At 61.6% G+C, this 56,203-nt stretch carries 54 protein-coding genes, 1 tRNA gene and 2 pseudogenes (2 of these 57 running past the window's edge); 23 read left to right on the top strand and 34 right to left on the bottom strand.

Going from position 1 to position 56,203, the window contains the following annotated elements; genetic code table 11:
• The 5 genes in view from KW849_RS06980 to KW849_RS06960 are tightly spaced (at most 39 nt apart) and all read right to left on the bottom strand, a layout consistent with a single transcriptional unit that may run on beyond the window.
• Positions 1-762, bottom strand: partial view of an aldehyde dehydrogenase family protein gene (locus tag KW849_RS06980; RefSeq protein WP_218428714.1) — the 5' portion only. It extends 711 nt beyond the left edge of the window; the window shows 762 of its 1,473 coding nt (coding positions 1-762); it begins with the start codon at positions 760-762; its stop codon lies beyond the left edge, outside the window.
• Positions 755-1,582, bottom strand: coding sequence for an ABC transporter permease (locus KW849_RS06975; protein WP_218428713.1), 828 nt, complete (start codon positions 1,580-1,582; stop codon positions 755-757). Before KW849_RS06975 ends, KW849_RS06980 begins: the two co-directional genes overlap by 8 nt.
• Position 1,583: 1 nt before the next feature.
• Entirely contained in the window at positions 1,584-2,501 is a 918-nt protein-coding gene (locus KW849_RS06970; RefSeq protein WP_218428712.1) for an ABC transporter permease, read from the bottom strand.
• 31 nt (positions 2,502-2,532) lie between these two features.
• Positions 2,533-3,675 (bottom strand): PotD/PotF family extracellular solute-binding protein, encoded by a 1,143-nt coding sequence (locus KW849_RS06965; protein ID WP_218428711.1) that lies wholly within the window; start codon positions 3,673-3,675, stop codon positions 2,533-2,535.
• Positions 3,676-3,714: 39 nt separating this feature from the next.
• The gene (locus tag KW849_RS06960; RefSeq protein ID WP_218428710.1) at positions 3,715-4,830 is read right to left on the bottom strand and encodes an ABC transporter ATP-binding protein; all 1,116 of its coding nucleotides are present in this window, start codon (positions 4,828-4,830) and stop codon (positions 3,715-3,717) included.
• Between the two features lie 553 nt (positions 4,831-5,383).
• Between KW849_RS06960 and KW849_RS06955 the strand changes: the two genes are divergently transcribed.
• Positions 5,384-5,707 (top strand): DUF6124 family protein, encoded by a 324-nt coding sequence (locus tag KW849_RS06955; RefSeq protein ID WP_218428709.1) that lies wholly within the window; start codon positions 5,384-5,386, stop codon positions 5,705-5,707.
• 131 nt (positions 5,708-5,838) lie between these two features.
• Here KW849_RS06955 and KW849_RS06950 read toward each other — a convergent pair whose 3' ends face one another.
• From KW849_RS06950 to KW849_RS06940, 3 genes are all read right to left on the bottom strand, one after another.
• Complete coding sequence (locus tag KW849_RS06950) at positions 5,839-6,663, bottom strand: response regulator transcription factor (protein WP_218428708.1); 825 nt, start codon at positions 6,661-6,663, stop codon at positions 5,839-5,841.
• Between the two features lie 158 nt (positions 6,664-6,821).
• The gene (locus KW849_RS06945) at positions 6,822-7,217 is read right to left on the bottom strand and encodes a VOC family protein (protein WP_218428707.1); all 396 of its coding nucleotides are present in this window, start codon (positions 7,215-7,217) and stop codon (positions 6,822-6,824) included.
• A 75-nt stretch (positions 7,218-7,292) separates the two neighbouring features.
• Entirely contained in the window at positions 7,293-8,522 is a 1,230-nt protein-coding gene (locus KW849_RS06940; protein WP_218428706.1) for an MFS transporter, read from the bottom strand.
• A gap of 133 nt (positions 8,523-8,655) precedes the next feature.
• Between KW849_RS06940 and KW849_RS06935 the strand changes: the two genes are divergently transcribed.
• The 5 genes and pseudogenes from KW849_RS06935 to KW849_RS06915 all read left to right on the top strand — a co-directional run bounded on the left by KW849_RS06935 (position 8,656) and on the right by KW849_RS06915 (position 12,256).
• Positions 8,656-9,429: a helix-turn-helix domain-containing protein gene (locus KW849_RS06935; protein ID WP_218428705.1), complete on the top strand. Its 774-nt coding sequence runs from the start codon at positions 8,656-8,658 to the stop codon at positions 9,427-9,429.
• A gap of 21 nt (positions 9,430-9,450) precedes the next feature.
• Positions 9,451-9,594: pseudogene (locus KW849_RS06930) on the top strand (helix-turn-helix domain-containing protein); the annotation flags it as partial.
• 77 nt (positions 9,595-9,671) lie between these two features.
• On the top strand, positions 9,672-10,052 hold the full coding sequence (locus KW849_RS06925; protein WP_008021538.1) for a RidA family protein: 381 nt from the start codon (positions 9,672-9,674) through the stop codon (positions 10,050-10,052).
• A 13-nt stretch (positions 10,053-10,065) separates the two neighbouring features.
• Entirely contained in the window at positions 10,066-10,260 is a 195-nt protein-coding gene (locus tag KW849_RS06920; protein ID WP_218428704.1) for a hypothetical protein, read from the top strand.
• A 7-nt stretch (positions 10,261-10,267) separates the two neighbouring features.
• Positions 10,268-12,256 (top strand): U32 family peptidase, encoded by a 1,989-nt coding sequence (locus KW849_RS06915; protein ID WP_218428703.1) that lies wholly within the window; start codon positions 10,268-10,270, stop codon positions 12,254-12,256.
• A gap of 41 nt (positions 12,257-12,297) precedes the next feature.
• On the opposite strand, the gene KW849_RS06910 is transcribed toward KW849_RS06915, so the two are convergent.
• Complete coding sequence (locus KW849_RS06910) at positions 12,298-12,879, bottom strand: hypothetical protein (RefSeq protein ID WP_256357094.1); 582 nt, start codon at positions 12,877-12,879, stop codon at positions 12,298-12,300.
• 113 nt (positions 12,880-12,992) lie between these two features.
• A complete protein-coding gene (locus KW849_RS06905; protein ID WP_218428702.1) occupies positions 12,993-13,421 on the bottom strand; it encodes a hypothetical protein in 429 nt (142 codons plus the stop codon).
• Between the two features lie 321 nt (positions 13,422-13,742).
• On the opposite strand from KW849_RS06905, the gene KW849_RS06900 reads away from it, so the two are divergent.
• A tRNA-Gln gene (locus tag KW849_RS06900) sits at positions 13,743-13,817 on the top strand.
• An 83-nt stretch (positions 13,818-13,900) separates the two neighbouring features.
• Here KW849_RS06900 and KW849_RS06895 read toward each other — a convergent pair.
• Together KW849_RS06895 and KW849_RS06890 are read right to left on the bottom strand one after the other, a co-directional pair.
• A complete protein-coding gene (locus KW849_RS06895; RefSeq protein WP_218428701.1) occupies positions 13,901-14,563 on the bottom strand; it encodes a glutathione S-transferase family protein in 663 nt (220 codons plus the stop codon).
• 90 nt (positions 14,564-14,653) lie between these two features.
• Positions 14,654-15,154 carry a DoxX family protein gene (locus tag KW849_RS06890; RefSeq protein ID WP_218428700.1) on the bottom strand — a complete coding sequence of 167 codons (501 nt, stop codon included), beginning with the start codon at positions 15,152-15,154 and terminating at the stop codon, positions 14,654-14,656.
• A gap of 368 nt (positions 15,155-15,522) precedes the next feature.
• On the opposite strand from KW849_RS06890, the gene KW849_RS06885 reads away from it, so the two are divergent.
• The gene (locus KW849_RS06885; RefSeq protein ID WP_218428699.1) at positions 15,523-17,025 is read left to right on the top strand and encodes an aldehyde dehydrogenase family protein; all 1,503 of its coding nucleotides are present in this window, start codon (positions 15,523-15,525) and stop codon (positions 17,023-17,025) included.
• 61 nt (positions 17,026-17,086) lie between these two features.
• On the opposite strand, the gene KW849_RS06880 is transcribed toward KW849_RS06885, so the two are convergent.
• On the bottom strand, positions 17,087-17,746 hold the full coding sequence (locus tag KW849_RS06880; RefSeq protein ID WP_218428698.1) for a carbonic anhydrase: 660 nt from the start codon (positions 17,744-17,746) through the stop codon (positions 17,087-17,089).
• 61 nt (positions 17,747-17,807) lie between these two features.
• Positions 17,808-18,275: a cyanase gene (cynS, locus tag KW849_RS06875; protein WP_007971791.1), complete on the bottom strand. Its 468-nt coding sequence runs from the start codon at positions 18,273-18,275 to the stop codon at positions 17,808-17,810.
• A 123-nt stretch (positions 18,276-18,398) separates the two neighbouring features.
• On the opposite strand from cynS, the gene cynR reads away from it, so the two are divergent.
• Positions 18,399-19,280 (top strand): transcriptional regulator CynR, encoded by an 882-nt coding sequence (gene cynR / locus KW849_RS06870; RefSeq protein WP_218428697.1) that lies wholly within the window; start codon positions 18,399-18,401, stop codon positions 19,278-19,280.
• A gap of 234 nt (positions 19,281-19,514) precedes the next feature.
• On the opposite strand, the gene KW849_RS06865 is transcribed toward cynR, so the two are convergent.
• The 3 genes from KW849_RS06865 to KW849_RS06855 form a co-directional block, all read right to left on the bottom strand.
• On the bottom strand, positions 19,515-19,844 hold the full coding sequence (locus tag KW849_RS06865) for a hypothetical protein (RefSeq protein WP_108215974.1): 330 nt from the start codon (positions 19,842-19,844) through the stop codon (positions 19,515-19,517).
• Between the two features lie 522 nt (positions 19,845-20,366).
• On the bottom strand, positions 20,367-20,870 hold the full coding sequence (locus tag KW849_RS06860) for a GNAT family N-acetyltransferase (protein WP_218428696.1): 504 nt from the start codon (positions 20,868-20,870) through the stop codon (positions 20,367-20,369).
• Between the two features lie 181 nt (positions 20,871-21,051).
• Complete coding sequence (locus tag KW849_RS06855; protein WP_256357093.1) at positions 21,052-22,998, bottom strand: DNA topoisomerase III; 1,947 nt, start codon at positions 22,996-22,998, stop codon at positions 21,052-21,054.
• 255 nt (positions 22,999-23,253) lie between these two features.
• Between KW849_RS06855 and KW849_RS06850 the strand changes: the two genes are divergently transcribed.
• The gene (locus KW849_RS06850; RefSeq protein WP_218428694.1) at positions 23,254-23,622 is read left to right on the top strand and encodes a DUF427 domain-containing protein; all 369 of its coding nucleotides are present in this window, start codon (positions 23,254-23,256) and stop codon (positions 23,620-23,622) included.
• Between the two features lie 53 nt (positions 23,623-23,675).
• Here KW849_RS06850 and KW849_RS06845 read toward each other — a convergent pair whose 3' ends face one another.
• Entirely contained in the window at positions 23,676-25,298 is a 1,623-nt protein-coding gene (locus tag KW849_RS06845) for an MFS transporter (protein ID WP_218428693.1), read from the bottom strand.
• Positions 25,299-25,556: 258 nt separating this feature from the next.
• Entirely contained in the window at positions 25,557-27,203 is a 1,647-nt protein-coding gene (locus KW849_RS06840) for a GMC family oxidoreductase (RefSeq protein WP_218428692.1), read from the bottom strand.
• Between the two features lie 132 nt (positions 27,204-27,335).
• On the opposite strand from KW849_RS06840, the gene KW849_RS06835 reads away from it, so the two are divergent.
• A complete protein-coding gene (locus KW849_RS06835; protein ID WP_218428691.1) occupies positions 27,336-28,232 on the top strand; it encodes a LysR family transcriptional regulator in 897 nt (298 codons plus the stop codon).
• Positions 28,233-28,319: 87 nt separating this feature from the next.
• On the opposite strand, the gene KW849_RS06830 is transcribed toward KW849_RS06835, so the two are convergent.
• Positions 28,320-29,417 carry a DNA alkylation repair protein gene (locus KW849_RS06830; protein WP_218428690.1) on the bottom strand — a complete coding sequence of 366 codons (1,098 nt, stop codon included), beginning with the start codon at positions 29,415-29,417 and terminating at the stop codon, positions 28,320-28,322.
• A 157-nt stretch (positions 29,418-29,574) separates the two neighbouring features.
• Positions 29,575-31,383 carry a monovalent cation:proton antiporter-2 (CPA2) family protein gene (locus tag KW849_RS06825; protein WP_218428689.1) on the bottom strand — a complete coding sequence of 603 codons (1,809 nt, stop codon included), beginning with the start codon at positions 31,381-31,383 and terminating at the stop codon, positions 29,575-29,577.
• A gap of 202 nt (positions 31,384-31,585) precedes the next feature.
• Here KW849_RS06825 and KW849_RS06820 point away from each other — a divergent pair, with 202 nt between their 5' ends.
• The 3 genes from KW849_RS06820 to dmeF all read left to right on the top strand — a co-directional run bounded on the left by KW849_RS06820 (position 31,586) and on the right by dmeF (position 33,216).
• Positions 31,586-31,924 carry an FKBP-type peptidyl-prolyl cis-trans isomerase gene (locus tag KW849_RS06820; protein ID WP_218428688.1) on the top strand — a complete coding sequence of 113 codons (339 nt, stop codon included), beginning with the start codon at positions 31,586-31,588 and terminating at the stop codon, positions 31,922-31,924.
• 67 nt (positions 31,925-31,991) lie between these two features.
• Positions 31,992-32,267 carry a metal/formaldehyde-sensitive transcriptional repressor gene (locus tag KW849_RS06815; RefSeq protein ID WP_218428687.1) on the top strand — a complete coding sequence of 92 codons (276 nt, stop codon included), beginning with the start codon at positions 31,992-31,994 and terminating at the stop codon, positions 32,265-32,267.
• A 13-nt stretch (positions 32,268-32,280) separates the two neighbouring features.
• Positions 32,281-33,216 (top strand): CDF family Co(II)/Ni(II) efflux transporter DmeF, encoded by a 936-nt coding sequence (gene dmeF, locus KW849_RS06810; RefSeq protein WP_218428686.1) that lies wholly within the window; start codon positions 32,281-32,283, stop codon positions 33,214-33,216.
• A gap of 11 nt (positions 33,217-33,227) precedes the next feature.
• Here dmeF and KW849_RS06805 read toward each other — a convergent pair whose 3' ends face one another.
• Complete coding sequence (locus KW849_RS06805) at positions 33,228-34,337, bottom strand: cytochrome P450 (RefSeq protein WP_218428685.1); 1,110 nt, start codon at positions 34,335-34,337, stop codon at positions 33,228-33,230.
• 79 nt (positions 34,338-34,416) lie between these two features.
• Here KW849_RS06805 and KW849_RS06800 point away from each other — a divergent pair, with 79 nt between their 5' ends.
• Positions 34,417-35,184 (top strand): helix-turn-helix transcriptional regulator, encoded by a 768-nt coding sequence (locus tag KW849_RS06800; protein ID WP_218428684.1) that lies wholly within the window; start codon positions 34,417-34,419, stop codon positions 35,182-35,184.
• A gap of 91 nt (positions 35,185-35,275) precedes the next feature.
• Here the strand turns inward: KW849_RS06800 and KW849_RS06795 are convergent, their stop codons facing one another.
• From KW849_RS06795 to KW849_RS06775, 5 genes are all read right to left on the bottom strand, one after another.
• Positions 35,276-36,295, bottom strand: coding sequence for a branched-chain amino acid aminotransferase (locus tag KW849_RS06795; RefSeq protein WP_218428683.1), 1,020 nt, complete (start codon positions 36,293-36,295; stop codon positions 35,276-35,278).
• A gap of 327 nt (positions 36,296-36,622) precedes the next feature.
• Complete coding sequence (gene lpdA / locus KW849_RS06790; RefSeq protein WP_218428682.1) at positions 36,623-38,005, bottom strand: dihydrolipoyl dehydrogenase; 1,383 nt, start codon at positions 38,003-38,005, stop codon at positions 36,623-36,625.
• Positions 38,006-38,008: 3 nt separating this feature from the next.
• On the bottom strand, positions 38,009-39,283 hold the full coding sequence (locus KW849_RS06785; protein WP_218428681.1) for a dihydrolipoamide acetyltransferase family protein: 1,275 nt from the start codon (positions 39,281-39,283) through the stop codon (positions 38,009-38,011).
• Complete coding sequence (locus KW849_RS06780) at positions 39,284-40,342, bottom strand: alpha-ketoacid dehydrogenase subunit beta (RefSeq protein WP_218428680.1); 1,059 nt, start codon at positions 40,340-40,342, stop codon at positions 39,284-39,286.
• A gap of 1 nt (position 40,343) precedes the next feature.
• A complete protein-coding gene (locus KW849_RS06775; RefSeq protein WP_108215956.1) occupies positions 40,344-41,579 on the bottom strand; it encodes a 3-methyl-2-oxobutanoate dehydrogenase (2-methylpropanoyl-transferring) subunit alpha in 1,236 nt (411 codons plus the stop codon).
• A gap of 185 nt (positions 41,580-41,764) precedes the next feature.
• On the opposite strand from KW849_RS06775, the gene bkdR reads away from it, so the two are divergent.
• Positions 41,765-42,253: a Bkd operon transcriptional regulator BkdR gene (gene bkdR / locus KW849_RS06770; RefSeq protein ID WP_007976593.1), complete on the top strand. Its 489-nt coding sequence runs from the start codon at positions 41,765-41,767 to the stop codon at positions 42,251-42,253.
• A 112-nt stretch (positions 42,254-42,365) separates the two neighbouring features.
• Here bkdR and KW849_RS06765 read toward each other — a convergent pair whose 3' ends face one another.
• Positions 42,366-43,229, bottom strand: a complete 864-nt coding sequence (locus tag KW849_RS06765) for an MBL fold metallo-hydrolase (RefSeq protein ID WP_218428679.1) — start codon at positions 43,227-43,229, stop codon at positions 42,366-42,368.
• Positions 43,230-43,332: 103 nt separating this feature from the next.
• Between KW849_RS06765 and KW849_RS06760 the strand changes: the two genes are divergently transcribed.
• From KW849_RS06760 to nahK, 6 genes and pseudogenes are all read left to right on the top strand, one after another.
• A complete protein-coding gene (locus tag KW849_RS06760; protein WP_218428678.1) occupies positions 43,333-43,674 on the top strand; it encodes a helix-turn-helix transcriptional regulator in 342 nt (113 codons plus the stop codon).
• A 166-nt stretch (positions 43,675-43,840) separates the two neighbouring features.
• Positions 43,841-43,987, top strand: a pseudogene (locus tag KW849_RS06755) (pyridine nucleotide-disulfide oxidoreductase); the annotation flags it as partial.
• Between the two features lie 12 nt (positions 43,988-43,999).
• The gene (locus KW849_RS06750; protein ID WP_218428677.1) at positions 44,000-44,806 is read left to right on the top strand and encodes a sulfite exporter TauE/SafE family protein; all 807 of its coding nucleotides are present in this window, start codon (positions 44,000-44,002) and stop codon (positions 44,804-44,806) included.
• A gap of 248 nt (positions 44,807-45,054) precedes the next feature.
• A complete protein-coding gene (locus tag KW849_RS06745; protein WP_218428676.1) occupies positions 45,055-46,239 on the top strand; it encodes a porin in 1,185 nt (394 codons plus the stop codon).
• A 300-nt stretch (positions 46,240-46,539) separates the two neighbouring features.
• Positions 46,540-47,697 (top strand): nitric oxide-sensing protein NosP, encoded by a 1,158-nt coding sequence (gene nosP, locus KW849_RS06740; RefSeq protein WP_218428675.1) that lies wholly within the window; start codon positions 46,540-46,542, stop codon positions 47,695-47,697.
• On the top strand, positions 47,627-50,263 hold the full coding sequence (gene nahK / locus KW849_RS06735) for a hybrid sensor histidine kinase/response regulator NahK/ErcS' (protein WP_256357092.1): 2,637 nt from the start codon (positions 47,627-47,629) through the stop codon (positions 50,261-50,263). Before nosP ends, nahK begins: the two co-directional genes overlap by 71 nt.
• A 161-nt stretch (positions 50,264-50,424) precedes the next feature.
• Here the strand turns inward: nahK and KW849_RS06730 are convergent, their stop codons facing one another.
• From KW849_RS06730 to KW849_RS06705, 6 genes are all read right to left on the bottom strand, one after another.
• A complete protein-coding gene (locus KW849_RS06730; protein ID WP_218428674.1) occupies positions 50,425-51,090 on the bottom strand; it encodes a response regulator transcription factor in 666 nt (221 codons plus the stop codon).
• A gap of 56 nt (positions 51,091-51,146) precedes the next feature.
• On the bottom strand, positions 51,147-51,704 hold the full coding sequence (locus KW849_RS06725) for a PQQ-dependent catabolism-associated CXXCW motif protein (RefSeq protein ID WP_218428673.1): 558 nt from the start codon (positions 51,702-51,704) through the stop codon (positions 51,147-51,149).
• Between the two features lie 221 nt (positions 51,705-51,925).
• Positions 51,926-52,717: an ABC transporter permease gene (locus tag KW849_RS06720; protein WP_218428672.1), complete on the bottom strand. Its 792-nt coding sequence runs from the start codon at positions 52,715-52,717 to the stop codon at positions 51,926-51,928.
• On the bottom strand, positions 52,714-53,445 hold the full coding sequence (locus KW849_RS06715) for an ABC transporter ATP-binding protein (RefSeq protein WP_218428671.1): 732 nt from the start codon (positions 53,443-53,445) through the stop codon (positions 52,714-52,716). Before KW849_RS06715 ends, KW849_RS06720 begins: the two co-directional genes overlap by 4 nt.
• Positions 53,442-54,401 carry a YVTN family beta-propeller repeat protein gene (locus KW849_RS06710; protein WP_218428670.1) on the bottom strand — a complete coding sequence of 320 codons (960 nt, stop codon included), beginning with the start codon at positions 54,399-54,401 and terminating at the stop codon, positions 53,442-53,444. Before KW849_RS06710 ends, KW849_RS06715 begins: the two co-directional genes overlap by 4 nt.
• Positions 54,402-54,431: 30 nt before the next feature.
• The gene (locus tag KW849_RS06705; RefSeq protein WP_218428669.1) at positions 54,432-55,616 is read right to left on the bottom strand and encodes an ABC transporter substrate-binding protein; all 1,185 of its coding nucleotides are present in this window, start codon (positions 55,614-55,616) and stop codon (positions 54,432-54,434) included.
• Positions 55,617-55,826: 210 nt separating this feature from the next.
• Between KW849_RS06705 and pedF the strand changes: the two genes are divergently transcribed.
• Positions 55,827-56,203, top strand: the 5' portion of a protein-coding gene (gene pedF / locus KW849_RS06700; protein WP_218428668.1) for a cytochrome c-550 PedF. 85 nt of this gene lie beyond the right edge of the window; 377 of the gene's 462 nt are visible here — the first part of the coding sequence; the start codon lies at positions 55,827-55,829; the stop codon falls past the right edge of the window.

The raw sequence follows: 56,203 nt of genomic DNA, 5'->3' as shown, positions 1-56,203 counted from the left end.
GCCGCCCAGTTCCAGACTGATGTTCTTGATGTCCCGCGCCGCCGCCGACATGATTTTCGCCCCGGTGGGCACGCTGCCGGTGAAGGCCAGTTTGTCCACGCCCGGGTGTTCGGTGAGCGGGCTGCCAGCGTCGGCGCCGAGACCGGTGACCACGTTCAGCACCCCGGCAGGCAAGCCGATACGATCGGCGGCGGCTGCCAGTTCCAGCGCGGTCAATGGCGTCAGTTCGGACGGTTTCAACACCACCGTGGCCCCGGCGGCCAAGGCTGGAGCGACCTTCCACGCGGCCATCAACAGCGGGTAATTCCACGGGATGATCTGCCCGGCGACGCCAATCGGCTCGTGGCGGATGCGGCAGCGAAAACGCGCGTCCGGCAAGGCCAGCGGCTGGTCCTGCTGCTGGTCCAGTTCGCGGGCCAAACCAGCGTAGTAACGAAAGCAACCAATCGCATCGCCGATGTCCCACTGTGCTTCGGGCAATGGCTTGCCGTTGTCGCGCACCTCCAGCTCCGCCAGCGCCTGCTGACCACTTTCCAGTTCATCGGCCAATGCCTCCAGCCATTGCGCACGCTCGGCGCCGCCGGTCTGGCCCCAGCCATTGTCGAAGGCGCGCCGGGCCGCGCGCACGGCATGGTCGACGTCCTCTTCAGTACCTGCCGCTACCCGGTGGAAGGCCTGTTCGGTGGCTGGGTCGATCACGTCCAGATAGCCACCCAGGTCCGGGCTGACCCATTCGCCGTTGATGTAAAGCTGATCACGCATGGTGAGACTCCTGGACGCCGGTGCGGCGGTTTTGCAGATGGCGGGAAGTGAACAGCAGGGCCAGCGACACGCAGATGATCACCGTGGAAATCGCATTGATCTCTGGCGTAACGCCGCGGCGGATGGAGGAAAAGATGTAGATCGGCAGCGTCGTTTCGGAACCGGCGACGAAGAACGCGATGATGAAATCGTCGAAGCTGAAGGTGAAGGCCAGCAGGAACCCGGCCATGATCGCCGGACTGATCTGCGGCAGGGTCACCCGCCAGAAGGTGTCCATCGGTGGCGCGTACAGGTCCGCCGAGGCTTCCAGCAAGGCCTTGTCCAGCGAGTCGACGCGGCTGCGCACAATCACCATGACCAGGGCCATGGTGAACAGCGAATGCGCGGCGATCACGGTAAAGAATCCCATGTTCAACTTCGGCACCGTCGGCAACCAGCTCGCCAACAGCGGGTTGATCAGGTCGAACAGGCTGATGAAGGCAATCAGTGTCGAGATACCGATAACGATGCCCGGCACGATGATCGCGCAGTAGGTCAGGGCATCGAACAGCAGGCGCACTTTGTCGCCGCAGCGCTGCAGGCCGAACACCGCGAGGGTGCCGAACAGCGTGGCAATCACCGCCGAACTGAAAGCGATCAGCGCACTGTTGCCCAGGGCTTCCATGATGAACGGGTTGTCGAACGCGGTGCCGAACCATTGCACCGAGCAGCACTGGAACGCCAGGCCACTGCGCCCGGCGTTGAAGCTGAACAGCACGATCAGGGTAATCGGCGCGTAGAGAAACAGGTACAGTGAAGTGGAATAGCTGCGCAGCCACATGTCACAGGCCTCCGTCGGCAGGGCGGCCGCCGTAGCGCGCCACCAGTTTCAAGTACACGCCGATGATCAGCAGCATCATCGCCACCAGCGTCATGGCCAGCGCACTGCCGAACGGCCAGTTGCGCGATTGCAGGAACAGGTCGACCAGCGCGTTGCCGACAAAGAACACCTTGCCGCCGCCGAGAATGGCCGGGATCAGGAACTCGCCCATCAACAGGATGAACACTAGCATCACCCCGGTGATGATCCCCGGCGCGGACAGCGGCAGGGTGATCCGACGCAAGCTTTCGAAAGCGCTGGCACCCAGGTCCGCCGAGGCTTCGAGCAGGCGCTTGTCGAGTTTTTCCAGGCTGACGTAGATCGGGAACACCATCAGCGGCAGGTAGCCGTAGACGATGCCGATCAGCACCGCCCACGGCGTGTTGATCAGCCGCACATCCTCAAGCCCCAGGCTGGCCAGCAGCGCCGGAATGCCCTTGCCGCTGAGGATGAAAATCCACGCATAGGTGCGGATCAGGAAACTGGTCCAGAACGGCACGATCACCAGGGTCAGCAATAGCGAGCGGTTCCGTGTGACCTTGACCGCGAGGAAGTACGCCAGTGGATAAGCCGCCACCAGGCACACCAGCGTGCCCAGCGGCGCCAGCATCAGCGTATTGCTGAACGCCGCGCCGCGAGAACCGAGATTCAGGTAGTTGGCCAGGGTGAAACCACCGGCGTAACCGCCCACGGCGCTGCGCTCGCCGAAACTGAAGACCAGGATGATCACCAACGGCATCAACAACAGCAGCAGGAACCACAGGGTCGAAGGCAAGAGCATCAGCAGAGTGATGCGCCGGCCCAGGCTGCGCCGTTGGCGAACCTCGACCGGCAGGGCCCGGCCCGGCTGCACCGATTGCGGGTGGGCGGCGGCATTCATGGGTGACTCCTCATTGGCCATGGTCAAGCGATCAGGCGGACTTGAAACGCGCCATCAGTTCGGCGCGCGCCGGGCTGGTCAGCGTCGCGGCGGCACCGAACTCCAGCGGGCTCAGGGCCTCGGCGGCCGGGTACATGATCGGATCGTCGAGCATGGCCACAGGCAGCAGCGCGTCGACACGCTTGTCGCCGCTCGGGTAGCCATGGCTCAGCACTTCCAGCTTGTTGTGCTGCGGGTCAAGCAGGTAGTTGATGAATGCGTAGGCGGCGTCCTTGTGCTCCGAGCTTTTTGGAATCGCGAAGAAGTCGCTCCACAACTCGCCACCTTCCTTGCCCAGTTCGAACTGCATTTGCGCGTTGTCGCGGTGCAATTGCGAGGCGTCGCCGGTCCAGGACATCGCCAGCCAGGCATCGCCGCTGCGCATCGATGGCTGGATGTCGGAGTTGATCGCGAACAGGTGGGGCTTGACCTCGATCAGCAGTTTTTCCGCGTCGGCCAGTTCTTTCGGGTCCAGGGAGTTGAAGCTGTAGCCGAAGCTTTTCAGCGCGTTGCCGATGGCGGTCAACTGGTAGTCGTGGACCATCGTGCGGCCACTGGCCGGGCCCTGGGCGGCGGCCCAGAATTCCTTCCAGCTGGTCGGGCCGTTTTTCAGTTTGCCGGTGTCGTAGAGCATGCCGGTGGTGCCCCAGTTTTTCGGCACCGCGTAGACCTTGCCGTCCACCGTGCCCTGGGCCATGAATTTCTGCTGGAACGCCGAGGCGTCGAAGTTGGGAATGCGCGACAAGTCCAGCGGCTCGATCAGGCCCAGGCCGACATAGGTGCTGATGGTGTAGTTGGTCGGCACCAGCACGTCCCAACCGCTGCCGCCGGCCTGCAATTTGGCGAGCATTTCTTCGTTGGAACCGAACACACTCATCGACACCCGGGCGCCGCTGGTCTTGGCGAAAGCGTCGAGGTTTTCCTGGCTGTGGTAGTTCGGCCAGGTCGCCAGCGACAGGCGATCACCGAGCCTGGTTTGCTCGGCGGCCTCGGCGGTGGATGTCAGCAGGCCGGGCATGTTGGTGGCGACCACGGCGGCGGCGATCCCAAGGCCGGTGCGTCCAAGGAACTCGCGGCGGCTGATCGAGCCGTTCTGCCAGCTGCGCAGGGTTTTTATAAAAGTCTTCTGGTCCATAGCACGCTCCACATCCGGTTGATGAAACGAATCGATGATTTACAACGCCATGGCCAGGCCATTGGCGTGATCCCAGCCGACGCGCACTGCCGCGCCGTGTTCGAATGCATTGGCGCCATGATCCTGCTGGCGTGGCACCCTTACGCAGACCACGCCGAAGGCTTGGGTGCGCACGCGGTATTCGGTGGAATCGCCCAGGTAGATGCGGTCCTCGACGCAGCCTTGCAGCTTCACTTCCCGGGCCATCTCGGCGCTGGCCCCGGCGATGCTGATCAGCTCCGGGCGCACGGCAATGCAACCGGCGGCGTTGGCGCTCAGGCCCTTGCCGGTAGGTGTCAACGGGCTGGTCAGTTCCAGCCCTTGCTCGGTGCGCAGCACCACCGAGTTGCCGTGGAGCTGGCGCACGGTGCCGTCGAACAGGTTGGACTCGCCGATGAAGTCGGCCACGTAACGGCTGGCCGGGGCTTCGTAGAGTTGTTCCGGGGTGGCGGTCTGGATGATCGAACCGTTGTGCATCACGCTGATGCTGTCGCTCATCGACAGGGCTTCTTCCTGGTCGTGGGTGACCAGCACGAAGGTGATGCCGACTTCCCGTTGCAGGCGCAGCAATTCCGATTGCATCTCCTTGCGCAGCTTGCGGTCCAGCGCAGCCAGCGGCTCGTCGAGCAGCAACACCGTCGGCTTGTTGACCAAGGCGCGGGCGAGGGCGACACGCTGTTGCTGGCCGCCGGAAAGTTCACTCGGCTTGCGCTGGCCGAAGCCGCTCAGACGCACCATCTCCAGCGCTTCATCGGCCATGCGCAGTTGCTGTTTCTTGTCCGGGCGCGGGGTGCGGTAGCGCAGGCCGTAGGCGATGTTCTGCGCCACGGTCAGGTGCGGGAACAGCGCGTAATGCTGGAACACCATGTTCACCGGCCGCTCGAAAGCCGGCACGCCGGCCACACTTTTGCCGGCCAACCGCACCTCACCGCTGGTGGGCTGTTCGAAGCCGGCGATCATGCGCAGGGTGGTGGTCTTGCCACAACCCGAGCCACCGAGAAAGGAATGAAACGAGCCACGCCGCACCGCGAAATCCAGGCCGCTGACGGCCTGCACCTCGCCATAGCGTTTGACCACATTGCAGAATTCGATATCGCTTGGCGGGGTGTCGTTCACGAGGCGGGCTCCCTTGCAGTGATGAATCAGTGCGTCGGGGGCCAAACTAGCAATCGGGGTTTTGCGGTGTATATATCCCTTGGGGGATAGGAGCGCTTGTTGTAGGAGCGAGCCTGCTCGCGATGGGCTCAAGAGCGCTGCGTTCAGCCAGTCATCACGCGTATTCGTTAACGACCATCGCGAGCAGGCTCGCTCCTACAAAATGCAGATGCGTGTTTAAAGACACCCGGAGTTACTTCGCGAAGGCTACACCACCTTGCGTCGTTGCCTACAGGTACGCCAGAATCCGCCGGCTTGTGCGCCTTGGGGTTGGGTTTTATCGTTGGCCGGTCGCTGAATAACAACAGTGATCGGGTTTGGTAGCCCGGTGTTACAAGGTGCAATGCGTCACTATCAGCAGCATTTTTTGCTCTGCTACATGGTGGCCATGCACAGGGCGCCTTCGGGCGCGCCGGTTTCCTTGTACCCGGTCTACCAACCTGCGTATGGCCACCACCCAACGTTTGGTAGCGTGAGAGTGATGGCTCCTTTTTACGGTACAAGGAGTTTCACTATGTTCAAAGTCACACCCAATCCCCCGGACACCGATCCGGCATCTCCGTACGAAAGTCTCGATCACGACCTCAACCCCGGCCCCCACATCATGGCGACGCCGCGCAAGCCCAGCACAATGTTCATCGTCAATCCCGAGCTCAATACCGAAACGTTGCTGGTGCATGCCTGTGAATCCCTGGCGTCGGCCAATGTCATGGCCAACGATCTGGTGGATCATCTGGAAGGGTCGAGTCGCAATGCGCTGTTGGGCATTGCGCAAGTGATCATGCTGGGGGAGTTGGCGGTGAACCGGGCGCTGGATCGGCTCGACCCAACGGATTAATCGCTATCCACCGTAGGAGCTGCCGCAGGCTGCGATCTTTTGATCCTGATCTGCTCTTGAATGCCGAAAATCAAGATCAAAAGATCGCAGCCTGCGGCAGCACCTACCGGGGGGAGGTGGTGGTCTGTTTTTCAGGCTTGCAGCCTGAGGCCGGGGGCCTGCAAGGGATCTTCCGTTAACTCCCGAATAAACAACCCCAGCAATTCCGACTGGCTGCCAATCCCCAACTTCGCGTAGATGTTCTTGCGGTGAATCTTCACCGTGCCGGGGCTGATGTTCAGTTGTTCGGCCACCGAAGCACTGGAGTGGCCGCGCAGCAACAGTTGAACGATTTCCTGCTCGCGGCCGGTGAGGATGTGCGCGCCGAAGTGGTCGAAGGCTTCGCGGATCTTGAAGTCCAGGTCCTGTGCCGGTCGCGGTTGCTGGGCTTGACGCAAGCGCCAGGCTTCATTGATGACCTGCTCGACCACCGCTTGCGCACACTCGACCAGTTGCATTTCGTCCCGGCTGAATGCACAGCTGGCGCTGGAGCGCATCAATGACAACACCGCCGTGGCACCACCACCGAGGTCGACGAAAAACGCCACTTCTTCGGCCAGACCCGTCTGCTGGTAATAGGTCAGGAAGTATTCGCCGAGGTAGAAGTGGTCGGGGGCGAACTGGCGCAAACGCCACAGTCCCGGCGCCTGCCCGCGGGTGCAGGCCAGGTAGAACGGATCGAGCAGGTAGGGCCCGCACTGATAGTCGTCGACATACACCGCGCGCTTGTCCGCCGAGAAGGTATCGAACAACGCCAGCGGCCGGTGATTGCCTTCGTAGACAAACAACACGAAGTGATCGACCGGGCAGATTTGCCGGATCCAGTGGCTCAAACCCGACAGCCGCGCATGCCCGGCAGGCAGGTCGAGCAGGTGGGCGACTCCGGTGGTCCAGAGTTTCAGTTCCTTGGGGCGCATGGCGGCTACAGGCAGTGGAAGATGGCCTTTGGATGCACAAAGTACGCCATGGCGGGTGGCCCCGTGTGGCGCGGGTTGGCGGACGGCAAGGCGTTTAAAAGACGCACCGCTCTGGGGCTGGGTGTTACCGAGTGCTACAGGGCGGGTAGCAGAAATGATCAGGCGGTTGATTGGTGCTGGACGATCTGGATGAGATTGCCGCAGGTGTCGTCCAGTACCGCGAGGGTGACCGGTCCCATCACCGTCGGCGGGCGGGTGAATTGCACGCCGGCGGCGCTGAGCCGGGCATATTCGGCGTGCACGTCTTCGACGCCGAAAAACGTGCAGGGAATGCCGTCCTGCTTGATCGCCGCCTGGAACGTTTTTGCTGCGGTGTGGGCATTGGGTTCCAGCAGCAGCTCGACGCCATCGGGATCGCCGGGGGATGTCAGCGTCAGCCAGCGATGTTCGCCCATGGGGATATCGTGCTTGAGTTCAAAACCGAGCACATCCCGGTAGAAGGCAAGCGCCTTGGCCTGATCATCGACGAGCACGCTGGTGACTACGATTTTCATGGGTTGATCCTCCTGATGGCTGGGCCGCAAACCTGGAGGGTGCTCTCCTTTTCAGCAGAACACCCCCTTGGCCATTCACGCACCCGACGGGCGTTGTCTGGTAGACGGCAACAGTATGGTCAGAATTCCCAAAAGCGGCAGGAACGAGCACAGCGTGTAGACGTACTCGATGCCATGGATATCCGCCAGATGCCCGAGCAGCGCGGCGCCAATGCCGCCGAATCCGAACATCAGGCCGAAGAACACCCCGGCGATCATGCCGACGTTGCCGGGTACCAGTTCCTGGGCGAAGACCACGATGGCCGAGAACGCCGAGGCGAGGATGAAGCCGATGATCATGCTCAACACGCCCGTCCAGAACAGGTCGACGTAGGGCAGGGCGAGGGTGAAGGGCGCGGCGCCGAGGATCGAGAACCAGATCACCTGCTTGCGGCCGATCCGGTCGCCGATCGGGCCACCAAAGAACGTGCCCGCCGCGACGGCACCGAGGAACAGGAACAGGTACAGCTGCGAACTGGCCACCGACAGGTCGAACTTCTCGATCAGGTAGAAAGTGAAGTAACTGGTGAAGCTGGCCATGTAGAAGTATTTGGAGAACACCAGCAACGCCAGCACCACCAGGGCGAAGGTCACTCGCCGCTTGGACAGGCCGTGGGTGGCCTTGCCGCCTTGCTTGAGCTTGAACAGGTTCAGGTGATTGCGGTACCAGCGGCTCAGGCCGTATTGCACGAGGATGGCGAACACCGCGAACAGGCCGAACCAGGCGACGTTGCCCTGGCCATAGGGAATGATGATCGCGGCGGCCAGCAATGGGCCGAAGGCGCTGCCGGCGTTGCCACCGACCTGGAAGGTCGATTGCGCCAGGCCGTAGCGCCCGCCCGAGGCCAGGCGCGCTACCCGCGAGGTCTCCGGGTGAAAGGTCGACGAGCCGACCCCCACCAATGCCGAGGCCACCAGAATGGCCGGGAAGCTGCCGACCATCGACAGCATCAGAATACCGATCAGGGTGCAGACCATGCCGGTCGGCAACAGCCACGGCTTAGGGTGACGGTCGGTGTAGAAACCGATCCACGGTTGCAGCAGTGAAGCGGTGAGCTGGAAGGTCAGGGTGATCAGGCCGACCTGGGTGAAACTCAGGCCATAGGTGGTCTTGAGCATCGGGTAGATCGATGGCAGCACGGCCTGGATCAAGTCGTTGATCAGGTGCGCCAGGGCGCAAGCGCCGATGACACGCATGACCAGCGGGCTGGCCTGGCTTGCAACCGAGACGGTGGGCGAGGGTGAGCTGAAGGTAGTGGTCGACATAGGCGAGTTTCCGGATAAAAACGCGAACTGCGAACGCAAGGCGCAGCCCATTTCAGGGTTCGGCGTTATCCTAGGGGCCTCAAAGGCGCCCGTCTCGCGCAACTCGGGCATGGACCATCTAAAAAAGGGCGTCATGATCAAACCATTGCAGACATTTCTGGCGGAAATCGACCAGGGCGGCTGGAGCGTTCGCAGCAGTGCGACCGACTACCCGGAAAACTGGAACATCGCGCCGCATTCCCATGAAAAGCATCAACTGATCTATGCCATCGAAGGCGTGATGGTGGTGCACACGGCAACGAGCCAATGGACGGTGCCACCGAGCCGCGGCATCTGGATGCCCAGTGGAGAAGTGCACTCGATTCGCTGTGTGGGGCCGATCAAGATGCGCAGCGTGTTTGTGCACCCCGACGCGAGCCAGGATCTGCCCACCGAAACCCGGGCCGTGAGTGTGTCCGCATTGTTGAGTGAGCTGATCAAGGTCTCGGTCGATTTCGATTTCAACTGCGATCCGGACTCTCGGGAAGCCCGGGTGCTGCGGCTGATCCTGGATGAACTGACGATCCTGCCGACCTTGCCGTTGAACCTGCCGCAGCCCACCGATCCACGGATCAACCTGATCTGCACCGCGTTGCAGCGTGATCCCGGGGATGGCTCGACGTTGTCGGACTGGAGCGCCCGTTTGAGCCTCGACGCCAAAACCATCCAGCGCAGGTTTCGCAAGGAAACCGGCATGACCTTCGGCCAATGGCGCCAGCAAGCGCGGTTGCTGCTGGCGCTGGAGCGCATAGCCGTCGGGGAGAAGATCATCGACATCGCCGGGGAGCTGGGATACGACAGCCCGAGCGCGTTCACGACCATGTTCAAGAAACAGTTCGGCAAGACGCCGAGTGATTTTTTCAAGTGATGGATATTTAACCGATCAGCCGATCAGCCGATCACCGAGGTTGCCCTGCAGTGCGGCTATACCGACCACAGTGCGTTCACCCGGCAGTTCAAGGCCTTGACCGGCTTCACCCCGCGCCAGTACCGCCAGGCCACGGGACACGAGCAGCCGTCCGGTCTGGATTAGCGACGCGCCAGGGATCGCCCTGTAAACTGGCCGCGCAAAAGGCGCTCGCCTTACCCTTTCAAGCAAGAGAACCTGCAATGGCAAACCACGACCTGACCTTTACCCCCGATCCTGATGCCGATTCGATTTCCTCCGACGTCGTCGGGTTTGGCGGTGTGCTGGTCTCCACCCAGATCCCGACCCGCGCCGATGGCAGCCTGGAGCTGGGCGACATCACCCTGCAAAGCGAATGCACCCTGCAAGCGCTGAAGGTTGCGCTGGAGCGTGCCGGCAGTTCCATGGACCGCGTGATGCACCTGACCATCTACCTCACCGACATGGCCGACCGCGCCGCGTTCAACGAGGTCTACAAGCGCTACTTCGCCAAACCATGGCCGGTGCGCGCTGCTGTCGGCGTGGCGTCCCTGGCGGTTGAAGGCATGCGCGTGGAAGTCACGGCTATGGCTGCCAAGGCCTGATGTAGGAGCGAGCTTGCTCGCGATGAACGTTAACGATGACGTGGGCATCCTGTATGCACGCGTCGCCCTTGTGTTCATCGCGAGCGAGCTCGCTCCTACAGGGATTGAGGCAGGCCGGGCCTACGCATACACCATCGGGCAGCATTCGGGTGCCGGTCAGGCGTTTCGCCGCTACAATGCACGCCTCGACCGTGACAAGCCTGACTAAAAAAACTATGTCTTTGCCCAAACATCACCTGGAATTGCTCAGCCCTGCCCGCGATGTGAGCATCGCCCGCGAGGCCATCCTGCATGGTGCCGATGCCGTGTACATTGGTGGCCCGAGCTTCGGCGCCCGCCACAATGCCTGCAACGAAGTGAGCGATATCGCCCAGTTGGTGGAATTCGCCCGTCGCTATCACGCCCGGGTGTTCACCACCATCAACACGATCCTGCACGACAACGAACTGGAGCCGGCCCGCCAGCTGATCCACCAGTTGTACGACGCCGGCGTCGATGCGCTGATCGTCCAGGACCTGGGGGTGATGGAACTGGACATTCCGCCGATCGAACTGCACGCCAGTACCCAGACCGACATTCGTACCCTGGAGCGGGCGAAGTTCCTCGATCAGGCTGGCTTCTCGCAGCTGGTACTGGCCCGCGAGCTGAATCTCCAGGAGATCCGCGCCATCGCCGACGAAACCGACGCGGCCATCGAGTTCTTTATCCATGGCGCGTTGTGCGTGGCGTTTTCCGGTCAGTGCAACATTTCCCACGCGCAAACCGGGCGCAGCGCCAACCGTGGCGACTGCTCGCAAGCCTGCCGTCTGCCGTACACCCTCAAGGACGAAAAGGGTGGGGTGATCGCCTACGAAAAGCACCTGCTGTCGATGAAGGACAACAACCAGAGCGCCAACATCCGCGCCCTGGTCGAGGCCGGCGTGCGTTCGTTCAAGATCGAAGGTCGCTACAAGGACATGGGCTATGTGAAAAACATCACTGCCTACTACCGCCAGCGCCTCGACGCCGTGCTCGAAGACCGTCCGGACCTGGCCCGCGCCTCCAGCGGCCGCACCGCGCACTTCTTCCTGCCCGACCCGGAAAAAACCTTCCACCGTGGCAGCACCGACTACTTCGTCACTGACCGCAAGATCGATATCGGCGCCTTTGACTCACCGACCTTCACCGGTCTGCCGGTGGGTGTGGTCGAGAAAGTCGCCAAGCGTGACATGCAGGTCGTGACGCACGAGCCGCTGTCCAACGGCGACGGTCTCAACGTGCTGGTCAAGCGTGAAGTGGTGGGTTTTCGCGCCAACATCGCAGAACCCAAAGGCGAATTCGAGGAGGATGGCGAGAAGCGTTATCGCTATCGCGTCGAGCCCAATGAGATGCCGGAGGGGATGTACAAGCTGCGCCCCAACCATCCGCTGAATCGCAATCTCGATCACAACTGGCAACAGGCGCTGCAAAAGACCTCCGCCGAGCGTCGTATCGCCCTGAGCTGGGTCGCTCGCCTGCGTGAAGAACAACTGGAACTGACCGCTACCAGCGAAGAAGGCATCAGCGCCAGCGTCACCCTGGCGGGCCCGTTCGGCGCCGCCAACAAACCGGAACAGGCGCTGGAGCAATTGCAGGACCTGCTCGGCCAACTGGGCACCACGCAGTACCACGCCATCGACATCAAGCTGGACGCCCCGCAGGCGTACTTCATTCCGAACTCGCAGCTCAAGGCCTTGCGCCGTGAAGTGATTGAAGCCCTGACCGAAGCGCGGGTTGCCGCCCACCCGCGTGGCAGCCGTAAAGCCGAAACCAGCCCGCCGCCGGTGTACCCCGAGTCGCACCTGTCGTTCCTGGCCAACGTGTACAACCAGAAAGCTCGCGACTTTTATCACCGGCATGGCGTCAAGCTGATCGATGCGGCCTACGAGGCCCACGAGGAGACCGGCGATGTACCGGTGATGATCACCAAGCATTGCCTGCGCTTCTCCTTCAACCTGTGCCCGAAACAGGCCAAGGGTGTGACTGGCGTGCGCACCAAGGTTGCACCGATGCAACTGATCCACGGCGATGAAGTACTGACGCTGAAGTTCGACTGCAAGCCTTGTGAAATGCACATCATCGGCAAGATGAAAGGCCACATCCTCAACCTGCCGCAACCGGGCAGCGTGGTCGGTCACATCAGCCCCGAAGACCTGCTCAAGACCATCCCGCGCGCGCCGCACTGAGTGACAGGTGGGCACGCCGCAAAGGCGCGCCCACCTGTTGTTCAATACCCTGCGTAGTTGAAGTAAACGAATGCCACGGCAACAGCCAGACCAAACGCTGCCAGGGCTTTTGTTTGTGCGGTTGCCTGAAATTCGCCCGACGCTTGCTCATGGGGTTGCGAGTGCGCGGTGGCGTCATGGCGGCGCTGCAGAATGGCCCGATAGGTGTAACCAAAGCCGATCAGCAAGGAAATAGCCATCAAGCCGAGGATCAGCCAACGTATCGTTGCCGGTTTTTTAGCGGCGGACAGGCTGTACTCGTGTTCACAGGCCGCGCTCTCGAACTCCAGCACAGAAATGGGCTGGTAAACCGTTGTGGGCCGTTGTGCATCACTGTGTATCGCCGCCATTTGCTCCAGGTCCAGTGCCTGATACTTCCAGAGCGTCATCGATCCTTCCCGGCAGTAGGTGAACGTAGCGGGGCTCGAGGCGCCGATGATGCACGCGTCGTCGATACCGATGTTTTTCAGGGTTTGCATCGCAGACCGTGTGAAGTCCATTTCGAGGACAGGAATGACGCCGTTGGCAGACACCACGACCGACACCAGCAGGCTCGCGATGGCGCAGAGGGTTGATATTTTCAAGGTCGAGACCCCCTCGCTTTTTACAGGATCTTGTTTTAAACGCGGGGTCTGGTTGCAACCTGCTTTTGCTGAAGTCTAGACGCTGGCGACAAACCTGGAGCTGGCGATTGAAACTATTCGCAGCTTTCGGCGACGGCTTTTTCAGCTCGTTTGTATTCCTGTTTGACGTCGGTGGGGATGCGCTGCTTTTTCATTTCCTGACCGAGGAAGCGTTGCTCGCCCCGGGACTGGACCTCTGCGTCCTCGGCTGTTATCTGCGCCTCGATGGCTGCAGCATGCTTGTCGATGACGGCATCGATCTCGGCTGCATTCCTGGCGGTATCGAGCGCTAAAACCAACAGGCCGGCCTCGGCTTTTTCGGCTTCGGCATAGGCTTCGACCGTCAACCCGGAGGCCAAGGCCCGTGTCTGGGTTTCCAGGCGATTGAGATGCTCCCGGGCAGCCTTGCAGACCGCTTCCTGTCGCTGGTTCTGGATGTGTTCCCAGGTGTTCAACCCATAGATCGCGGCCCCGACCACCAGTAGGGTTGCAGCGGTAGCCATTAATTTGCCTTTCACATTGGCGCCCTCAGATGGCAAGGGGAAGGGTGTTGCGCAAACGATTCCTGATTCCATTCGGGTAAGGAAAAGCGTAGCAGACCTGGTCGGGCTGAACGTGTGTCGACCACTCTCCAAGATGCGGCTCAACACTAAGCGTCTGTTTTAGAAAACAAATTGTTTTGTTGGGGCTTCCCAAACGAGACAAAGGTTGGTAAATTTGCGCCCACTCTTGCACAGGCCCTCAGGGAGCCTCTCGCGCAAGCAGGCAACAGCTCTTGTTGCCACTCAAGAAAGCGAGTGCCAGGCACTCATCGCAACAGATACAGGGGCGTCGCCAAGCGGTAAGGCAGCAGGTTTTGATCCTGCCATGCGTTGGTTCGAATCCAGCCGCCCCTGCCATTTTTTCTTCCTGCGTAATCAGATAACACTCGACCGGCGGTTATTATTCTCGGCGTTTCCGTTTTCGCGCCCGTTGTCCACCTCTACCGAAAGCGTTCCGGGATGGCCTCGGCAAACGGATACCAGGAAAACCAGGGTCTTGCCTCGTCGATCACGCGCGCGACCGAGGGCCTTTGGACCAGCCTGTCGAAATAAGCACTCAAGTGGTGATGATCGTCGGGAAAGGGTACGAGGGTGCTGGCATAGAACAGCGCCGGGGCAGCAGCACAGTCGGCCATGCTGAACGCCGGGCTGGCGACCCAGATTCTCGCTGTCAGCTGACGTTCAAGCATGCCGTACGCCGTTGTCAGCGCGGCGCGTTCGCGGGTCAGGTCGCCGTTTGCGGCATTGATTCGGTCAGCGACGATCTTCTGCATCGGCACCTGAACGTGCAGGTCGAAAAAACGATCCCACAGACGTACTTCCAGGGCTGCTTCCCAATCGTGCGGAATCAGCTGCGCCTGGCCGGGATGAAGCCGGTCCAGGTACTCAATGATCACACTCGACTCCGGCACAGCCTTTTGCCGGGCGTGATCGTGAAGCACCGGGAACTTGCCGATCGGCCACAGGGCCTGAAGTTCGGCCCGGTCGGCATCGTTGCTCAGGTCGATAACCCTTTTTTCAAACGCGATGTCCAGTTCATAGAGCGCGATCAGCGCTTTGTGGCAGAACGACGAGAGCGGGTGGAAATAAAGAGTCAGTGACATCCTTCAATTCCTCGGTCAGATGGAAACCGCTTTATTATCCGTCGCCATCCGCCAATCCGCGAGGCGCTCCATTCTGGTGTTTTTTGCGTTTCAGCGACGCCAACGATTCAGCAACGCATCGATGCTGAGCTTGCCGGCACCCGACAGTAACAGCGGCGTGAGCGCCACAAGGTAGATCAATGGCAGCTTGAAGTTGCCGTAACCCTTGTTGCTGATGGCATACCCTTGGGCAAGTTCGCTCAGGGTGTGCCAGTCGGCGGGCCAATGGATGGCGGCGGTTGCGACGAGGGTAAGCACCATCAGGCTCAACGCCGAAAAACGCGTGCCCAGGCCCAGTAGCAAGGTCATGGAAAAGATCAGTTCGGCCCACATCGACAGTTCCCAGTTCAGCGTCGCTGGAAGGTGGTCGAACGGAAACGGGAAGCGCTCCTGGATATCGGTGAACCAGTTCTGGCCATTGAATTTCTCAAGGCCCGACTCGAAGAACTCCCAGGCGAGGAACACCCGCAGCGCCAAAGGCGCAACCCAGTCGCCGGCACGGTCGAGGTTCAGGTGCAGGCCTTTGACGGCCGAAGAAATGGAGGTGCTCATGGACGTTGATCTCTTTCAGGTCAGGGATGCGGGGCAGCGGCGTGCCCGGTGAGTTGAGCGTTTGACCGGCGTGGCCAATCGACAGGCGTATTTCATCAATGGGGTGTATCTGCGGTGTGTCGTTGTGGCGGGGTTTTGAGTGCGGGGTGTGTCGGGGACGGGGCTGTACACATTGAGATACGCAAACGGCCACCGCTGTCCCCTGTAGGAGCGAGCTTGCTCCGGGCGGCGATCCGACGATGGTCGTTAACGAAAACGCGTGCCTGCTGGATAAACGCGGCGTTCCGGAGTCCATCGCGAGCAAGCTCGCTCCTACAGGGAAATTGCTATACATTTTCCAACCGCCCACAGCATGGTGATACCGCTTCATGTCTCTTGCGCTCGAACGTCTAGTCGCTGGCACGCCCATCCCTTTCGCCGGTAATCGTGTCACTGTCGTCAGCCCCGAACTGGCGCAGCGCTTCCAGCCAGGTGACCACCTGCTGGTGGAGCAGGTCAGTGGCGAGTTGCTGCTGATCCCCGTGGCGGACCAGCAAGCGGCCAGCGTCGCGATCGAGCGCGCCGAAGCGGCGTTTACCGCGCTGTCGGCGGTGTCCGATCAAGCGATCAGCGCCTTCTTCGATCTGTTTGCCCAACGCCTGGAAACCCCGGAGTGCTGGGCCTTGATCGAGGCCGCCAACCTGGCCGACATCGAACGGGCCAAGGCGCGCGGTCGCTCGACCACCCGGTTGCTGGCCGATGAGCGCATGCGTCGCGACATGATCGCCGGCCTGCGCGCGTGGCGTGATGCAGCGGCCAGCCGTGGCAAGGTGATCAGTTGCGTCGAGCATGATGGCTGGAAAGTCGAACAAGTGGTCTCGCCGCTGGGCATCGTCGCATTTGTCTTCGAAGGCCGGCCGAATGTGTTTGCCGATGCGGCCGGTGTATTGCGCACCGGCAACACCGCCGTGCTGCGCATCGGCAGTGATGCGTTGGGCACGGCCCAGGCGATCGTCACCCATGCACTGAACCCTGCGCTGAGCGACGCCGGTTTGCCGGCCGGTGCGGTGTCGCTGGTGGAAAGTGTCAACCACGCCGCCGGTTGGGCGATGTTCGCTGACCGGCGCCTGTCATTGGCGGTGGCCCGTGGTTCGGGGCGCGCCGTCAGCCAGTTGGGCAGCATCGCGCAGCAGGCCGGCACGGCGGTCAGCCTGCACGGCACCGGTGGTGCGTGGCTGATCGCCAACGCCGATGCCGACGCCCAGCGCTTTGCCGCCGTGGTGCGCAACTCCCTGGACCGCAAGGTCTGCAACACCCTGAACGTCTGCCTGATTCACCGCGACCGTGCCGCTGAACTGGTGCCGCTGTTCCTCGACGCACTCAAGCAGGCCGGCACCGCACGGGGGCAGGGCTGCAAGCTGCACATCGTCGAAGGCAGCGAGTCGCATTTGCCGCAAGACTGGCTGGCTGCAACGGTCCAGGTGTACCGCGCCGAAGGCTATCAGACCGAGGCGCAGGCCGAGCCGTTGGCGGAAGATCAATTGGGCCGTGAGTGGGAATGGGAAGAAACCCCGGAAGTCAGCCTGAAAATCGTCGACGACCTGGGCAACGCCATTGCCTTGTTCAATCGCTACAGTCCGCAATTCACCGTGTCCTTGATCAGTGAAAGTGACGAGGCCCAGGAGCGTTTCTATAACGCGGTCAACGCGCCTTTTGTCGGCAATGGCATCACCCGATGGGTCGACGGCCAGTACGCGCTGAACAAGCCGGAACTGGGGCTTTCGAACTGGGAGAGCGGGCGCCTGTTTGCGCGCAGTGCGATTCTCTCGGGCGATGGCGTGTTCACCATTCGCAGCCGCATGACCCAGGTCGATCTGGGCGTCAAACGCTGAGCTGACGGAACCAGTGACCGCTGCAAGGGCGGTCACTTTCTTGATCAGACCGCGGTTCTGATCACGCGGCTTTGATCGCCTTGGCCGATACGGCACAAGTGCCCGGATGCTCGACCAGCGATACGAAACTCCGGCTGCCGGCATCCAGTGCGTCGATCGAACCGGTCTCGATGTCGTACACCCAGCCATGCAGGTTCAACAGGCCCTTTTCCTGGGCCAGTCGCACACTCGGGTGTGTCTGGATGTTGGCCAGTTGGGCGATGACATTCTCCCGAACCATCGAATTGACCTTGGCCGCCTCACTGGTGTGTGGCCGGGCTTCGTTGATCACTTTCGCCGACTCGGCATGTTGCAGCCAGCCGCTGACGGCGGGCAGGTGATCCATGCAGGTGCACTTGGCCACGGCCGTCATGGCGCCGCAGTCCGAATGGCCGCAGATCACGATGTCAGTCACGCCGAGCACAGCGACGGCGTATTCGACCGTGGCCGACACACCACCCGGATGCGGACTGTAGGACGGCACGATGTTGCCGGCGTTACGGATCACGAACAGTTCACCGGGTTCTTGTTGGGTCAGCAGTTCCGGCACGACACGGCTGTCGGAACAGCTGATGAACAGCGTGCCTGGATGTTGGGTGGTGGCCAGGTGTTTGAACAGGTCGGTGCGTTGCGCAAAGGCTTCTTTCTGAAACTTCAAAAAACCGTCGATGAGCGCTTTCATGATCGCTTCCTCATGGATGAACAGGGTTCGGCCCGCACAGGGTGTGCGGGCCGGTATCAACTTAGAAAGGACGCAGGGGCAGGAACTTGCCGTCGAGGGTGATGACGGCGCGGGAGCCGCCTTCCGGATCTTCGACTTTCTTCATGTCGAGCTTGAAGTTGATCGCGCTGATGATGCCGTCGCCGAACTGCTCATGAACCAGGGCTTTGAGGGTAGTGCCGTAGATCTGGATCATTTCGTAGAAGCGGTAGATGGTCGGGTCGGTCGGCACGCCCGAGAGGCTACCGCGCAGCGGGATGATCTGCAGCCGGGCCACGGCGTCGGCGTCCAGTTCCAGCTTGTCGCCGACCACTTTGGCAGCGCTTTCAGGCAGCGGGTGTTGACCGAGCAGGGCGGCGGTGACGTAGGCCAGGCTCAAACCTGTGCCGTCGGCCAGGTCCTGCCACGACAGGTTTTTGCGCGCCTTGGCGTCCAGGACAGAAGTGGTCAGGGCCAGGCTTGGGTCGTTGTAGGCATGGGACTGTTGCATGGTGATTCTCCTATCGGAAGGGGTGTCGCTTGGGTGTGGGGCCATCTTCTGCCGATCCATCCATAGCGTCCAAGACCGATATAGAATGCAATCCATAAGCACTGCCTATAGATGGAGAATCCCATGTTGCTTCGACATTTGCGTTATCTGCTGGCGGTGGCCGACCAGGGTGGTTTCACCCGCGCCGCCGAGGTGCTGCATGTGTCCCAGCCGACCTTGTCGCAGCAGATCCGCCAGCTGGAAGAATCCCTCGGTGTGAGCCTGTTCGACCGCACCTCGCGCACGGTCAAACCCACCGATGCCGGCGAGGCTTACATTGAATGCGCGCGGCGGGTACTGGTGGAGCTGGAGGCGGGCAAGCGTGCGTTGCACGACGTGAAGGATTTGTCCCGCGGGAACCTGCGCCTGGCCATGACGCCGACCTTCATGGCCTATCTGGTAGGGCCGCTGGTGCGCGACTACATGACGCGTTACCCGAACATCCACCTGGAGATATTCGAGTTGTCGATGAACGAAATCGAGGCAGGGCTGGCAGATGATTCGCTGGATATCGCGATTGCGTTCGATCAGGTGAGAAACGCCGATATCGAATCGATTCCGGCGTTTACCGAAATCCTGGGGTTGATGGTTGGGCGCGATCATCCGCTGTACGAGCATCAGGCGGCGTTGTCTGCGCAGGAGGTGGCTCAGCTTGAGTTTGCACTGCTGACCCCGGACTACATCACCCGCACGTGCATCGATGAATATTTCGCGCAGGCGCACATCACACCCAAGGTTGTGATTGAAGTTAATTCGGTCAATACGCTGCTGGAAGTCATCCGACATTCCGCCATCGCCACCATCCTGCCGGAATCCATCGCTACTCAGGATCGGGCATTGCGCAAACTTTCCATGCTGGGCGCAGCGCCTGAACGCGGTGCCGCGTTGCTGCGGCGCAAGAACAACTATCACAGTGCGGCGGCGGTGGCGTTTGTGGATCTGGTGTTGGGGACTGATTTTTCATAACCACTACAAAACCCTGTAGGAGCCGGCTTGCCGGCGATGGACTCAAGTGCGCCGCGTTTATCCGGTTTACACGCGTTATCGTTAACGACCATCGCCGCACCGCAGCGCCTACAGGAGACCGCGTCCTGGTCGAAAATGAAGTGACCTCCAAACCAGTGAAAGCCCCAAAAAAAGGCCTGCTCCTTATCGGGAGCAGGCCTTGTTTATCAATAAGTCAGTAATGACTCATTTCAATCAGTAGAACCGGTCAATCACCCGAACTTCGTTCTGATCCTGCATCGAGGCCCAGGCCTGTTTCAGGGTTTGCAGAACATTACCGATGAAGTCCTTGTCGGCCGCGGCCTTCTTGCCGACATAGCCCTGGCCGCGACGGTACATCTTCAGTCGGGCCAGCAGGTTCTGGTTGTTCTGGTCGAACTCTGCTTCATGGGCGTGCGGCGACAGGCAGTCGATATGAACCTGGCCACACTTGCTGATCCAGAGAATATGGTTGTCGTGGCTGTCTTTCTTTGCAGCGAAGATACGAGCCAGTTCATCGATAGTTGGTTGATTGTTCAGATTCATCATAAAGCCCCTTGACCAATTGGTGATCTTTCAAAGTTGATTCGCTAATACAGGTAGCCCATCGGTTAGTTGATCCCTGGCACCGAAACCAGGACGTCAGCGTTCGACCGCCTTATCGGGCGGGGTCCTGCGTCTGCTGCATGTAGTCGTGTTGAATAACTGCTACGCAATAGCGTCACAACGAAGAGAAGCGGCGAAAACCTTAAGGCCACTGCCGACGTTTTCAGGGTCGGCCACAAGCTTCATGAGGATTGCTCGCCAAGACTTCTCGCCCTTGTACTGGACGTTCAGGCCAGGTCAGCTTCTTCAATCTGCCTTGTGGGCAGCGTGTATCCGGGAAAAACAGCTCGGCGGTCAGACGAGCTTGCTCAAACGTGTTGCCTGTACTCCCGATCGGGGAGACGTCTGCATCATGCAAGGGCAAATCGGAGGCGTCAACGGTTTTGTAGTGAATATTTTTTGTCACTACATATTGTCTGACAAAGCTGTTCGGAATTAGCGGGGAAGTCGAGGGCATGTCGGTCAGGACGACAAAGGCGGACACTCAAAGCGGTAAAAAGTGCAGGGATGGCGGTCAACCACCTGCTGATGCAAGGTGAATCGGCCAATGTCGAGCCCCGGCATGACGGCGGCCCAGAACAGGCGTGCCGGCTGGTTCGCCTCGATGTGGAAAATCTGCCATTGACCGGGGAATTGGCTCAAGAGAGTGGAAACGACAAATCGTGCGACACCCCGGCCACGGAAGCGTCGACTGACAAACAGATAGCCGATGTTGTACTCGGCACCGGGTAGATGGGTCTGGTTATCCACGGTTACGAAGCCGGCCAGTTCTGCGTCGACCTTGATCAGGAAGGGGTGGGTGGCCGGGTTTCGCCAGTAGTCCGGCATAGGCAGGATGTTGAAGAAACCGTATTCGCCCAGTTTCAGCGGCAACCATTCGCTGAAGTCGTAGGCGTAGAACTGCATCAGGTTCTCGATGATTTCCAGCTCATCGCGTTGGGCGGCGTGCAGTTCTATCGAAGACATTCGAAGTGGCTCCTGACAGGCCAAGGGACACAATTGATTATGGCCGGCGTCGCACGGTCCGTGGCGAGGGAGCTTGCTCCCGTTGAGTCGCGAAGCGGCTCTCGCTTTCAAACAAAATCATTGGGCCTGCTGCGCAGTCCAGCGGGAGCAAGCTCCCTCGCCACAGGGTTCGGTGGCGGGTTTAAGTATTGCTTGACGGTTTTGACCTGCGCTTGGTGCCGCTCGCTGGTTTGCGCGGAGTGCCTTTGCGTTTTTTCTTCCATGGAGCTGCGGCGGAACCGGTGGGTGGCGGGCCGCTGATGGTCATGCTCAGCCCGGCGCAACGGCTGACTTGCTTGCTCATCCACGCCGCCTGTTTGGTGACGAATTCTTCCAGGCTCATTTCCCCGCTTTGCACCATGTCCAGGGCCTGTTCCCAGATCGCCGTGGTGCCCGGATCGGCGATGGCCCGCGGTACGGCGTCGATCAGGCTGAATGCGGCTGGCGTCGCGGCGAGGGCCTTGCCGTTCTTGACCAGATAACCACGGTCGAGCAGGCCCTGGATGATCGACGCGCGAGTCGCTTCGGTGCCGATGCCGGTGGTGTCCTTGAGTTTTTGCTTGAGTAGCGGGTCTTCCACCAGTTTGGCGACATTCTTCATCGCCTTGATCAGATCGCCTTCAGTGAACGGCTTCGGTGGCTGGGTCCAGAGGTCCTTGAGTCGCACGCCGGACACTGCGCAATCGATGCCTTCGGCCAGGTTGGGCAGGGTCTGCGGCGCGGGAGCTTCGCGCCCCTTGGCCTGCGCCAGCGCTTCGGGCAGGGCGCGTTTCCAGCCCGGCTCGATGATCTGCTTGCCGACAGCGCGTAAGGCCTCGCCGGCGCAGTCGAAGTCGGCCTGGGTGCGGTCGTACTCGTGATTGGGCAGAAACTGCGCCAGATATCGCGCGCGGATCAGGGTGTAGACCGCGCGCTGTTTGCCCGCCAGCTTGTCGAGATTCTTCGCCGCAGCGGTGGGGATGATGCCGTGGTGAGCGCTGACCTTGGCATCGTTCCAGGCTCGTGAGCGCCGTTGCGGATCCAGGTGATCGTGCAAGGCGTTCAACGCCGGATCGGCCTGGCGCAACGCCGCCAGAATGGCCGGTGCTTCGCTGTGCTGGCTGAGGGGCAAGTAGCCGCAATCACTGCGCGGATAGGTAATGACTTTGTAGGTTTCGTACAGCGCCTGGGCGATGTCGAGGGTTTCCTGGGCGCCGAGGCCGAGCTTCTTCGAGCAGACCTCCTGCAGGGTGCCCAGATCGAACGGCAGCGGGGCCACTTCGCGCATCCGCTCGGTGCGCAGTTTGATCACCCGCGCACTGGCCGCGCCGCTCATGGCGGCCGCCGCTTGTTGCGCCAGCGCCTGATTCAGGCAGCGGTCCTGATCGTCGCAAACCTCGGATGCCGCGCGCCATTGCGCGGTGAACGCGGTGCCGTTGTGCAGCAGTTGCACGTCGATGGCCCAATAGGGGACGGGCACGAAGTCGGCGATGCTGCGATCGCGATCCACCACCAGGCGCAAGGTCGGCGTTTGCACCCGGCCGACCGGCAACACGCCTTGATAGCCAGACTGGCGCCCCAGCAAGGTGAACAGCCGACTCATGTTCATGCCGATCAGCCAGTCGGCTCGGGAGCGCCCCAGGGCCGAGTGATAGAGGCTGAAGGTTTCGTTCCCCGGTTTGAGCGCCGCCAGGGCCTTGCGGATGGACGCATCATCCAGCGCCGACAACCAGAGGCGGCGGATCGGCCCGCGATAGCGGCAGTGTTCCACCAGTTCCCGGGCGATCATCTCGCCCTCGCGGTCGGCGTCCGTGGCAATGATCAGCTCGGATGCTTCACCGAGCAGACGCTTGACCGCCTTGTACTGGCTGGCGGTGCGCGGCTTGACGGTCATTTTCCACTTTTCGGGAATGATCGGCAGGTCCGCCAGCACCCAGCGCTTGTAGCGTGCGTCGTAGGCGTCCGGCGGTGCGGTTTCCAGCAGATGGCCGATGCACCAGGTCACCGTGACGTCCGTTCCCAGCCAACAGCCATCGCCCCGGCGCCGGGCGCCGAGGACTGCCGCAATGTCTTTGGCCTGGGAAGGTTTTTCACAGAGGTACAGCCGCATAACCACCATCGTCGATCAATGTGCGAGAGATGCACAGAATGGCGGTTGATGGACGATGGAGCAATCTTTATCTGTATGGATGTACAGCCTGGTGTGTCGCTCCCGTTCGGCTGCGAAGCAATCGCGAGTGTGAAACTTGGGTTATACCTGATACACCGAGGTCTCAGGTTTTGGCGCTGCTGCGCAGCCCATTGCGGGCCAGCCACGCTCCCACATCGATTTGCAGGTCCATCACCGTCATGAGGAACGCATTCCATGAAAAGCTCCGGTCCTAGCCCTGTCATCACCATCGCCGAGCAGCCTGGCTGCCTGCTGGTAAGGTTTCACGGTATTCAAGTAGCCGCCTCGGCGCGGGCCCTGGTGTTGCTGGAGGCCAATTACCCGCCGGTGTACTACGTGCCGCGTGAGGATATCGACGAGAAATACTTCGCCCGCACCGACCACACCAGTTATTGCCCGTACAAGGGCGATGCCAGCTATTTCAGCCTGCAGGTGCCAGGGCATGAAGCTGCCAACGCGGCGTGGAGTTACGAGAATCCAAAGGTGTCTGTCGAACAGATTCGTGAGTATGTGGCGTTCTACCCGGATCAAGTGAAGTTCGAGTTGCTTGATGCCGAAGTTTGATTGGGGCTGATCGGCGCGACGAGGGACCCGCTCCCTCGTCGCGAGCAATGACCTCAGTTCTTGTCGAGGTCGACGTTGCGCGTCTCACGCAAGCACAGCATTCCCACCACCAGGCTCACCCCGGTGATCACCACCGGATACCACAGCCCGTAGAAAATGTCCCCGGTGTACACCACCAGCGCGAACGACACGGTCGGCAAAAAACCGCCGAACCAGCCGTTGCCGATGTGATAGGGCAAAGACATCGAGGTGTAGCGGATGCGGGTCGGGAACAGCTCGACCATCAACGCCGCCAGCGGGCCGTAGCACATCGCGGAAATAATGATCAGCGCGACGATCAGCGCCACGATCATCGGCTTGTTGATCTGCTGCATGTCCGCCTGTTGCGGGTAGCCGGCGAGGGTCACGGCACCGCGCAAGGCGGCTTCGTCGAAACCATCGATCTTCACGTCACCGACGCTGACCTGCACGCCACTGCCGGCCGGGGCCGCTGCGCTCTGGTACGGCAGGCCCTGCTTGACCAGGAAGGTCTTGACCTTGTCGCACGGGCTGTCGAATTTCGCCTTGCCCACCGGGTCGAACTGGAAGGTGCAGGTGGCCGGGTCGGCCATCACGGTGATCGGTGCCTGGCGGCTGGCCTGGTCGATGGCCGGGTTGGCATAGTGGGCCAGGGTCTTGAAGATCGGGAAATACAGCGCGGTGGCCAGCAGCAGGCCGATCATCAGCACCGGTTTGCGCCCGACCTTGTCCGACAGCCAGCCAAAGAAAATGAAGAAGGGGGCGCCAATGATCACGCTGACAATCAACAAACCGTTGGCCACGGCCGGGTCCATTTTCAGGAACTGGGTGAGGAAGAACAGCACATAGAACTGCGCGGCGTAGAAGGTCACCGCTTGCCCGGCATTGATGCTGAACAGCGCGATCAACACCACTTTGAGGTTTTCCCATTTACCGAAGGAGTCGCGAATCGGCTGTTTGCACAGCTTGCCTTCCGATTTCATTTTCACGAAGGCTGGCGACTCGTGCAGGCTCAGGCGAATCCAGGTCGAGATGCCCAGCAGCACGATGGAAAACAGAAACGGAATGCGCCAGCCCCAGACTTCGAACTGATCGCCGGTGAAGTAGCGGCAGCCCAGCACCACCAGTAGCGAGAGCAGCAGGCCCAGGGTCGCGGTGGATTGAATCCAGCTGGTGTGGAAGCCGCGCTTGCCGATGGGCGCGTGCTCGGCGACATAGGTCGCGGCGCCGCCGTATTCACCGCCCAGGGCCAGGCCCTGGAGCATGCGCAACACCACCAGGATGATCGGCGCGGCGATGCCGATACTGGCGTAGGTCGGCAGCAATCCGACGCAGAACGTCGCCAGGCCCATGAGAATGATGGTGGCGAGGAAGGTGTACTTGCGCCCGATCATGTCCCCCAACCGACCGAACACCAGCGCACCGAACGGCCGGACGATGAAGCCGGCGGCGAAGGCCATCAGCGCGAAGATAAACGCCGTGGTGTCGTTGACCCCGGCGAAGAACTGCTTGCTGATCACCGCCGCAAGGGCGCCATAGAGGAAAAAGTCGTACCACTCGAAGACCGTCCCGAGGGACGAGGCAAAGATGACTTTCTGGGTTTCCTGACTGGTGCCCGCGCTGCGCACGGCTTCCAGGGACTGAACGTGTTCTGACATACCGGTATCCCTCACAGTGATTGTTTTTGTTGTTCCACTGTCGGCGCCGGCCTTGTGGGCTGGTGCCGCTACTGTCAATTCGACGCTAACTGCTACGATCTTCCTGTCTTACTCGCTACCTACATCGATCTTTTTGCCTTACTCGCAACCTGTAGGAGCTGCCGAAGGCTGCGATCTTTGGCCTTCCTGAGGTTGTCGGAGAAGCAAGATCAAAAGATCGCAGGCTTCGCCAGCTCCTACATTGAGCGCGTCCCACGCTCAGGTGTTTGCTACCAGTTCCATCGGTGGCTTAACGCTCCGTGTGTCGGGGTTGAGGATCATCTGCGCCGCCTTCTCGGCAATCATCAGCGTCGGCGAACAGGTGTTGCCCGAGGTGATGCGCGGCATGATCGAGGCGTCGGCGATGCGCAGGCCGGGGATGCCATGGACCTTGAGCTGCGCATCGACCACGGCGTCGGCGTCGTTGCCCATGCGGCAGGTGCCTACCGGATGGAAAATCGTGGTGCCGATCCGCGCGGCGGCTTCGTGCAGCTGTTCTTCGCTTTGCAGGCTGTCACCGGGCAGATATTCCACGGGATTGAAGGGGCGCAGGGCCGGTGCGGCGACGATGCGCCGGGTCAGGCGAATGGCATCGGCGGCGACCCGCAGGTCTTCCGGGTGGCTCAGGTAATTGGGTTGAATCAGCGGTGCTTCTTGCGGGTTGGCCGAGCGGATGTCCACCCGGCCACGGCTTTGCGGGCGCAAATCGCAGACCGAGGCGGTGAACGCCGGGAACGCGTGCAACGGTTCGCCAAAGCGCTCCAGCGACAGCGGTTGTACGTGATATTCGAGGTTGGCTGAAGTCTGCTCCGGCCCCGAGCGGGCAAAGGCGCCCAACTGGCTCGGCGCCATGGACAGCGGGCCGCTGCGGTCATACAGGTAGCGCAGGCCCATGCCCAGCTTGCCCCACAGGCTGCCGGCAATCTGATTCAGGGTGCGGGCATTTTCCAGCGTGTAGATCAGCCGCAGTTGCAGGTGATCCTGCAGGTTGCCACCCACACCGGGTAGCTCGTGGGCGACGCCAATGCCCAGCCGCTCCAGCAGCGGACGCGGGCCGATACCGGAGCGTTGCAGGATGCCGGGCGAACCGACCGAGCCGGCACACAGGATGATCTCCTTGCGCGCCTTGAAGGTTTTCGCCTGGCCTTGCCAGCGGGCGCTGACCGCCGAGGCGCGACCATTGTCCAGCAGCACGCGGTCGACTTCGACACCGGTCAGCACGGTGAGATTGGGACGCTGACGAATGGGTTTGAGAAAGGCCTTGGATGCGTTCCAGCGGATGCCGGCCTTCTGATTGACCTGGAAATAGCCGCAGCCTTCGTTGTCGCCCTGGTTGAAGTCATCGATGCTGGCGATGCCGCTTTGTTCGGCGGCACTGCGGAAGGCGTCGAGAATCGGCCACGACAGGCGCTGGCGTTCGACTCGCCATTCGCCCGCGGCGCCGTGAAATTCGGCGGCGCCGGCAAAGTGGTTTTCACTCTGCTTGAACAGCGGCAACACGTCCTGCCAGCTCCAGCCAGGGTTGCCGTCGGCGGCCCAGCGGTCGTAGTCAGCGGCCTGGCCACGCATGTAGATCATGCCGTTGATCGATGAGCAGCCGCCCAGCACCTTGCCGCGCGGGTAGCTCAGGGCGCGCCCTTGCAGGCCCGGTTGCGCTTCGGTCTTCAAGCACCAGTCGGTGCGCGGGTTGCCGATGCAGAACAGGTAACCTACGGGGATGTGAATCCACGCATAGTTGTCGCGGCCACCGGCTTCGAGCAGCAACACACGATGTTGCGGGTTGGCCGACAGTCGATTGGCCAACAGACACCCGGCCGGCCCGGCCCCGACCACGATGTAATCGTATTCATCCAGAGAAGTCTGCATCCCTGATCTCGTTTTGTTGTTCTTGTTGTCTGTCATCCTAGTTGTTAGCTTTCGTCAAAAGAATGTTAGTTTTTGCGCAGCCGCTGTGCGTTTTTAAACAGCATCCCGAACGGCAAAGAACAAGGACGATTCATGTTCGACTGGAATGACCTGCGGTTTTTTCTCGAATTGCAGCGCAGCGGGCGTTTGCTCACAGCCGCCCGCCGCCTGAACACCACCCATGCCACCGTGGCGCGGCACATCGAGGCCATCGAAAAGAGCCTCGGCACGGCGTTGTTCGTTCAACATGCCCAGGGCTATGAGATGACCCCGGCGGGCGAGGCGTTGCTTAAACACGCCGAGGCGATGGAGAACGTGGCGTTGCTGGCCCAGGAGGAAATCACCCAGTCCACCGCGCCGCTGGGCAAGATCCGCGTCGGGGTGACCGAAGGGCTGGGCATCATGTTCCTCGCCAGTCGCATGAACGGCTTGTTCGAACGCTATCCGGGGCTTGAGGTAGAACTGGTGGCGGTGCCGCGTTTTGTCAGCATCCTCAATCGCGAGGCGGAAATCAGCATCCACCTGGAGCGCCCGGCCGCCGACATGCTGGTCACCCGCAAGCTCACCGACTATCGCCTGGCGCTCTATGCCAGCCAGGACTATCTCGACCGCTCGCCGCCGTTGCGCAGTCGCGAGGACCTGGGGCGTCATGCGTGGATCGGCTATGTCGATGATTTGCTGTTCAGCCAGGAACTGATGTTCCTCAACAGCTTCTGCCGCAACCCGCGGGTGGTGTTTCACAGCACCAGCGTGATCGCCCAGCAACAGGCCGCGCGCTCAGGCCTGGGGATTGCCGTGCTGCCGTGCTACATGGCCAGTGCCGACCCGGACCTGGTACCGTTGTTGCCGGATGAAAGCATCCAGCGCAGCTATTGGATCAGCACCCGCCGCGAATTGCACAAGTCGGTGCGGCTGCGGGTGTTGTGGGATTATGTGGTGCAGTTGTGTGAGCGGGAGCAACCCCTGTTGTTCGGCGAAAGTCCCCCGTAGGAGCTGCCGCAGGCTGCGATCTTTTGACCTTGAAACATCAGAATCAAAAGATCGCAGCCTGCGGCAGCTCCTACGGTCGACGGTGTTTCAAGGCGTGATTTCGAACGCCGTGCTGGCCAGCCTTTCACCATTGACCATGACATGCACCGCATGGCGCCCCGCATAATGCCGGCGGGTAGTGAGCTCCTTGATCTGCTGGCCACGGCTGACGGCTTCGACGGCGTTGCCGGGCAGGGTCAGCGCCTTGAGCTTGAACACCTTCGCCGAGGTGCTTCCATTGGCCTTGACGTAGTCGATGGCATAGTCGATCACCAGACGCTGACTGCTTTCAACGGTGGATTTGACGGCAAACGACAGGGTGATTTTTTCTCCCAGGCCAATGACTGGCGGTTCGACTTTCACACCGACGATCTCGACTTCGGGCTTGCCGCCCGCGCCGATGATCGCCAGTGCCCGCCGGTTGCCCTGTTTGATCAGGCTGCGCAGGGCGTGTCTGGCGATCCATGCGCTGTGCCTGTTGTCCAGCGCCCAGCCTTCGATCAGGTCCAGCACCCAGTCGGGGTGATCCTTGGTGATGTCGTTGAGGTGGTTGGCCACGGATTTGCGCACGTACAGGCTGGTGTCGGCCTTGAGGTTGTCGAGGATGTTCGCGGCGAGTGTCGGATCGGCCTGGATGGGCTCCAGCCGGAATGACCAGGGCAGGCGCGGCCGGCAGCCTTCGCTGGCCAGGCGGCGTACGTGTTCGTTGTCATCCAGCGACCAGTCGTGCATCAGCTTGAGTGAGCGTTCGAGGTCGCTGCGCAGAAAATGACGGATCGCGAATTCCGAGGAGCCGAAGGCGGTGAAATACTTCAGCGCGTCCATCGACTGATCGAACGCATGGGCGCCGTAGCTGGCGACAAAGTGCGGCAGGCACATGCTGACGAAGCCGCTGTTGAGGCGCGGGGCGAGGGCGCGCAGCACTTGCAGCGACGCCTCGTAGTCCAGGGGGAGCACGGCGTGCAGGCACTCGCTGACCCGGGCCATGCGCTGCATGACGCTGAGCTCTGCCAGGCCGGATTGGGCCAGTTTCAGGAAGCGCCTGGCCTCGAATGGCGGATAGACCGCGGTCATTTCGCTGGCGATGTGCTGGAGGCGCTCGATGTTGAAAATTTCCTTGAGGGCCGGAGAGGGTTTGTCAGTCATGGTGGTTCCTTGGCGATTGTTGTTGATCCATCACGCCGCGTTATCGTTCATCGCGAGCAGGCTCGCTCCTACAGAAGAGCGTGTGAGTAACAAAGATCCAATGTAGGAGCGAGCCTGCTCCGGGCGGCGTTCCGACGAAGAGGCCCTCACAATCACCTCAATTCTTGCCCGCCTGCTCCTGCAGTTGATCCGACTCGAATAACCTGGCCAGTTCCGCCCGCGCTTCCTGCGCCGTCTGCAGCACTTTCACCGCGTCGTCATACACCGCATGCTGGGCTTCAAGCACCACTTCGTCGTGCTGCTTGAAGCGCTTGATCCGTGCATCCGCCTGGGCCTGGGTCAATCCCAGGCCGATCAGGGTTTGCCGGCTCATTTCCAGGCTCGAATAATAGGTTTCGCGCACGGCGTGAGCGCCGACGTCCATCAGCCGGTGCACATGCTGACGGTTACGGGCACGGGCGATGATCTTCATATGCGGATAGAGCTTGCGCACCAGTTCGGCGGTCTTGATGTTGGTGTCCGGGTCGTCGGTGGCGATCACGAAATACTCGGCTTCCCCGACCTTGGCCGCGCAGAGTATTTCCGGGCGCATCGGGTCGCCATAGAACACCGGCACGCCACCAAAGCTGCGGGACAGTTCGATGGTTTCCACCGAGGTGTCGAGGGCCACGAACTTGATGTTCTGTGCGCGCAAAATCCGCGCAATGATCTGGCCCATGCGACCCATGCCGGCGATCACCACCCGTGGCGCGTCGGTGTCGATTTCGCGGAACTTCTCCGGTACTTCCACCGGTTGCACTTTCGGGCTGACCAACCGCGCGCAAACCAGCAGCAACAGCGGCGTCACGGCCATGGACAGGGTGATGGTCAACACCAGCAAGTCATACAGTTGCGCCGCGAACAGCCCATGATCGCGACCGATCTTGAACACCACAAAGGCAAATTCACCACCGGCCGCCAACACGATACCCAGGCGGATCGCACTGACCTTGTTCAAGCCGCCGGCCAGGCGACCAACAATAAACAGCAGCGGCAGTTTGATCGCGATCAACAGCAAAGTCAGGCCCAGCACGGCGACCGGTATGCTCAGCAACAGGCTCAGGTTCGCCCCCATGCCGACACTGATGAAAAACAGCCCGAGCAACAGGCCCTTGAACGGTTCGATCTGGGCTTCCAGTTCATGGCGATACTCGGAGTCCGCCAGTAGCAGGCCGGCGAGGAAGGCGCCCAGGGCCATGGAAATGCCGACCAGTTCCATCAGCCAGGCCGTGCCGATCACCACCAGCAACGCCGTGGCGGTGGAGACTTCTGGCAACGCGGTTTTGGTCACTACGCGAAACACCGGTCGCAGCAGATAACGCCCGCCGATCACCACCACGGCGATGCTGGCCAGCACTTGCAGGCCGTGGTTCAGGTTTTCGCTGGCGGTGGTGCTGTGATCGCCACCGGCCAGCAGCGGCACCATGGCGATCAAGGGAATTGCGGCGATGTCCTGAAACAACAGGATGGCGAAAGCCAGCCGCCCGTGGGGGCTGGTCAGTTCCTTGCGTTCAGCCAGGCTTTGCAGGCCGAATGCCGTGGACGACAGTGCCAGGCCCAGGCCGAGGACGATCGCGGTGTTCAACGGCTGGCCAAACAGCCACAGCGCCACCACGCCAATCACCGTGCCAGTGAGCAGCACTTGCGCCAGACCGACGCCGAACACTGATTTGCGCATCACCCACAAGCGTCGCGGCGACAGCTCCAGGCCGATGATGAACAGCAGCAACACCACGCCGAGTTCGGAAATGTTCGCGACGCTTTGCGGGTTGTCGATCAGGCCCAGCACCGACGGGCCGATGATCACCCCGGCAAACAGGTAGCCCAGAACTGCCCCCAGTTGCAGGCGCTTGGCCAAGGGAACGATGAGCACGGCCGCCATCAGAAATACGACAGCGGCTTGTAGCAGGTTGCCTTCATGGGGCATGGACGAAACTCCAGAACTCGACACAGCGGGGGCGTCAAGGATAAAGGCTGGGCTCGCTTAAGATCTACCGTGGGCTGTCAGTTACCTCAATGCAGTTGTGCCGTCGCCTTCGCGAGCAGGCAATGGTTGCCAATCGAGGGCAAATCTGGGAAAACGGCGCCCATCAGGCCCTTGAGGGCGAGTGAGCATACGAGTGAATTCAATGAATGACGAGTTTCAGGTAATCGATCTGCAAGTGGGTGACGGAAAAGCCGCCATCAAAGGCGCACTGATCACCACCCAGTACCGTGGCTGGCTGGAGGACGGGACCGAATTCGATTCTTCCTATAGCCGTGGTAAACCCTTCCAGTGCGTGATCGGTACCGGTCGGGTTATCAAGGGCTGGGACTTGGGCATCATGGGCATGCAGGTCGGCGGTAAACGCAAGTTGCTGGTGCCGGCGCATCTGGCCTATGGCGAACGCACCATGGGCAAGATCACGCCGAATTCGAACCTGATCTTCGAAATTGAACTGCTGGAAGTGCTGACGCGGGATGATTGACTTGTAGCTTGCCAGGCTCCGCTCTATCGGCGACCATACGCGCCATATAGGGGTAGGGGGTATAGGTATGTCGCACATTCACGAACACAAAGATGACTTGATCAAGCGGGTGAGGCGGATTGCCGGTCAGGTGGAGGCCGTGGAGCGGGCGCTCGAGTCCGATGCCGATTGCGCCAAGACCCTGCATCTGGTCGCCGCCATCCGGGGCGCGGTCAATGGTCTGCTGGAGCAGTTCATCGACGCCCACGCCCGCGAGCACGTGGCCCATCCGGGCCTGAGCGATGAAGATCGCGCCCAGGGCGTGGAAGAGCTGTTGCTGGCCATCCGTCGTTATGCCAAATAGAGGCCCGAATCCCATGACTCAGCCTCCCCAGGCTTCGCGTTTTGACCACGACCATGTATTTCTCGGCGCATCCCATGATGAAAACGCCCGTCGCACCTTATGGGTGGTGGCGCTGACGTCTGTGATGATGATTGGCGAAATTGCTGCCGGTTACATCACCGGTTCCATGGCGTTGCTGGCCGATGGTTTTCACATGGCCACCCATGCCGGGGCCTTGGGCATCGCGGCGGCGGCCTATGGGTTCGCGCGGCGCAACGCCAACAACGCGCGTTACAGCTTCGGCACCGGCAAGGTCGGGGACCTGGCCGGTTTTGCCTCGGCGATGGTGCTGGGGCTGGTGGCGATCGGCATTGCCGGTGAGTCCGTTTTTCGCCTGTTTCAGCCAACCACAGTGGCATTCACCGAAGCGACGGTGATTGCGGTAGTGGGGCTGGCGGTGAACATCGTCAGTGCCTTTTTGCTGGCGGGCGACCACGGCCATCATGGCCACGATCACAGCCACGGCCACGGCCACGGCCACGGCCATCATCACCATCACGACAACAACCTGCGCTCGGCCTACGTCCATGTATTGGCCGACGCCTTGACGTCGGTGCTGGCGATTGCCGCGTTGCTGGCGGGGCGTTATCTGGGGTGGGTGTGGCTGGACCCGGTGATGGGTATTGTCGGCGCCATCGTGATCGCGAAATGGGCCGTTGGATTGTTGCGTGACAGCGCTGCGGTGTTGCTCGATGTCACCGATGCCCATGTTGCCAATGAGATTCGCGAGTTGCTCAAGTCGGACGATGTGCGTATCAGCGATCTGCATGTGTGGCAGGTTGGCCCCCAGGCGCGGGCCGCGATTGTCAGCGTCGTGGCGGCAGCCAATGTCAGTGCCGACACCATTCGCGAACGTCTGGCGCCGGTCCATGAGTTGTCTCACCTGACCGTCGAATACCGCACTGCTTGAGCGGTTTTCGCTCAGTCACTGAACAGCGCAATCCGTCCATTCACGGACGGGCGGTAATGCCAGCTCAGGCGATCCAGTGCCGGCTTCATCGCCAGAATTTGCCGGACGGTAGCGCCTGCAATGCATAACGCCAGGCGTTGCCCCGGACATTGATGACGCCCCGCACCAAAGGTGAAGCTGCGCCGGTTCGGGCGGTCGAGAAGGAAGGTGTCGGGGTTGTCGTTGAGCTGCGGGTCGCGATTGGCCGAGGCCAGCAGCACCAGGATCACGTCTGCGGCGCTCAGCCTCACGCCGTCAATCTCGCAAGGGGCGGCGACGAAGCGGCGGGTGTTCTGTACCGGCGGGTCGAAGCGCTGCACTTCGGCCAGCAGGTCTTCGACAGAGGTTGATTCGCTGCGCAACGACGGGTGTTGAATCAATGCCAGCACGGCGTTGCCGATCAGCCCGGCAGTGGCGTCGAAGGTCTGGGAGAACAGGCCGATCAGGTTGGCGATCAGCGTTTGCGGCGCACCGGAGGCGAAGCGCTGGCGGATGCCTGCAAGCAATTGGCTGTGGTTGTGCGGATCGTCGAGCAATTCGATGAAGTAGCCGCTCAAGTGTTCGGCTGCAGCGTGGGCGGCGGTCAATTGTGCCGCGTCACTCAGGGGCGACAGGCAGGCGACGAAATCCGCCGTCAGTTCGCTGATGGCGCGGCCCTGAGCCGGGGTGAATCCCAACAACGCCGCCACCACGCACACCGGCCCACGGAACATGGCGTTGTACAGGCCAGCGGCATCCGCGGTCATCAATCGGGCGCTGACCAGGGCCTCGACTTCCCGCGCATCGATCAACTCCAGCCCCGGCGCAATCGCCGACCGTGGGCAACGCTGGCGTTCACCCTCATTCATGCGCATCAATTGGCCGAACACCTGAGCGGCCATGCCATCGGCGATTGCCTTGGGGACTGGCTCCTGCCCGGGGCGAACGTGGCAATCGGAATGCGCCATCACGGCGGTCACCGCCCGGGCGCTGCTGGCCACCCACAGGTTCAGCCCTGGATGAAAGGCCAGCCCACCTTCGGCACGCAGTCGTGCGTAGTAGGGATAGGGATCGGTGTGGGTCGCAGCGATGATCGGGTCCATGGGTCACAGCCTTTTGTTGGCGGAAAGTGTTGCTACTATCTCCAGTCTGAAAGGACGTTGATTCGTCCGGGAGCGAAATATGAGCGCAGAACAACACGACATTGGCGTCTCACAGGTGGCGGCAGCCATCGCCGAGCCTGCGCGGACGAAAATCCTCTGTTCGCTGATGGACGGCAACGCCCGCACCAGCACCGAACTGGCGGCGGTGGCCGAAGTCAGCGCGTCGACCGCCAGCGCCCACCTGGCCAAACTCAAGGAACTGGCGCTGGTGCGGCTGCACGTCCAGGGGCGTCACCGCTATTACAGCCTGGCGGACAAGCGCGTGGCCCAGGCCCTGGAGGCGCTGATGGTGATCGGCCAGAACACCGCGCCAAGCTTCCAGTCGCGTACCCCGGATCGCCTGCAGTTTGCCCGCACCTGCTACGACCACATGGCGGGCACCCTGGCGGTGCTGATGCATGACCGGATGCTCGAAGCGGGCTGGCTTGAGGAAACCGACGAACAGGCCTATCGCTTGAGTGATAGTGGCTCGGCAGTGTTTCAGGGGCTTGGGATCGAGGTACAGGGCTTGAGCACCTTGCGCCGCCGCTTTGCCTGCCCGTGCCTGGACTGGAGCATGCGCCGGCCACATCTGGGCGGATCGCTGGGTGCGGCATTGCTGCAAACGGCGCTCAAGCGCAAGTGGGTGACCCAGGATCTGGACAGTCGCGCGTTGGCGTTGACGGCGTTGGGGCGCAAGGAGGTGGCGGGGCGGTTCGGGGTTGAGTTGCGGTTGGGTATCGAGGGGAAGAGCAAAAGATCGCAGCCTGCGGCAGCTCCTACAAGGGTTGAGGGGCAGCCATTGTAGGAGTTGCCGCAGGCTGCGATCTTTTCATTCGGCCACGAAAAAGCCCCCCATCGGTCATCCGATGGGGGGCTTTTGTGCGTCTGGCGTCAGATCAAACCTTGACGATCCAGCCCGCTGGCGCTTCGATGTCGCCGGTTTGCACGCCGGTCAGCTCTTTGTAGAGCTTCTGGGTGATCGGGCCGACTTCGGTTTCGCTGTGGAACACGTGCAGGTGGTCGTTGTAGTTGATGCCGCCAATCGGCGTGATCACCGCTGCAGTACCGCAAGCACCGGCTTCCTTGAAGTCGGAGAGCTTGTCGATGAATACATCGCCCTCGATCACTTCCAGGCCCAGGCGCGATTTGGCCAGTTCGATCAGCGACAGACGGGTGATGCCCGGCAGTACCGATGGCGAGTTCGGGGTCACGAACTTGTTGTCGTGGGTGATCCCGAAGAAGTTGGCCGAACCGACTTCCTCGATCTTGGTATGGGTCAGCGGATCCAGGTAGATGCAGTCGGCGAAATGCGCCTTCTTGGCCTGGGAACCCGGCATCAGGCTGGCGGCGTAGTTGCCACCGACCTTGGCGGCGCCGGTGCCTTGTGGCGCGGCACGGTCGTAGCTGGAGATCAGGAAGTTGTGCGGGGTCAGGCCGCCCTTGAAGTAGGCGCCGACCGGGATGCAGAAGATCGAGAAGATGAACTCCGGCGCGGTACGCACGCCGATGTTGTCACCCACGCCGATCACGAACGGGCGCAGGTACAGCGCGCCGCCGGTGCCATACGGCGGAATGAAACGCTCGTTGGCACGGACCACGTCCTTGCATGCTTCGACGAACTGTTCGGTGGACACCTGCGGCATCAGCAGGCGACCGCAGCTGCGTTGCATGCGTGCGGCGTTCTGGTCCGGGCGGAACAGGTTGATCGAACCGTCCTTGCAACGGTAGGCCTTCAGGCCTTCGAAGCACTGCTGGCCATAGTGAAGGGCAGTGGAGCCTTCGCTGATGTGCAGCACGTTGTCTTCGGTCAGGGTGCCTTTGTCCCACTCGCCATTACGCCAGTGCGACAGATAGCGCTTGTCGGTCTTGATGTAGTCAAAACCCAGCTTGTCCCAATTAATGCTTTCGTTACCCATGACACCCTCTATCACTTAACAACCGCCGAAACGGTTCAAGGCTTCTGACGTTTTTTGGATGGGGACAACAATACTTCATTCTTGGGCTAAATCGCAGCCCAGACTATCGGGTGACGGACAGATTTCTTAGCCTGCTCATGAAAAATGCCGCCGATCCCTCATTGTTCGAAATCCTGTGGCGAGGGAGCTTGCTCCCGTTCCAGTGCGCAGCACTGGTAAAACCAGACATGGCGGTACTTCTGGAAGACCGCGGTGGTCCGGTTGGGACGGCTTCGCCGCCCAGCGGGAGCAAGCTCCCTCGCCACAATTGGCCTCCGGTCGGTCTGCTTACAGATGCAACGCATGCCCCAACGCCCGCAACGCCGCTTCCTGCACCGCCTCACCCAGTGTCGGATGGGCATGGATGGTGCCGCCGATGTCTTCCAGCCGTGCGCCCATCTCCAGGCTTTGCGCAAACGCCGTGGACAGCTCCGACACGCCAACGCCGACTGCCTGCCAGCCGACAATCACATGATTGTCGCGACGGGCGACCACGCGCACGAAGCCGCTTTTCGATTCCAGCGTCATCGCCCGGCCATTGGCGGCGAACGGGAAGCTGGAAACGATGCAGTCCCAGCCTGCGGCCTTGGCCTCGTCCGGGGTCTTGCCGACCACCACCAGTTCCGGGTCGGTGAAGCATACGGCGGCGATGGCGGTCGGGTTGAACTCGCGGGATTTACCGCTGATCAGCTCGGCGACCATCTCGCCCTGGGCCATGGCCCGGTGCGCAAGCATCGGTTCGCCGCTTAGGTCACCGATGGCGTAGACGTTGCGCATGCTGGTCTGGCAGCGGTTGTCGATCTTGATCGACGAACCGTTCATGTCCAGGTTCAGCGCTTCGAGATTCCAGCCCTGGGTGTTCGGCTTGCGACCGACGGCCACCAGCACCTGATCGGTTTCCAGGTTCAGGGTCTCGCCGTCCGGTTCCAGTACCTGCAAGGTATTGTTAGAAACATCAAAGCCTTGCACGCTGTGTTTCAAGTAAAGCTTCACGCCGAGTTTTTTCAGTTCGTCGTGTACGGGCTGAGTCAGTTCGGCGTCGTAGGCCGGCAGGATGCGCTCCTGCGCTTCTACCACGCTGACTTCGGCGCCAAGCTTGCGATAGGCAATGCCCAGCTCCAGACCGATGTAACCGCCGCCGACCACGATCAAGCGCCTGGGCACGGAGGTCGGCGCCAGGGCTTCGGTGGACGAGATGATCGGCCCGCCAATTGGCAGCATCGGCAGGTCGACGCTCCTGGAGCCGGTGGCCAGCACCAGGTGTTCGCACTGGATGCGCGTGTCGCCGACGTCCACGGTCTTGCCGTCGATGACCTTGGCCCAGCCTTCTACGACCTGAACCTTGTTCTTTTTCAGCAGCGCTGCGACGCCGGTGGTCAGGCGATCGACGATGCCGTCCTTCCACTCGACGCTCTTGGTGATATCGAGGGTCGGTGCCGAAACGCTGATGCCCAGGGCCGAATGCTCGTTGTGATGCCGGGTCTGGTGGAACTGCTCGGCGACATGAATCAGTGCCTTGGACGGAATGCAGCCGATGTTCAGGCAAGTGCCGCCCAGGGATTGGCCTTCTACCAGAATGGTCGGAATGCCCAACTGGCCGGCACGGATCGCGGTCACATAGCCGCCGGGGCCGCCGCCGATGATCAACAGTGTGGTATTGAGGGTCTGCATGACTTACTCCACAAACAGGGTCGCAGGTTGTTCGAGCAAGCCACGAATGGCCTGGATGAAGAGCGCCGCGTCCATGCCGTCGACCACGCGGTGATCGAAGGAGCTGGAGAGGTTCATCATCTTGCGGATCACGATCTGGCCTTTGATCACCATTGGCCGTTCGACGATCTTGTTCACCCCGACGATCGCCACTTCCGGCAGGTTCAGCACCGGCGTGCTGACGATGCCGCCCAAGGCGCCGAGGCTGGTCAGGGTGATGGTCGAGCCGGACAACTCATCGCGGCTGGCCTTGCCATTGCGTGCGGCGCTGGCCAAACGCGAGATTTCCGCCGCGCTGTCCCACAGGCTGCGGGCTTCGGCGTGACGCACCACCGGCACCATCAGGCCGACATCGCTCTGGGTCGCGACGCCGACGTGTACTGCGCCGAGGCGGGTGATGACCTGGGCTTCGTCGTCGTAACGGGCGTTCATCTGCGGGAAGTCGCGCAGGGCGACGACCATGGCGCGGACCAGGAACGGCAGCAAGGTCAGCTTGCCACGGGTGGCGCCATGTTTTTCGTTGAGGTGCGCGCGCAGCTCTTCCACCGCCGTGACGTCGATTTCTTCGACATAACTGAAGTGGGCGGCACGCTGGGTGGCGTCCTGCATGCGCTGGGCGATCTTGCGGCGCATGCCGATCACCGGGATCTGCTGCTCATCGGTACGTTGGGCGTAAGCAGCCGCCACCGGTGCCGAAGCGTTCGACTGACCCTGAGCCAGGTAGGCGTCGAGATCTTCGTGCAGTATGCGACCGGCCGGGCCGGTGCCACGCACCAGGCGCAACTGAATACCGAGGTCCAGCGCATGCTTGCGCACGGCCGGGGAGGCCAGCGGACGCTCATCGGCTTCGCGAGCGACCATCGGGCCCTGGCATACGGCAGCTTTCGGCGCCGGGGCCGCGGACGGTTTGCTTTCAGCCACGGCTTCAACTTTGGCTGCGGCCACCGGGGCTTCTTTAACAGGTGCCGGTTGCGCCGATTCCTTAACGTTGCCCGCGCCTTCGACTTCAATGCTGATCAGCACGCTGCCGACTGCCATGACTTCGCCCGGCTGGCCGCCAAGGGCGATGACCTTGCCATGCACCGGCGACGGAATATCCACCATCGCTTTATCGGTCATGACATCGGCCAGTACCTGATCTTCGACGACCAAGTCGCCGACCTTGACGTGCCACTGTGACAATTCAACTTCTGCAATGCCTTCACCAATGTCCGGCATTTTAATGACGTGCGTGCCCATTCAGACCTCCATGACCCGTTTCAATGCCGCGCCCACTCGGGACGGCCCTGGGAAATACGCCCACTCTTGCGCGTGCGGGTAAGGGGTGTCCCAACCGGTGACGCGTTCGATCGGCGCTTCCAGGTGATGGAAGCAATGCTCTTGCACCAGCGACACCAGTTCGGCACCGAAACCACAGGTACGGGTGGCTTCGTGAACCACGACGCAGCGACCGGTTTTCTTCACGGATTTGACGATGGTTTCCAGGTCCAGCGGCCACAGGCTGCGCAGGTCGATGACTTCGGCGTCGATGCCGGTTTCTTCAGCGGCGACTTGCGACACGTAGACGGTGGTGCCGTAGGTCAGCACGGTGACGTCCTTGCCCGGACGGGCGATCGCGGCGACATCCAGCGGCACCGTGTAGTAACCGTCCGGCACTTGTGCGGCCGGGTGCTTGGACCACGGGGTTACCGGGCGTTCGTGGTGCCCGTCGAAGGGACCGTTGTACAGGCGTTTGGGCTCAAGGAAGATCACCGGGTCATCGTTTTCGATGGAGGCGATCAACAGGCCTTTGGCGTCGTAGGGGTTGGACGGCATGACGGTGCGCAGACCGCACACCTGAGTGAAGAGTGCCTCGATGCTCTGGCTGTGGGTCTGGCCGCCGTAGATGCCGCCGCCGCAGGGCATGCGCAGGGTCATCGGTGCGGTGAACTCGCCAGCCGAGCGATAACGCAGGCGGGCGGCTTCGGAAATGATCTGATCGTAGGCCGGGTACACGTAGTCGGCGAACTGGATCTCCACCACCGGGCGCAGACCGTAGGCACCCATGCCCACGGCGGTACCGACGATACCGCTTTCGGAGATCGGCGCGTCGAACACCCGGGAGGTGCCATACTTGCTCTGCAGGCCTTCGGTGCAGCGGAACACGCCGCCGAAGTAACCCACGTCCTGGCCGAAGACCACGACGTTGTCGTCACGTTCAAGCATCACATCCATGGCCGAGCGCAGGGCCTGGATCATGGTCATGGTGGTCGTGGTCATGGCGGTTTCCAGCTCTATTTTGTTGTTGTGATCGTTCATGTCAGATCCCCAACTCCTGACGCTGGCGCTTCAAGTGCTCCGGCATCTCTTTGTAGACGTCTTCGAACATGGTCGCGGCGCTCGGAATCTGGCCGCCGGCGAGGGTGCCGTACTGTTCGGCTTCTTTCTGCGCGGCGATCACTTCGGCTTCCAGTTCGGCGCTGACGGCGGCGTGTTCCTCTTCGGACCACTGGCCGATCTTGATCAGGTGCTGCTTGAGACGCGCGATCGGATCGCCCAGCGGGAAGTGGCTCCAGTCGTCGGCGGGACGGTATTTGGACGGATCATCGGAGGTCGAGTGCGGGCCGGCACGGTAAGTGACCCATTCGATCATGGTCGGGCCGAGACCGCGGCGCGCACGTTCGGCGGCCCAGGCAGAAGCGGAGTAGACCGCGACGAAGTCGTTGCCATCGACCCGCAGGGAGGCAATGCCGCAACCGACGCCACGACCGGCGAAGGTGGTGGCTTCACCACCGGCAATCGCCTGGAATGTCGAGATTGCCCACTGGTTGTTGACCACGTTGAGGATCACGGGTGCGCGGTACACGTGGGCGAACGTCAGGGCGGTGTGGAAATCCGACTCGGCGGTGGCGCCGTCGCCGATCCACGCCGAGGCGATTTTGGTGTCGCCCTTGATCGCCGAGGCCATGCCCCAGCCCACGGCCTGAATGAACTGGGTGGCGAGGTTGCCGGAAATGGTGAAGAAACCGGCGTCCTTGACCGAGTACATGATCGGCAGTTGCCGGCCCTTGAGCGGATCGCGCTCGTTGGACAGCAACTGGCAGATCAGGTCGACCAGCGGTACGTCGCGGGCCATCAGGATGCTTTGCTGGCGGTAGGTCGGGAAGCACATGTCGTCGATGTTCAAGGCCAGGGCCTGGGCGCTGCCGATGGCTTCTTCGCCAAGGCTTTGCATATAGAACGACATCTTTTTCTGACGCTGGGCGACCACCATGCGGTTGTCGTAGATCCGCGTCTTGAGCATGGCGCGCATGCCCTTGCGCAGGATCGCCACTGGCACGTTTTCAGCCCAGGGGCCGTGGGCATTGCCCTGGTCGTCGAGCACGCGGATCAGGCCGCGGGCCAGATCAGCCGTGTCAGCCGGTTCAACGTCGATTTGGGGTTTGCGCACCGTGCCGGCATCGGTCAGATGCAGGTAGGAGAAGTCGGTTTTGCATCCTGGACGGCCCGAGGGTTCGGGGACGTGCAGGCGCAGCGGTTCGTACGCTTGGGTCATGGCTTCTACGCTCGATCTTGTGAATTTCTTGTAGTGAGCTGACAGATTTCGTTCGGTAGAAGAAATCTTGTCCTACAACAATCATAGGCCCGGCCAAGAAGAATATTTCTCTCTGTTTCGTTGCGCCGAAGATCATTTGCAGATAAAAAACCTGCATAAACAAAAAAAACAGGTGGTTTTATCTCATGCGCAAACTGGACCGTACTGACATCGGCATTCTCAACAGCCTTCAGGAGAACGCCCGCATCACCAATGCCGACCTCGCACGCTCGGTGAACCTGTCGCCGACGCCGTGTTTCAACCGGGTCAAGGCCATGGAAGAACTGGGAGTGATCCGCGAGCAAGTGACGCTGCTGGATGCCGACCTGCTGGGATTGCACGTGAACGTGTTCATTCACGTCAGCCTGGAAAAGCAGGTAGAGGAGGCGTTGCAGCATTTCGAAGAAGCGATTTCCGATCGCCCCGAAGTGATGGAGTGCTACCTGATGGCCGGCGACCCGGACTATCTGATCCGGGTGCTGGTGCCGACCATTCAGTCGCTGGAGCGCTTCATGATGGATTTTCTGACCAAGGTGCCGGGGGTGGCGAATATCCGTTCGAGCTTTGCGCTCAAGCAGGTGCGCTATAAGACTGCGCTGCCGTTGCCGGCGAATGGGCTGACCCTGGGTAACTGAAAATCAAGGATCGCGCGTTGTAGGAGCTGCCGCAGGCTGCGATCTTTTGATTCTGGCGACAGATGGATCGCTGAAGATCAAAAGATCGCAGCCTGCGGCAGCTTCTACAGGGTTAGAGCTTGTTGATCGGGATTTTCAGGTAGGTCACGCCATTGTCTTCGGCCGGCGGCAGGTCCCCCGCCCGCACATTGACCTGTATCGCCGGCAGCAACAGCGTCGGCATGCCCAACCCGGCATCACGCCGGGTGCGCATGTCGACGAAGGTGGCTTCGTCGATGCCGTCGCGCACGTGGATGTTGCTTTTGCGTTGTTCACCCACAGTCGTCATGTATTGGGAGGAACGGCTCTCGGGCGGGTAGTCGTGGCAGACGTACAGGCGCACGCTGGCGGGGAAGGCCAAGAGCTTGTGGATCGAGGCGTACATCTGGTTGGCATTGCCGCCGGGAAAGTCGCAGCGCGCGGTGCCCACGTCCGGCATGAACAGCGTGTCGCCGACCAGGATCACATCGTTGCCGATCAGGTAGGCCATGTCCGCCGGGGTATGACCGGGCACGTGCAGGGCGGTGGCCCTGAGGTTGCCGATCATGAACGATTCGTCGGGGGCGAACAGGTGATCGAACTGCGATCCGTCGACGCAAAAGGCAGGCTCCAGATTGAACAGCGCCTTGAACACGTCCTGCACCTTGCTGATCGACTCGCCAATGGCGATCTTGCCGCCCAGTTGCCCGCGCAGGTAGGGAGCGGCGGACAGGTGATCGGCGTGGGCGTGGGTTTCCAGCAGCCATTGCACCTGCAAGTGATGGGCGCGGACGAAGGCGATGATTTTGTCGGCCTGGATGGTCGCGGTACGCCCGGAGGCTGCGTCGTAATCGAGCACGGGGTCGACAATCGCGCACTGCCCGCCATCCGCCTCGTAGACCACGTAGCTGTAGGTCGAGGAGGCGGGGTCGAGGAAAGCTTCAATCAGCGCGGGCATGGACACGAACCTGTGCAGGGGGAGAAAAGTCAGTCTTGGGTTGCAACACTATATGTTTAAACATAATGTTCGCAGCTTAAGTGACGTTGAAGGCATCCTGCAAATGCAATCCAGTCTGACCGAATGCGAAGTCGCTCAACTGCGCGCCTCGGCCTCCAAGGCCTGTGCGCTGCTCAAGGCCCTGGCCAATGAGGATCGCCTGTTGATCCTGTGCCAGCTCACCCAGGGTGAGCGCAACGTTGGCGATCTGGAAAAAATGACCGGCGTGCGCCAACCGACCCTGTCCCAGCAATTGGGCATCCTGCGCGATGAAGGACTGGTCGCCACCCGTCGTGAAGGCAAGTACATTTTTTACGGTCTCGCCAGTCACGAAGTGATCCAGGTGATGAAAACCCTCTCCGGGCTGTATTGCGGGGCCGTGCTTAAAAGCTGGGTTCAACCCTGATCTTATCCAACACACCGAACCTGTGGGAGCGGGCTTGCTCGCGAAGGTGGTGTGTCAGCCAACGTTTATGTCTACTGACACACCGCCTTCGCGAGCAAGCCCGCTCCCACATTGGGATTTGTGTGTTGACTGGAAAAATCCCTGCGTGCAGCAAAAGGAACAAGCAATGAACGATCAACACTGGGGCCCATCCATCAGTGCAGATATCGTGGTGATCGGCGGTGGCACGGCGGGCATCGGCCTTGTCGCCAGCCTGCTCAAGCGTAGCCTGCATCTGAACATCACCGTGATCGAACCCGACTCCCGGCACTACTGAGAACTCCCTATGTTGCTGGCAAGTCTGTTTGGCGTAGTGATGGGGTTGGTGCTCGGCTTGACGGGCGCCGGTGGCGGTATCCTTGCAGTCCCGGCCCTGGTGTTGGGGTTGGGCTGGAGCATGACCCAGGCCGCTCCGGTGGCGTTGTTCGCGGTGGGCAGTGCGGCAGCGGTCGGCGCCATCGATGGTTTGCGCCATGGCCTGGTGCGTTATCGCGCGGCGCTGCTGATCGCGGCGTTGGGCGCGGTGTTTTCGCCGGTGGGCATCTATTTTGCCCATCAGTTGCCGGAAAAAATCCTGATGGTCCTGTTCAGCCTGCTGATGGTCGTGGTGGCCGGGCGGATGTTGCGTCGCGAGCGCAAGGATGAGGGGCCCAGCGATCACGGTCACGCCAACTGGGGCCAGAAGAACTGCATGCTCGATCAACAGACCGGGCGCTTTTCCTGGACCGCCAAATGCACCGCGACCCTCGCCGCGCTCGGGGCAGTGACGGGTGTGGTCTCGGGATTGTTGGGGGTGGGCGGCGGCTTTCTGATCGTCCCGGCGTTCAAGCAACTGACCGATGTGCAGATGCGCGGGATCATCGCCACCTCGCTGATGGTGATCAGCCTGATTTCCGCCATCGGCGTGATCGGCGCCTTCCAGGCCGGCGTGCGCATCGACGGTTCGGGCATCGCGTTCATCGTCTCCAGCATCGTCGGCATGATCATCGGCCGCAAGCTCTGCGCCCGGGTGCCGGCGCGGGCGTTGCAGGTCGGCTTCGCCAGCATCTGCGTCGTGGTCGCCGCCTACATGCTGATAAAAGCGGGCGCTTGACCTGTAGGAGCCCGGCTTGCCGGCGAAGAGGCTTCAAGTGCGCCTTCGCCGGCAAGCCGGCTCCTGCGAAAAGCGGTTCTTTACAACTTTAGTGGCTTGCCCTGCCGACAAGCGGTCGTACGCCATAGTGGTCACGCACTGCCGGCCACTCCAAAGCACCTGAAAACCAGCCCCAAGGCAGCGTATGGCGCCGCCGGTCAGGTTTCGATAATCGCCTCCGACATTCAGTCCCCGTTTCGGAGCGCGCCATGCACAACAATAAGAACGTCACGCATCGTTTTCTGCCGGCCTTTATCGCCAGCCTGTCGGCCCTTGGCCTGAGCCCGGTGGCCGAGGCGGATATCATGCTGTACGACAAGGACCAGACCACGTTCTCCACCGACGGCTACATCAACGCCTTCTACGTGAACAGCGATGTCGACCGCGCCGGCGATCAGTTCGACCGTCGGCAGTCACGGGTGAAGATGGGCTTTTTGCCCAACTACCTGGGGTTCAACATGGGCAAGCAGGTAGACGATCTCAAGCTCGGTGCCCGCGCCTCGTTCTGGGTCACCATCAACGACAGCCAGACCAATGGCACCGACACCGCCATCGATGTGCGGCAGTTCTTCGGCACCGTGGCCAACCCGGAGTGGGGCGAAGTACTGATCGGCAAGGACTTCGGGCTGTTCGCCCGTTCCAACATCCTGCTCGACGAAATGCTCGCCGGTTACGGTCAGGTCAGCGATACGCTGGGGCTGGTGGATGGCGGCGGGGTGTCGTTCGGCAACATCGGCACCGGTTACCCGTATCCGTTCCCGACCTCGCAGATAACCTATCGCACCCCGGTGCTGGACGGTCTGCGTGTGGCAGTCGGCATCATGGACCCGGTGGACACCAACGACAGCAGCCCGACGGGCAAGGCCTATCAGGAAAACCCGCGTACCGAGAGCGAAGTCACCTATCAGTTCGACCTGGCCGGGGCAAAGATCTACAGCTGGGTCAACGGCAGCTACCAGACCTCGGACAACACCGATGCCACGGTCGAGACCGTCACCTCCAAGGGTGTCGGTTATGGCGTGCAGGCGAAGATGGGCGGCTTGTCCCTCACCGGGTCGGGTTTCCAGGCCAAGGGCATCAACCCGTTTTTCACTAACAATGCCGGCGAGCCGACCCTGCGCAACGTCGACAGCGACGGCTACCTGATGCAGGGCTCCTACAAACTGGGCAAGAACCGCCTGGCCTTGTCCTACGGCAAGACCAATGACGATGGCAACGGCGTGGTCGGCAGCGGCGCGGACTACGAGACCCGCGGCATCGCGTTGTTCCATGACGTGAACGACAACCTCAAGCTGGTGGCCGAGTACAACCAGTTCGAAATCAACGGCCACGACACCGACGAGCAGAACGAAGACACCGACACCTTTGCCGTGGGCGCGGTGCTGACCTGGTAATAAAGCCGATCTGCTCGTCCTTTCCCTGTGGCGAGGGAGCTTGCTCCCGCTGGAGCGCGTAGCGGTCCGGATTCTGGTCGCGCATCGACCGGGTTTGGGCCTGCTACGCAGTCCAGCGGGAGCAAGCTACCTCGCCACCAAAGCGCGTGCTTCACATCTCGAGCTACATCTTTCAAGTCCCCATCCCCTCAAACTCTCTCATCCCATCGAAGCGGCTACCCGCTACCCAAGTAGCATTCGTCGCCCCCCACAGACTTCGTACACTCGTGCCTCATACACACGCACCTGCGGGAGGTAAGGATGCAGCAGAGCGAAGGCGTCGTCAGTGCAATGTCCCAGGCCACCGATGCCCGGCAGGTCGCGCAGGAACTGGCACGCCAGTTGTTGCATCCGCACCTGGGGTTCGTGCTGTTCTTCTGTTCCGCCGAATACGACTTGCAGGCGCTGGGCCAGGCCTTGCAGCAAAGCTTCGGTGGCATTCGCCTGGCGGGCTGCACCAGCGCCGGGGAAATCACCCCGCTGGGCTACGGGCGCAATTGCGTGACAGCGGTGGGTTTCGATCACCGGCACTTTTCCATTGCGATCGAGCTGATCGACCAGATGGAGCACTTCAGCCTGATCGACGCCCAGCAAATGGTCGAGCGCCTGGTCAGTGGCTGTCGCAGCAATACCCTGGCCCCGATCAAGGGCAACAGCTTTGCCCTGACCCTGCTCGATGGCCTGTCCAGCCGCGAAGAAATGGTCCTGGCGGCCTTGAGCGCGGCATTGGGCGACATTCCGCATTTCGGCGGCTCGGCCGGCGACGATAACTACCTGACCCATACCCATGTGTACTTCGATGGCGAGTTCCACAGCGGCGCGGCCGTGGTGGTGCTGGTCAATACCTGGCTGGATTTCGAAGTGTTCACCACCCACCACGTGTTGCCCCGCGCCGAGAAGCTGGTGGTCACCGGAGCCGACAGTGCCTCACGGCGGGTCTTCGAACTCAATGCCGAGCCGGCCGCCGCCGAGTACGCCCGGCACATCGGCGTGCCGGTGGCGCAGCTCGATCACCGGGTCTTCGCCGCGCACCCGTTGGCGGTGCGGATCAACCAGCAGTACTACGTGCGGGCCATCCAGCAGGTGCATCCGGACCTGAGCCTGAGTTTCTACTGCGCCGTGGAAAACGGCATCGTCCTGACCGCCATGACCCCGGGGCCGATGCTGCCGAACCTGCAGAGCCTGTTCGAGGGGTTGCAGGAGCGCCTGGGCGATTTGCTGCTGACCATCGGTTGCGACTGTTTCCTGCGGCGTCTGGAACTCGAAGACGACGGCAGTCTTGATCAGATCGGCTCGTTTTTGCGTGAGCAACGGGTGATGGGTTTCAACACCTATGGAGAACAGTTCAATGGCATGCACATCAACCAGACCTTCACCGGCGTTGCCATTGCCCGCGGCCGTGCCCCAGGATATCGCTGAGCTGCAGGCCGAACTGGCCGGGCTGCGCCTGGAAAACCATAAACTGCAGCGCATCAATGGCGCGCTGATCGAACGGGTCGAGTCCGGGGTGACCCGCGGCAACGATCCGTACGCGGCATTCCAGCATTCGGTGGTGCTGGCCGAGCAGGTGCGCGAGCGTACCGATGCCTTGAATCAGGCCATGGCCGAACTCAAGGCCGGTAATCATTTGCTCAGCGAAGCCCGCCTGCGCGCGGAAACGGCGCATCAACATCTGATCGATGCCATCGAAAGCATTTCCGACGCCTTCGTGCTGTTCGACGCCGAGCAGCGCATCGTGCTGTTCAACAGTCGCTTCAAGGCGTTCTGGAGCAACAGCCGGGTGCGGATCAACGCCGGCATGCGCCTGACCGAGGTCAAGCGGTTGATGATGAACAACGGCCTGTTCACCGAAGAGTCGCGCGGGCATGCCGACGAAAACCTGCTGTACCGCCTGCAGAACGGGCGCTGGCTGCAAGTCAGCGAGCGGCCGACCCAGGAAGGCGGGCGGGTGATTCTGTTCACCGACATTACCGACGTCAAACTCAGCGAGACCGTACGCCGCGAGCAGGCGGTGGCGCAGAAGTCCCATTTGTTGCAGCGGGCGGTCGATAACCTGTCCCAAGGGGTGGCGATGGTCAGCGCCGAGGGCATTCTGGAGTTGTGGAACCGGCGTTTCCTGGAGCTGAGCGGTCTGGCTCCGGTGGCGGCCCATCGCCCGTTTGCCGAAGTGATCGCCGACAGCGAGTTGAACCTTTTGACCCCGGCCAGTCGCGATGGCAACGGACGACCGGTCCGCGAATGCGAGCAGCGCCTGTTCGATGGCCGGGTCCTGGAAATTCGCACCCATCCGTTGCCCACCGGCGGTTTCGTCAACACCTTCACCGACATTACCGAACGCTACCAGCACGCCGAGGCGCTGAGTGAAAGCGAACACTGGATTCGCCTGATCACCGATCACGTACCGGCATTGATTGCCTACCTCAATGCCGACCTGGTCTACGAGTTCACCAACAAGGTCTACGAAGAATGGTACTGCTGGCCCCGAGGCGTGATGCTCGGCCAGAGCCTGCGCGAAGTGCACAGCGAACAGCATTACCAGCGGCTGGAGCCCTACGTGGCCAGGGCACTGGCCGGCGAGAGTGTGACTTTCGAGTTCGCCGAAACCAACGTCAACAACCAGGAGCGCTACATGTTGCGCTCCTATGTGCCCAACCGTCTGGCCAGTGGCGAGGTGGTGGGGATTTTCGTGCTGATCCGCGACATCACCGAACGCCGGCGCACCGCCGAGGCGCTGCATCAGGCTTATCAGAACCTTGAGTTGCGGGTACGCGAGCGCACGGCGGAATTGACCACCCTCAACGACCAGCTGCTGCGCGAGATCGATGAGCGGCGCCTGGTCGAGGCACGCTTGCGCGAGGCCAAGCAGGAAGCCGAGCAGGCCAACCTGTCGAAAACCAAGTTCCTCGCCGCCGTCAGCCACGACCTGCTGCAACCGTTGAATGCCGCGCGCCTGTTTACCAGTGCCTTGCTGGAACGGCGCGAACCGATGTCCAGCGAGATTCTGGTGCGCAACGTGAGCAATTCCCTGGAAGACGTGGAGAACCTGCTCGGCACCCTGGTGGACATTTCCAAGCTCGATGCGGGGGTGATCAAGGCCGACATTGCGCCGTTCGCCCTCAGTGAACTGCTGGACAACCTGGCCGCCGAATACACCCAGGTGGCGCGCAGTGAAGGCCTGCAACTGCACTTCATCGGTTGTTCGGCGCTGGTGCGCAGCGACATCCAGTTGCTGGCGCGCATTTTGCGCAACCTGCTGAGCAATGCGATTCGCTATACCTGCAGTGGTCGCGTGGTGCTCGGTTGCCGGCGCCATCATCAGTGCCTGACGATCGAAGTCTGGGACAGCGGCATGGGCATTGCCGAGCATCGCCTGGAAGAGATTTTCCAGGAGTTCAAGCGCGGTGATGTGCAGCGGCCGGATCAGGATCGCGGCCTGGGCCTGGGCCTGGCGATTGTCGAGAAAATTGCCGGCATCCTCGGGCATCGCATTCATGTGCGCTCGTGGCCGGGCCGGGGCTCGATGTTCTCGGTCGAAGTACCGTTGAGCGCCACGGCGCCGAAACCGCCGCCGACGTTGCAGATGAGCGAGCCGATGCTTGAGCGCCTGCGTGGCGCACGGATCTGGGTGCTGGACAACGACGCGACCATCTGCGCCGGCATGCGCACCTTGCTGGAGGGGTGGGGGTGTCGGGTGGTGACGGCGCTGTCGGAGGAGGACCTGGCGCGGCAAGTGGACAACTATCACGCCGAGGCCGACCTGCTGATCGCCGACTACCACCTGGACAACGATCAGAATGGTGTCGATGCGGTGGCAAGAATCAATGCCCGTCGTGCCTCACCGATTCCGGCGATGATGATCACGGCCAATTACAGCAATGAACTCAAGCAGCAGATCCGCGAACTGGGCCACACCCTGATGCACAAGCCGGTGCGGCCGATGAAGCTGAAGACGGCGATGAGTCATTTGCTTGGCCCATCCAGATAACACCGAACCTGTGGCGAGGGAGCTTGCTCCCGCTGGGTCGCGACGCGGCCCCCTGCAAACACCCAAATACACCGGGTCGCCTGGATTTACGACTGCTTCGCAGCCGAGCGGGAGCAAGCTCCCTCGCCACAGATACATCTTTCAGACTTGGGCAGGGGCAGTTACCGCCGCAGATAAGACCCGAAATCAATATCCCCGGCACTCAGGATCGCCTGCACCCGGTTGTGCACGTTGAGCTTGCGCAGGATCGCCGAGACATGGGCCTTGACCGTGGTCTCGGCGATTTCCAGGGTGTAGGCGATCTGCTTGTTCGACTCGCCCTTGGTCATGCGTTCCAGCACCTGCAGCTGCTTGCGGGTCAGGGCCTGGAGCAGTTCGGGCGGGAAGCTCGGGGTGTCGTTCATCCGCCGGTGGGTGCTGCTTTTGGTGGTGCGGATGATGTCTGGGGGCAGGTAGACATTGCCATTGAGAATCTGCTGGATGGCATCGGTCATCTGGGTACGGGGTGACGATTTGGTGATGAAACCCACCGCGCCGTAGGTGATGGCTTGCAGCACGATCTGCTTGTCTTGCTCGGCGGAGACAATCACCACCGGAATGGTCGGCGCTTCGTTACGCAGGTTGATCAGGCCATTGAGCCCGTGCATGCCGGGCATGTTCAGGTCGAGCAGGATCAGGTCCAGGTCGTCGTGCTCCTGGGTCAGGGCCAGGGCGCTGTCCAGGTCAGCGGTTTCCATCACTTCGCTGCCGGCAAAACCGTCGCTGATGACGTTGTGGATGGCTTCGCGAAACAGCGGGTGATCGTCGGCTATCAGAATTTTGTACATGGCCTTTCACCTCATTATTTTGATTATGGTGTGGCAACAACACGCACGCGTAAAGCTTAGGGAAAGGGTTCGGGCCGGGCTGGCGAAACCGGCAGCCTGGCCGCTTGCCAGGCGTCCAGGCCATCGCGATACCAATACAGAGTCTTATAGCCCATGGTGGCTGCGCGCTTGACCGCATTCCAGCTCAACCAGCAGTCGGAGCGGCAGTAGAAGACCAGCGGTTGCGTCGGGTCGCCGGCGGTCAGCTTTTTCAGGTTGGCGGCGAAATAGTCCTGCCATTGCGGTGTGAGGTCGCCGTCTCCGGTATTGGCCAGCCAGTGGCTGCCGGGCAGGTTTTCATGGGGCTGGTCTTCGATGAATTGCCCTTGCAGCCACTGACGGCGGTAGACGTCGATCAGCACCGGGCGCGGGGTTTGGCCGAGCAGGGTTTGCAGGGCGGGGGTGTCGACGATGGTTGCGCCTTGCAGTTGTTCCGGCGTTGGGCTGCGGTACAGGCCGATGCGATAGCCGTCAGCAGAGAACAGCGCTGTGTCGGCCTGCGCAGTACTCAGCAGCAGGCCCAGCGACAGGGCGGCGAAAGCAGGGCGCAACAGGCAACGTCGGGCACGCGGCATGGGTTCAGTCCTTATAGTTATGGACCTATTACATGCCAGTCGGGGGGCGTTGGGAATGCGACGATAGACAGGGAAACCAGTACTAAAGTAGTAATTTCACCCTGTTCAATGAAGATCCCTTGTAGGAGCTGGCTTGCCAGCGAAGAGGCCGGCAGCTCCAGCATTGATGTTGGCTGGCATACCGCCATCGCCGGCAAGCCGGCGCTTACAGGGGCGTGTTGTCAGCCGGCTTTGCGCAAGGCCGCATGCTGCGGGTTGAAGGTCAGTACGGCGAGCAACGCAAACAACAGCGTCAGCCCCGTGCACACCGCCAGTGCCAGCGGATTGAAGCGTTCATACAGGGCGAAACGCACCAGCTCCACCGCATGGCTGAACGGATTCACCGCGCACAGCCAATACAGCCACTCGCTGGCCTCGCGCATCTTCCACAGCGGATACAGCGCCGATGACAGGAAAAACAGCGGGAAGATCACGAAATTCATCACCCCGGCGAAGTTCTCCAGCTGGCGGATCGCGTTCGACAGCAACAGGCCCAGTGCGCTGAGCAGCAACGCCACCAGCAGCAAGGCCGGCAACGCCAGCAACAGGCCCATGGCCGGTGGCCGCACGCCGTAGACCCAGGCAATCGCCAGAAACGCATACACCTGCAACAGCGAAATCAGCGACGTGGCCAGCAGCTTGCTGCACAGCACGAAGGTGCGCGGCAGGGGGCTGGTCAGCAGCACGCGCATGCTGCCCATCTCGCGGTCGTAGACCATCGACAGTGAGCCCTGCATGCCGTTGAACAGCAGGATCATGCAGGCCAGGCCGGGAATGATGTAGACCTCGTACGGTATGTAGGTGTCGTAGGGCTCGATGATCGCGATCCCCAGCGCTGCGCGAAAACCGGCGGCGAACACCAGCAGCCACAGCAGCGGCCGTACCAGGGCGCTGAGAAACCGCGTGCGTTGCAGCACAAAGCGCAGCCATTCGCGCAGCACGATACCGCGCAAGCATTGCCAGTAAGCAGTCATTGCATGGCTCCTGTGGTCGTCAGGCGGGTGAAGGCCGAACCGAGGTCACCGCCGTGTTCCAGGCTCAGGGCATCGGCCTGTCCGCTGGCCACCAGCCGGCCTTGATGCAGGATCAGCAAGTCATCGCTGGGCTGTACTTCGTCGAGCAAATGGGTGGTCCAGAGCACGCTGATGCGCTCCTCGCGACACAGGCTACGGATGTGCTGGTTGAGCGCCAGGCGACTCGCCGGGTCGAGGCCGACACTGGCTTCATCGAGCAGCAACAGGCGCGGCTCATGCAACAGGGCGCGGGCAATTTCCACCCGGCGACGATGGCCGCCATTGAGTTCGCGCACCCGTTCGCGGCGGTGTTCGGTCAGGGTCTGACGGGCCAGTTCGGCGTCGACCCGAAGGTCGGTCTGGCGCCGGGACAATCCGTGTAGCGCGGCGTGATAACGCAGGTTCTGCTCGACGCTGAGGTCCAGGTCCAGGGTACTTTGCTGGAACACCACACCCAACTGCCTGAGTGCCGGGCGTGACGCGCTGCGCAATGAACAGCCCCCGACGCGGATCTCGCCTTGCTGCAGATCATAGAGCCGGGTCAGCAGGGCAATCAGAGTCGATTTGCCCGCGCCGTTGGGTCCCAGCAGCGCGGCGAAACGCCCGGGCTCCAGGCTGAAACTCACTTTGCGCAGGGCCTCTCGAGTACCGTAGGCGAAGCTCAGGTCGCTGACTTCAAGGGCGTTCATGGCGTCACCACCACGCCCCAGGGATAGCGCCCGACCTTCACCGATTTGCTCACCTTGAGGCTGTCGACATCGATCACCGAGACATCGCCGCTGACGCCGTTGGTGGCCAGCAGTTGCTTCTGATCCGGGGTGAACGCCATCTGCCAGACCCGTCGACCCACCAGCAGGTAATCGACAATCTCGAAGGTCTTGGCATCGATCACCGCCACATGGTTGGCCGGGCCGAGGGCGACGAAAGCGTATTTTCCATCGGCGCTGAGCTTGATGCCCACCGGCTGCACCTTGTCCGGGTGCACGCCCTTGATCTGGAAGTTCAGGGTCTTGAGCACGTTGCGGCTGGCCACGTCGAGAATGGTCACGGTGCCGCCGATTTCCGCTGAGGCCCAGAGCTTCGTGCCATCCGGGGAGAACTCGACGAAGCGCGGGCGCTGATCCACCAAGGTGCTGTCGGCCAGGGTCTGGGTGCTGGTGTCGATCCAGTGCAGCATGTTGGTGGTTTCGCTGGTGTTGACCGCCCACTTGCCGTCGGGGCTCACCGCCATGCCTTCGGGTTCGACGCCGACGTTGATCTGGCCGAGGACCTTGGAGGTCTCGGTGTCGATCACCGTGACCAGCGCATCGTCTTCGTTGGAGACATACAACCAGCGATTGTTCGGGTGCAGGGCGAATTGCTCGGGGTCCTTGCCCGAGGGCAGTTCCTTGATGATCTTGCGCGTGGCCACGTCCATCACCTGGACCCGGTCCGAGTCACTGGCGCAGATGTACAACAGCTTGTTGTCATGGGACAGCAGCAAGCCACGGGGGCGCTGGCCGACGGGCAGGGTGTCGGTGACTTGCAGGGTCTGCAGGTCGATCAGGCTCAGGCTGTTGTCCTTTTCGTTGGAGACCCAGGCAGTGCTGGCAACGGCATGGCCAGCGGCGAGCAACATGATGCAAGAGAGCAGGGTGCGGCGCATGGCGGATTCCTTGTTGTTGTGATTATCGGATCAGGGAAAACGGCAGCTGACCTCGGGTTTGTCATAGCCCAGGCTGTCCATCTCGTTGAACGGGTGCAGAAAGCCGTCCTGGGGTGACGTACTGACCAGCGCCCGGGGTTGCACGATAGGGATCGGCTGGCGCAACTGGCCGTTCCACGGCCGATAGCTGAGCTTGCGGCCCTTGAAACCGTCGAGCGGCAACTGGTCGCTGATGTCCAGCGTACGGATCGCCTTCGGCTCGGCCTGGCGCAGTTTGCTCACGGCGCTGGCGATACTGCGCACAGCCATCCATGCCGCGAAATCGCGGTCGTTCATCCAGCGCCCGGTCAGGGCTTCGAAGCGTTTTTGCAGCTGCGCGGCGCCGTAGGTTTCCACGGTCTTGTGCCAGCCCACCGGGGTCAGGCCCTGGGTGCCGGCGACCGGGCGCGGGTACCAGGTCTGGTAGGGCACGTATTCACCGAAGTCGCCGCGTTCATCGGCCACCAGTACCACATCGTACTCGGCGGTCTGGGTGAACAGCGGCATATCCGCCTGAGCGCTGCGGCGTTGGTCGTTGTCGAAGCTCCAGGGTTTTTCCGCCACCAGTTGCAAGCCAAAGCGTTTGGCCGCGCGGCGCAGGGCGGCGGCATAGGCTTGATCGTCCGGGGTCGGGCCGACAATCAGCAGCGCCCGCTGCCATTTGCGCGCTACCAGAAACTGCGCCAGCGCATCGGCGAGCATCGCCCGGCTCGGCAAGGTGTGCAGCACGTTCGGCAGGCAATCGGTGGTGCGCAGGCTGTCATCGGGGCTGCCGGCGTTGAACAGCAGGCTGTCGGGTAGTGCGGCACTGAGTTGGCGCAGGCTGGTGGCGGGGGCATTCACCACAAACAGGCGCAGTCCTTGTTCGTGCTGAGCCTTCGCCGCTTCGAGCAAGGCTTCGGGGCTGTCGACACTGGCGCTGACCAGGCTGTAGCCGTGATTGAGAAAGCGCCCGGTGCTGTTGCTGTCGGTGATCGCCAGTTCGGCGCCGCGCAGCCCGGCATCGGTAGGCTCGGGGATGACGTTCGACAACACCGGGCCTGGGTCGGGGCGATAACCCAGATAGCCGATGCGCACCTGCAAGGGTGCATCCGCGGCCTGACTCTGGGTGACCAGGCCGGCGGCGCAGGCAATCGCCAGCAGGTAGATCAGGGCGTAAGGGATGAGCTGGCGCATAGGGCACTCCATTACAGATAGCGCCAGCTTAGGTAGCCCGTGAAGCTGAGGAAATATGCAGAAAGTACCGGTGGTGTCCATCCAGCGCCTTACTACCAAGGGACTAGGTGGCGACCACCAAAGCAGCATGGGGTGAGTGCGATACCGTTTCTAAGATGGCTGCCATAGCCTCTGCCAAGAGGTTTTGCGTGCAACCCAGAGGGCATAACAATGACAACAAAACGCAACGCCTTGCTCGTGACCGGGCTATTGGCCGGTTTGATCAGCGCAGGTTCCGTCTGGGCCCACGGCAACGTGGTCCCACAAGCCGTGGCCACCCCGGGGCTGACCCCGATCAAGGACGCCGGCGTGCAACTCGATGCCGATGGCTGGGCCGCGGTGAACCCGTATCGCACCGCCCCGGAACACGACAAGGCAGTGGAAATCGGCTCTTCGGCCTATACCCAGAACTGCGCGGCCTGTCATGGCCTGGAAGCCAAGTCCGGCGGTATCGCCCCCGACTTGCGCATGCTCGATGTCGGTGAGGCGGGCGATGAATGGTTCGCCGAACGGGTGCGCCATGGCGCAGTGCGCGACGGTCGGGTGTA

The sequence above is a fragment of the Pseudomonas sp. PDM26 genome (genome assembly GCF_019219185.1).
In the GTDB taxonomy this organism is placed as follows: Bacteria; Pseudomonadota; Gammaproteobacteria; order Pseudomonadales; family Pseudomonadaceae; genus Aquipseudomonas.
This window is presented reverse-complemented; position numbering and strand designations above follow the sequence as displayed.

Bases quoted from the DNA above. Each gene is read 5' to 3' on its own strand.
- nahK (WP_256357092.1), top strand. From the start codon at position 47,627: ATGGCATGCACATCAACCAGACCTTCACCGGCGTTGCCATTGCCCGCG.
- KW849_RS06905 (WP_218428702.1), bottom strand. From the start codon at position 13,421: ATGGCTACCGCTGCAACCCTACTGGTGGTCGGGGCCGCGATCTATGGG.
- KW849_RS06775 (WP_108215956.1), bottom strand. From the start codon at position 41,579: ATGACCCAAGCGTACGAACCGCTGCGCCTGCACGTCCCCGAACCCTCG.
- KW849_RS06950 (WP_218428708.1), bottom strand. From the start codon at position 6,663: ATGCGCCCCAAGGAACTGAAACTCTGGACCACCGGAGTCGCCCACCTG.
- cynR (WP_218428697.1), top strand. From the start codon at position 18,399: ATGTTGCTTCGACATTTGCGTTATCTGCTGGCGGTGGCCGACCAGGGT.
- KW849_RS06860 (WP_218428696.1), bottom strand. From the start codon at position 20,870: ATGTCTTCGATAGAACTGCACGCCGCCCAACGCGATGAGCTGGAAATC.
- KW849_RS06815 (WP_218428687.1), top strand. From the start codon at position 31,992: ATGTCGCACATTCACGAACACAAAGATGACTTGATCAAGCGGGTGAGG.
- KW849_RS06725 (WP_218428673.1), bottom strand. From the start codon at position 51,704: ATGCCGCGTGCCCGACGTTGCCTGTTGCGCCCTGCTTTCGCCGCCCTG.
- cynS (WP_007971791.1), bottom strand. From the start codon at position 18,275: ATGCAACAGTCCCATGCCTACAACGACCCAAGCCTGGCCCTGACCACT.
- KW849_RS06805 (WP_218428685.1), bottom strand. From the start codon at position 34,337: ATGGACCCGATCATCGCTGCGACCCACACCGATCCCTATCCCTACTAC.
- KW849_RS06745 (WP_218428676.1), top strand. From the start codon at position 45,055: ATGCACAACAATAAGAACGTCACGCATCGTTTTCTGCCGGCCTTTATC.
- KW849_RS06780 (WP_218428680.1), bottom strand. From the start codon at position 40,342: ATGAACGATCACAACAACAAAATAGAGCTGGAAACCGCCATGACCACG.
- KW849_RS06885 (WP_218428699.1), top strand. From the start codon at position 15,523: ATGTCTCTTGCGCTCGAACGTCTAGTCGCTGGCACGCCCATCCCTTTC.
- KW849_RS06845 (WP_218428693.1), bottom strand. From the start codon at position 25,298: ATGTCAGAACACGTTCAGTCCCTGGAAGCCGTGCGCAGCGCGGGCACC.
- KW849_RS06750 (WP_218428677.1), top strand. From the start codon at position 44,000: ATGTTGCTGGCAAGTCTGTTTGGCGTAGTGATGGGGTTGGTGCTCGGC.
- KW849_RS06760 (WP_218428678.1), top strand. From the start codon at position 43,333: ATGCAATCCAGTCTGACCGAATGCGAAGTCGCTCAACTGCGCGCCTCG.
- KW849_RS06935 (WP_218428705.1), top strand. From the start codon at position 8,656: ATGATCAAACCATTGCAGACATTTCTGGCGGAAATCGACCAGGGCGGC.
- KW849_RS06825 (WP_218428689.1), bottom strand. From the start codon at position 31,383: ATGCCCCATGAAGGCAACCTGCTACAAGCCGCTGTCGTATTTCTGATG.
- KW849_RS06765 (WP_218428679.1), bottom strand. From the start codon at position 43,229: ATGCCCGCGCTGATTGAAGCTTTCCTCGACCCCGCCTCCTCGACCTAC.
- KW849_RS06855 (WP_256357093.1), bottom strand. From the start codon at position 22,998: ATGCGGCTGTACCTCTGTGAAAAACCTTCCCAGGCCAAAGACATTGCG.
- KW849_RS06710 (WP_218428670.1), bottom strand. From the start codon at position 54,401: ATGCGCCGCACCCTGCTCTCTTGCATCATGTTGCTCGCCGCTGGCCAT.
- dmeF (WP_218428686.1), top strand. From the start codon at position 32,281: ATGACTCAGCCTCCCCAGGCTTCGCGTTTTGACCACGACCATGTATTT.
- KW849_RS06945 (WP_218428707.1), bottom strand. From the start codon at position 7,217: ATGAAAATCGTAGTCACCAGCGTGCTCGTCGATGATCAGGCCAAGGCG.
- KW849_RS06820 (WP_218428688.1), top strand. From the start codon at position 31,586: ATGAATGACGAGTTTCAGGTAATCGATCTGCAAGTGGGTGACGGAAAA.
- KW849_RS06715 (WP_218428671.1), bottom strand. From the start codon at position 53,445: ATGAACGCCCTTGAAGTCAGCGACCTGAGCTTCGCCTACGGTACTCGA.
- KW849_RS06925 (WP_008021538.1), top strand. From the start codon at position 9,672: ATGGCAAACCACGACCTGACCTTTACCCCCGATCCTGATGCCGATTCG.
- KW849_RS06705 (WP_218428669.1), bottom strand. From the start codon at position 55,616: ATGCGCCAGCTCATCCCTTACGCCCTGATCTACCTGCTGGCGATTGCC.
- KW849_RS06720 (WP_218428672.1), bottom strand. From the start codon at position 52,717: ATGACTGCTTACTGGCAATGCTTGCGCGGTATCGTGCTGCGCGAATGG.
- KW849_RS06835 (WP_218428691.1), top strand. From the start codon at position 27,336: ATGTTCGACTGGAATGACCTGCGGTTTTTTCTCGAATTGCAGCGCAGC.
- KW849_RS06895 (WP_218428701.1), bottom strand. From the start codon at position 14,563: ATGTCACTGACTCTTTATTTCCACCCGCTCTCGTCGTTCTGCCACAAA.
- lpdA (WP_218428682.1), bottom strand. From the start codon at position 38,005: ATGCAGACCCTCAATACCACACTGTTGATCATCGGCGGCGGCCCCGGC.
- KW849_RS06850 (WP_218428694.1), top strand. From the start codon at position 23,254: ATGAAAAGCTCCGGTCCTAGCCCTGTCATCACCATCGCCGAGCAGCCT.
- nosP (WP_218428675.1), top strand. From the start codon at position 46,540: ATGCAGCAGAGCGAAGGCGTCGTCAGTGCAATGTCCCAGGCCACCGAT.
- KW849_RS06880 (WP_218428698.1), bottom strand. From the start codon at position 17,746: ATGAAAGCGCTCATCGACGGTTTTTTGAAGTTTCAGAAAGAAGCCTTT.
- KW849_RS06800 (WP_218428684.1), top strand. From the start codon at position 34,417: ATGAGCGCAGAACAACACGACATTGGCGTCTCACAGGTGGCGGCAGCC.
- KW849_RS06785 (WP_218428681.1), bottom strand. From the start codon at position 39,283: ATGGGCACGCACGTCATTAAAATGCCGGACATTGGTGAAGGCATTGCA.
- KW849_RS06795 (WP_218428683.1), bottom strand. From the start codon at position 36,295: ATGGGTAACGAAAGCATTAATTGGGACAAGCTGGGTTTTGACTACATC.
- KW849_RS06970 (WP_218428712.1), bottom strand. From the start codon at position 2,501: ATGAATGCCGCCGCCCACCCGCAATCGGTGCAGCCGGGCCGGGCCCTG.
- KW849_RS06955 (WP_218428709.1), top strand. From the start codon at position 5,384: ATGTTCAAAGTCACACCCAATCCCCCGGACACCGATCCGGCATCTCCG.
- KW849_RS06940 (WP_218428706.1), bottom strand. From the start codon at position 8,522: ATGTCGACCACTACCTTCAGCTCACCCTCGCCCACCGTCTCGGTTGCA.
- KW849_RS06975 (WP_218428713.1), bottom strand. From the start codon at position 1,582: ATGTGGCTGCGCAGCTATTCCACTTCACTGTACCTGTTTCTCTACGCG.
- KW849_RS06840 (WP_218428692.1), bottom strand. From the start codon at position 27,203: ATGCAGACTTCTCTGGATGAATACGATTACATCGTGGTCGGGGCCGGG.
- KW849_RS06915 (WP_218428703.1), top strand. From the start codon at position 10,268: ATGTCTTTGCCCAAACATCACCTGGAATTGCTCAGCCCTGCCCGCGAT.
- KW849_RS06865 (WP_108215974.1), bottom strand. From the start codon at position 19,844: ATGAATCTGAACAATCAACCAACTATCGATGAACTGGCTCGTATCTTC.
- KW849_RS06730 (WP_218428674.1), bottom strand. From the start codon at position 51,090: ATGTACAAAATTCTGATAGCCGACGATCACCCGCTGTTTCGCGAAGCC.
- KW849_RS06965 (WP_218428711.1), bottom strand. From the start codon at position 3,675: ATGGACCAGAAGACTTTTATAAAAACCCTGCGCAGCTGGCAGAACGGC.
- KW849_RS06830 (WP_218428690.1), bottom strand. From the start codon at position 29,417: ATGACTGACAAACCCTCTCCGGCCCTCAAGGAAATTTTCAACATCGAG.
- bkdR (WP_007976593.1), top strand. From the start codon at position 41,765: ATGCGCAAACTGGACCGTACTGACATCGGCATTCTCAACAGCCTTCAG.
- KW849_RS06890 (WP_218428700.1), bottom strand. From the start codon at position 15,154: ATGAGCACCTCCATTTCTTCGGCCGTCAAAGGCCTGCACCTGAACCTC.